Here is a 57,671-nt window from a genome sequence, read left to right on the forward strand (position 1 = left end):
GTGGTCCGGTTGGACCTTGTGCAGCTATATCAGACAGGGGTACAGAAAGTGTCCCATTACTATCCGTGATTTCTAAGTTAGCCCCATTAACTCTAAACGATAAGTTAATTTCATTTCTAGGGTCACTATCAGCATCATTTATTAAAGAAGAGAGATCAACTTGTCCACCGTTCTGTAGTTGTAATATGTTAGTGGTGGAATTAAAACTTAATTGTTGGTTGTCAGTTCCTGTTCCTCCAGAACTACATAAACTGATCCAGTTTGTTCCATTGTATTGGTATATACAACGATCATCAGTATTGTAGACCAGAGCTCCTTGTAAAGGAGTAATGGCATTCATTTGTGCCGTATTAATTCGGGTTAAAACAAATACTTTATCTGAACTTTCTAATTCTAGAAGTGAATTTACATCAATAACATCTGGGTTATTACCAATTTTAATTTGGGAATAGCCTAGAGTACCAACGATTAATAATACTAGGGTAATTATTCTCTTCATACTCGGGGGTTATGAATTAATTCAATTTTAGTGCTAACAGAATCATTTTTAGGGCTTAGGGTAATGATTCCTGTGCGTTAATTTATATTACTAAGATAAATATTTTAATGAATTATCGTTAAAAAGTTATATCTATTCTTTTAATTGAGCTTTTTTATCGATGAAATGTATTTTCGTAATAAAAACATTTCATGAATAAAATTTTTAGGTGTTTTATATGGAATTTTATTGATCTCATGATTTTGAGTTGAGATATAAAATAATGATTTCCAATGTGTTCTAATTGCTTTTAAAGCCTTGAAATAGGAATAGTTTTTAGAATCATAGATATGAGTAGGTTCGGCTATAATTCCATTGATTTCTAATACTTTAAAATCTTTACCATTTTCTAAATCATCAAAGGAATTGTATTTTAAATCAACTCTTCCATAATACCAACCTCCAATTGATTTACTTAAATTATCAAACGTTTGTTCTAATTTTTTAGAAATTAAGTGATTTCCATTAATAAATTGAGTTCCTTTTGAATGATTACCGACAACACTTAATTTAATTTTTTCATTTAGATTGGGGATATTTTCTAAATTGCTACCATGAATTTTTTCAAATAAATCAATATACAATTGTGCTCTTTCGTCTTTAATAATAAGTTCTCTTAGAGACGATTTACCATTTCCTACAACCGATATAAATTTTTTTAATGTAACTGAACTTATATATCCTTTAGCTTCATTAGGTTTTCTATGATAAAAAATACCACATTCGTTTTCATGCTCTAGAAATTCTTGAACAATAATATCAATGGGGTAGTTTTTTAAATATTTTTTGAGTTGGTCAAGAGAGTTGATTTTTTCTACTAATAATCCTCTGAAACCAATATCTGGTTTGGCTATTAATGGAAAAGAAATTTGATTTGATTGTATTTCTTCAATAATTTTTTCAAAATTGGTGTTTGGTTTTACTAATACAGATTTTGGACGGTATTTTTCAGGAACTAATTGTATGGTAAGGAATTTACTTTCAGTACCATTACCTGAACTCTTAATAGCAGGGTTAGCTGCACTAAAAAAAGCGGGGTGTTTAGCCTTAATTGCAAGATAAAAGGCATAGGGAAGGTTAGGAATATAAAACATTGAAGATGGCCAATATTCCCAATTTACTATTTTTTCTATGTTGATTTTACTAATCAAATTTTTTTGTCAAATAAGGTGTTTAAAAGAGATTTAAATGTTTTAAAACCAAAATATACCGTAAATGAAGTTAAAAATAACCCAATAATTAATACTATATAACTAATAATTATTTCTGGCATTTTAGTGAAAGTTCTCTGTGCTCTAAATCCTAAACTTAAAACTATAGGAGAAGTCATTAATAATAGTAATAATATTAGAAACTTCTTTATAGTTTTTTCAGCTGATGTATTGTTATCCATTTTTACTATACATTTTGATAGCATTTCTTACATTGCCATGAGTTTTCAATAAGTTTTTGGCAGTTGTTATGTCTATGTTTAGTTCAGAAACTAACATTTTTTCACCTCTTTCTACTAATTTTTTGTTGGATAGTTGCATGTCTACCATTTTGTTTCCTTTTACCTTTCCTAATTGAATCATGGTAGCAGTAGAAATCATATTTAATACTAGTTTTTGAGCAGTACCTGCTTTCATTCTTGAACTTCCAGTTACAAACTCAGGACCAACAACTACAGTTATAGGGTAACTAGCTGTAAGCGCCAAAGGACTATCTTGATTACATGTAATACAACCAGTTACAATACTATTTTCATTACATTTTCTTAAAGTACTTACTACATAAGGGGTAGTACCCGAAGCAGCTATTCCAATAACAACATCATTCTCATTTATGTTATGCTCTAAAAGATCTTTCCAACCTTGTTCTTGAGAATCTTCAGCAAATTCAACTGCTTTTCTAATGGCAGTATCTCCACCAGCTATTAATCCTATAACTAAATCGTGAGGAACGCCAAATGTTGGTGGACATTCTGAAGCGTCTACGATACCTAATCTACCACTTGTTCCTGCCCCAATATAGAATAAACGACCACCTTTTTTTAGTTGCTTAGTCGTAATTTCTACTAGCTTTTCAATTTGAGGAATTGCTTTTTGAACAGCATTAGGAACGGTTTTATCCTCTTGATTTATATTGTTTAATAACTCAAGAACCTCCATTTTCTCTAAATCATTGTAATGAGATTCTTGTTCTGTAGTTTTTAAAAAGTTCATATATCAAAGTTACAATTTATTCTTATTTGTAATAGTGACTTAAAAAAGAAGTTTGTGTCAAAAAACTAACATCAAATAAAATAATCAATTATGGAAACATTTACACAATCATTATCAAATTTTTACAATTCAGTAGCTTCAGGATTTGGAGACTGGGGATTAAAGCTATTAGGAGCTATAGCAGCTTTAATTTTAGGGTTATGGATTATAAGAATGATTATAAAAGCAATATCTAGATTGTTTGAAAGCAAACATGTAGATGAAACTTTACGTCCTTTTTTAATTACATTAATTGGATTTTCATTAAAAGCATTATTATTGATATCTATTGCAGGTATAGTTGGAATACCAACAGCATCTTTTGCAGCAGTAATTGCAGCAGCAGCTTTTGCGATAGGTAGCGCATTTAATGGTTCTTTAGGTCATTTAGCTTCTGGTGTAATGTTATTGATTTTTAGACCATTTAAAGTTGGAGATTTAATTAAAACTAACGGAGCATTTGGATTTGTTAAGGAGATATCAGTCTTTGTAACAGTAATAGAAACTTTTCAAAATGAAACGGAAATTATTCCAAATTCATCAATCACTTCAAGTAAGATTACAAATTTAACAGCAATAGGAAACTTAAGAGTTGATATGCCGTTTGCTATTAGATATGGATCGGATATTACTAAAGCAAAACAAATTGTATTAGGAGTATTGAAGAATGATCCGAATGTTTTGAGTGGAGAAGGGAAGGAGCCTAGAGTAGCCGTTAATAACTTAGGAGAAAATAGTGTTGAATTATTGGCGTTGCCTTATGTGGATTGTAATGATTATTGGGATGTCTACTGGGATACTCGTCAGAAAATAGTAGAAGCTTTAGGTGAAGGGGGATATGAAGCTCCATTACCTCAAAGAATAGTTACTATGACAAAGTAACCTTAAATCTTTGTATTTATAAAAAACAGATTAAAACGTAATGCTTTAATCTGTTTTTTTATGTGTTAATCAGTAGGAAAATCTTGACAAGATTTTCAAAAAAGTGTGATTTTACTATTGAATTGTATAATTTGTTCTTGCAAATTGACTTAAACGGAAATAACCTAAGACTTCTTCACTAGGATCATTAACGTTAACGCAATTTCCTTTTAATTGCGCAGGAGTAGTTTGAAATGGCCCACCACCGCCTTGAGTTCCAGATTGCTGAATCAATTGTTCAATGTAAAAGTAGAATTCTTCTGAAATTCCAAATACTTTAATATCGATTTCAGTTCCAGGAACATTTTTCTCATCAAAGTGTAAAACAAAAGCTTCATTACCATTAACAAATTCATCTCTTACCGAAGCTAGAGAAGGAACAGCTAAATTTTCTTGAATAAATTCTCCTAAATAATAGTTTACTTCATCTTCAGGATCATCAAAAAGTACACGAACTCTAAATTCATCTTCATTAAAACCATCTTCTTGGGTAACACTATTAATTTCTGTAAAGCCAACTAATGTCTCCGAAGCAATATATGTTTCTCCGTTATACACAATATTTAGGTTATAGACAGCCCCAATTTCAGGAATAAAATTGGTGGTTAGATATTCTCCATTATTTTGATCAGTAAAAATAAACTGAGCACCATCATTTTCTTTTGTAACAGTAACAGTTGCGCCTGTTACAGGAATATTAGGATTACTATCAAAAAAGGCAGTAGAAGTACTTAATTTAATAGTTTGTTCGTTTCCAGGAGTTCCTTTTTCCCAATCAATAGAGGCTTCAACGACTAATCTTGCTCCTCCATTTGGAACATCAACATCAACAACATCAGTACAAGATGAAAAAATAGTACTGATTGTGATAAACAGGATATAAATTGATTTTTTCATGTTTTTAGAATTTAAAATTGTAAGTTATTGAAGGAGTAATTCCGAAAATTGAAGTACGTTCTGCTTCATTAGCTCCTGTTTGATTATTTACACCAAAACTAATTGATGCAGCATTTCTTCTTGAGTACAAGTTGTAAATACCAAATACCCATTCTGATTGCCATTTTCTATTTTTATTATTTCTTGGTGTTAACGTTGCAGAAATATCTAAACGATTGTAAGAAGGTAATCGATCAGCGTTTCTGGTAGAATAGGTAGGAATAGATAAACCATTATACTGAAATTGTCCGTTCGGATATGTTACAGGACGACCAGTTTGAAAAACAAAATTCGCATTGAAAGTCCATTTATCATTGTATTTATAGTTTCCAGTAACCGATACATCATGTGTTCTATCGAAAGGAGTATTATACCAATCGCCATTATTTAATCCTGGTCCACCAGCACGCCCTCCTAAAGTTCTTTGTTCAGATTTAGAAAGAGTATAAGCTATCCAACCCGTTAAATCTCCTTTATTTTTTCTCAATAAAAATTCTAATCCGTAAGCTCTAGAATTACCGTTTAAAATTTCTCTTTCTATAGTATTTTGGGCAATTAGTTCTGCACCGTTAATATAATCTACACGATTTTTTACAGTTTTGTAATAGCTTTCTATTTCAATGTTATACGTGTTGTTTTTTAAGTTTCTGAAATAACCAATAGCATATTGATCAGCAATTTGAGGCTTTAAAAACTCTCCACTTGGAGCCCATATGTCTAAAGGCGTAGCAGAAGTGGTATTAGATATTAAATGTAAATACTGAGCCATTCTGTTATAACTAGTTTTAATAGATGACTTCTCATTTAATTGATATGATAATGCAAAACGAGGTTCAAAATTACCAAAGCTAGCAATGCTTTCTTTGTTTCCATAACTTACTTGCCCAGTAGGTTCTGCACGTTCATAGATTCCAAAAGAAGAATTATAAACTACAGGCAAATTATTAGCATAAGTATTTAAGATTTGACTACCAAACCTGTTAAAATAACTGTAACGTAAACCATACATTGCTGTTAAGTTCTTGGAAATCTTATGTTCTAAACTGGTATAAATTCCAGTTTCTACAGCAAACTTTTGATCTAAAACATCTTCATTAATAGAAGATTCTGGAGTTAGCTTACGAATTTCGCCAGGATTAAATTTATAATAGATTCCGCTTACACCAAAATCAAATTTTAGCTTATCATTTAAATAGTAATCAAGATCATATTTTAAATTATAATTATCAATTCGAGATAACCAATCTAATCCTACAAATTCGAGTTGCAAGTCATAATTATATCTACTGTATATAGCAGATAAATTTGAAAATAACTTATCGCTTATAATATTATTCCATCTAAGGTTTGCTGAAAAATTTCCATAAGAATTAAAGAATGAATTTTCAAAAGATACATCGTCATTTCCAAAGTAAGTTGAGAAAAATAAACGATTTTTATCATTAAGTTTATAGCTCGTTTTGAAATTTAGATCATAAAAACCAACTCTATTTTCGTTATTTGCTAAAGCAAGAAAAATATTAGCATAAGAAGCACGACCTGCAATTAAGAATGATCCTTTATCTCCAAATAGAGGAGCTTCAGCTGTTAATCGACTTGATATTAATCCGATCCCTCCAGTGAGTTTAAACTCTTTATTGTTTCCATCTTTCTGACGAATATCTAACACTGATGAAGCACGACCCCCAAATTTTGCTGGAATTCCACCTTTATATAATTTTACATCTTTAATAGCGTCGTTATTAAAAACAGAAAAGAATCCAAATAGGTGAGAAGCGTTATAAATAATTGCTTCATCCAATAAAATTAAATTTTGGTCTTCAGCCCCACCACGAACATTAAAACCAGAAGCTCCCTCACCAGCATTTGTAACACCAGGAAGTAACTGAATTGATTTAATCACATCAACTTCACCTAATACAACAGGTATTTTTTTTATAGAAGCGGCAGATAATTTGTTAACACTCATTTGTGGTGTTCTAATGTTTAGTTTCTCTATATTAGTTTCAATAACTACTTCTTCTAAACTTTCACTTTCTTCGATCAGTTTGAAATCTTTTGTTGTATTTTTTGATAGTACAACTTCAGTTACTTGTGTTGTAAATCCTAAATAGCTTACTTGAACTTTATGCGTTCCTTCAGGAAGTGTAATGGAGTAAAAACCATATTCATTAGTATCTGTTCCAGCATTTAATTCAGGAATATAAATGGTAACACCAATAAGTGTTTCATTACTGTTTTTATCATATACAGTTCCACTTAATGTGTGTTTGTTTTGACCAAAAAAGTTAGTATAGGAGAATAATGTTAAGAGGAAAAAAAGTCTTAAATAGTAATTCATTATTAAGTTTTTATATAACAAAGCTACTATTTAACAATGGTATTGTTTTGTTTTAAAATCTTTAATTTTTGTTAAATAAAAAAAGAGCAAAAGTAAATCCATTGCTCTTTTTATATTTATATTAAAAATAAATTTTAGATACTAGTTAAGATAGTATTTAAAGTATCATTTGGCCTCATAAAACTATCTGCTAATTTATCATTAGGAACATAATAACCACCAATTTCGATAGCATTGCCTTGAATTTGATTTAATTCATCTACAATTTTGCTTTCATTTGTAGCCATAGTCTCAGCAACAGATGTAAATTCATCTTTTAAAGCTCCATTTTTTTCTTGACCAGCTAATTCTTGTGCCCAATACATAGCTAAATAAAAATGGCTTCCTCTGTTGTCTAATTCACCAGCTTTTCTTGAAGGTGACTTTTTATTATCTAATAGTTTTTCGATGGCATTATCTAAACATTCAGCTAATACTAAAGCTTTTTCATTATTGTTAGTCTCTCCTAAATGTTCTAAAGAAACTGCTAAGGCTAAAAACTCACCTAAAGAATCCCAACGTAAATGATTTTCACCAACAAATTGTTGTACGTGTTTAGGTGCAGATCCACCAGCTCCTGTTTCAAATAATCCACCACCATTCATTAATGGTACAATAGATAACATTTTAGCAGATGTTCCTAATTCAAGAATAGGGAATAAGTCAGTTAAATAATCACGTAATACATTACCCGTAACAGAGATTGTATCTTTACCTTCTTTTACTCTTTCTAAAGTATATTCTGTAGCTTCAGGAACTGATTTAATTAAGATTTCTAATCCTGTAGTATGATGTTCAGGTAAATATGTTTTTACTTTTTTGATTAATTCAGCATCATGTGCTCTATTTTCATCTAACCAAAAAACAGCAGGTGCTTGCATAGCTTTAGCACGAGTTACGGCTAATTTTACCCAATCTTTTACAGGTGCATCTTTAGTTTGACACATTCTCCAAATATCTCCAGCTTCAACAGTATGTTCTATTAAAGTATTTCCTTCACTATCAATAACGGTAACTTTTCCATCAGTAGCGATTTCAAAAGTTTTATCATGAGAACCGTATTCTTCAGCTTTTTTAGCCATTAAACCAACATTAGGAACGGTACCCATAGTAGTAGGATCAAAAGCTCCATGTTTTTTACAAAAATCAATTGTGCTTTGGTATAAGGCAGCATAAGAGCTATCCGGAATAGTTACTTTAGTATCTTGTAACTTTCCTTCTTTATTCCACATTTGTCCAGAAGTACGAATCATAGCTGGTACAGAAGCGTCTATGATAATATCAGAAGGAACATGTAAATTTGTAATTCCTTTGTCTGAATTCACCATAGCGATATCAGGATTATTAGCGTAAACGTTTTCGATATCTGCTAATATTTCAGTTTTTTTCTCTGCAGAAACTTCTTCTAAATTACTTAATAAGTTTCCAAATCCATTATTTACATCAACACCTATTTCTTCAAACACTTCTCCGTGTTTTTCAAATAGATCTTTAAAATATGTTCTAACTGCATGTCCAAAGATAATAGGATCAGAAACCTTCATCATGGTAGCTTTCATGTGTAATGAAAACAAAATCCCTTTATCTTTTGCATCTTTTACTTGCTCATCTAAGAAATCTAATAATGCTTTTTTGTTCATAACAGAAGCATCAATAACTTCACCAGCTAATAATTTAACGCTAGGTTTTAAAACTGTTTCATTTCCACTAGCATCCGTATGTACAATTTTTACATCTGTTGCATTAGGAACAGTAACTGATTTTTCATTATGAGCAAAATCACCACTACTCATAGTAGCTACATGTGTTTTAGAATCAGAACTCCATGCACCCATAGAGTGTGGATTTTTCTTAGCGTAGTTTTTTACCGCTTTAGGAGCACGACGATCAGAATTTCCTTCACGTAATACTGGGTTTACAGCTGATCCTTTTACTTTGTTATATAAAGCTAACACTTTTTTGTCTTCTTCAGTTTCAGCATCTTCAGGATAGTCTGGTAATGCATATCCTAAATCTTGTAATTCTTTTACAGCAGCTTTTAATTGAGGAACAGAAGCACTGATGTTTGGTAACTTGATAATGTTTGCTTCTGGCTTAGTAGCTAATTCTCCTAAGAAAGCTAAAGCATCTTCTACTTTTTGATCTTCTGTTAAGTATTCAGAGAAGTTTGCTAATATTCTTCCTGCAAGAGAAATATCTTTAGTAATAATCTCAATATTCGATGATTTCGTATATGCTTTTACGATAGGCAAAAACGAGCGAGTAGCCAGTGCTGGAGCCTCGTCTGTTTTTGTATACATAATTTTAGCAGTTGTGCTCATATATTATTCTAGTTATTTTATTTGAAGTGACGCAAATTTACATATTACAATTGGTTTTTCTAATGTTAATTTCTTATAAATAGAAAGTTAAACTCATACTATGTATTTGTTGCATATGAAACAAAAAAGCAGCACTTAAAAAAATGCTGCTTTTATATTGTAAAATGAAGAAGAGATTAGTTTCTTCTTTCTTTAATTCTTGCTTTCTTACCAGTAAGACCTCTAAAGTAGAAAATTCTAGCTCTACGTACTTTACCTTTCTTATTGATTTCAATTTTTTGAATTGATGGTAAATTGATTGGGAAGATACGCTCAACTCCTACAGTACCAGACATTTTTCTGATTGTAAATGTTTCAGAAGATCCGCTTCCTCTTTTTTGAATAACTACTCCTCTAAAGAACTGAGTACGTGTTTTGTTACCCTCTTTAATTTCGTAATAAACAGTTATAGTATCACCTGCTGCGAATTCTGGTAAGTCATTTTTTGTAACGAATTCGTCTTGAACAAATTTAATTAAGTCCATTTTGAAAATCTTAATATAGTTTTAGCAAAGCAACATTCACGATTTTCGTCAGAGGTTGTTTTTGCGAGTGCAAATTTATTACTTTTATTTTATAAATCAGGCATTTTAAGCTTTTTTTTAGTTTAAAATTTCAAATGAAATTATATAATAGTAGCTTTGTGGAGCCAAATATCTAAATATTTTGAAAAAACCGAACTTCTTATCTACATTTTTTTCGCTGTTTTCTTACAAAGATTCACCGTTAAAAAAAGGAACTTTATTATTATATGTTATTTTTATAATGTTGTCTATCATTTTGTTATCTCTTTATGATAAGAAACAACTTCACTTAGAATTGAATCAATATCATAATGGATTTTTTGATGCTTTTTTTAAGTATACAACGTTTCTTGGTGATGGAATTTTGTTTGGTGTATTTATAGTTTTATTTTTCTTTATCAAAAGGAGAATGGCATTAGTTTTTGCAATCTCAGGAGTATTAACATTATTGTTGACACATTTATTTAAGAAAATCATTTTTAGAGGTCTTCCTAGGCCGATAGAATTAATTGGCGCTGATCAATTGCATTTAATTGAAGGAGTAAAAATGGCACATTGGAATACTTTTCCGTCAGGTCATACTACTACAGCTTTTGCTATTTTCACAATTTTGATTTTATACAATTACAGAAATAGAATTCAATATTTATGGATACTATTAGCAATTATAGCAGGAGTTTCAAGAGTATATCTTTCACAGCACTTTTGGATTGATATTTTTGTAGGGTCAGTTTTAGGAATTCTTATAGCTTTTATTAGTATGAGCTTTTATAATGAAAGAAAATTATCCAATGAATAGGTATAAAAAAGCAACTTTATTACTTATACTTTTTAGTACTGTTTTACGACTTTTTTTAGGAGGGAGTTTAGAATTTGGTAATGATGAAGTGTATTATTGGCTCTATGCTAAATATCCAGATATTAGTCATTTTGATCATCCAGCTATGGTTGGTGTCTTTATTCAGTTTTTCACTGCAAACTTAGCGATTGATTCAGAATTAGCAATACGACTAGCAGCAATTATTCCTACTACTGTAACGATGTATATAGTTTATTTGATTGGAGCTAGGTTAAAAGATACCCGAACTGGTTTCATTGCTACTTTATTATACAATATTCATATCTATGGGTTTATTATAGCGGGAACGTTTATTCTACCTGATGCACCATTAGTTTTATTCTGGTTATTAAGTTTCTATTTATTTATTCAAGTGTTACCAGAAACGCCTGAAAAAAAGCTATATATGAAATTATTATTAGCCTTTTTCTTTGCAGGTTGTGCTGTATATTCTAAATATCAGGCAGTATATTTATTGTTTGGAGTAGGTTTATATGTGATCTTTTATAATAGAAAATGGTTAAAGAAACCTATGTTTTATTTAGGATTTATTTTTCCTTTATTAGCTGTAGGAGTTATTTTTTATTGGAATTATTTAAATGATTTTATCAGTTACAAATTTCATGGTAATCGAGTATCTTTTTTTAGTTTTAAGTTCAATAAAAATTCTTTTTTAAGAGAAATAGTAGGACAGTTTCTGTATAACAATCCATACATTGTAGTGATGTTAATTTTATTATTTGTTGCTGTAAGAAAAAGGAAATTCATACTAGAAAAAAATTATATACCTCTATTTGTTTTCTGTAGTTTACCTTTAATCTTTACTACCATTTACTTGTCTATTTCTAGAAATACTTTACCTCACTGGTCTGGAATTTCTTATTTAACATTATTACCATTATTAGCTGTATATCTTTCTAAAAGAGAAAAAATAACTAAGGGATTACTCATAGGAGTATCGGGATTTGCTATCTTATTATTGTTTGCTAGTTTTAGTATTAATACAGGACTATTCTTACCAGAGAATAGCTCAAATACAAAGGAACAATTGGGGAGAAAAGATGCATTAATGGATTTATACGGATGGAAGCAAGCTTCTAAAAAAATTACTAAAACATTAGAGGAAAAGAAATTGACGAGTTTACCTATAATTTCTAACCGTTGGTATCCTGCAGCTCATATCGATTATTATATTGCGAGACCTAATCAAATGAAAGTTTATGGAGTAGGAGGGTTGAATGACATTCATAAATATTATTGGATCAATAAAAATAATCCTGAGCTTGGAGATCAAGTTTTATATATCACGGATAGTAGAAATTTTAAGCATCCTAACGATTTATACGCTGAGAATTATACTTCTATTAAAGAGATAGAAGTTATACCTATTGAAAGAGGTAATAAGCTTGTGAAATATGTATTTTTATATCAGTTACAAAAGTGATTATTGTCTAAATTGTATCTGTACATAGAAATGGTAAAAGGAAAATTATTTTTAGATTATTCGTCTAATAAATCTGGTCTAATTTCTTTAGTACGTTCATAGGCTTTTTCAGAACGCCATTCTTCAATTTTAGGAAAATTACCTGATAATAAAATTTCGGGTACTTTCATACCTTCATACTCTGACGGACGTGTGTATACAGGTGGAGATAGTAAATTGTCTTGAAAAGAATCGGTTAAGGCAGAGGTTTCATCTCCTAAAACCCCAGGGATTAAACGAATCACAGCATCACATAAAACAGCAGCCGCCAATTCACCACCAGTTAATACATAATCCCCAATAGAAATTTCCTTTGTGATATATTTATCTCTTACGCGTTGGTCTACACCTTTATAATGTCCAGTAAGAATTATAATATTTTCTTTTAAAGAAAGATGATTTGCAGTAGCTTGATTTAAAGTTGGTGCATCTGGTGTCATATAAATGATTTCATCATAATCACGTTCCGTTAATAAACCTTCAATACATTCGGCAATAGGACCTATCATTAATACCATTCCAGCCCCACCACCAAATTGATAATCATCAACCTGGCGATAATTTCCAATGCCAAATTCTCTCAAATTATGAAAATGTACTTCAGCTAATCCTTTATCTATAGCTCTTTTCATCATAGAGTTTTGAAAAGGACTTTTAATTAAATCGGGTTCAACAGTAATAATATCTACGCGCATGTTGCAAAAGTAGGATTTTAAACAAGAAGTAGTCAACTAAGTTTGTTTATATTTATTGTTATTATGAAAACAATTTTAGATTACCTGTTCGATTTAGTTGAAAAAATCTTTTCTTATATGGGAAGATTTGCTGATACTTTTAAGTTTTTTTTCATAGGTGTATTTGCTATTTATTTTACGTTTTGGTCCCTTAAAGTAATTTTTACTTTACTGTTTAAGGTTTTTCAATAGTCACTTTTTTAAAAAATAAAACCTCCATATCTAAAGATATAGAGGTTGTAAATTATGTATATAAATAGTATTTAATATCCTTTAACTTCTCCCATACTTAGTTCTCCGTTTTTACCAAATCTATGCATTTTAGGTAATAAGGTTCCGCTTTCTGTAGTAATCCAATCTTCCCAAGTTGATGGAACACCTTCCATTTTCATACTTGGTACATACATTCTATAACTATTGGGGATGTAATTCTCATCTAAAATCCATAGGTAAGAATCACCCGGAGTTGTTCCTCCAGTAGTATATTTTACTAATAATGCTTCTTTGCTATCGATCTCTTTTATGCTACGGATAATACCTGGTTCGAAAAGTTTGTGTGGAGCTACTAACCAAAAACTATCATTATTGAAATAATCTTCAGCTTTTTTGATAATTGATTTATCTTTAGAATCTGATGGCTTTTCATTGAAGTAAATGGTACTTTTTTCTAAATCATTTGGATGTAAAACTACCTTAGTTGTATCCCAACTTACTTCAACAATGTGATCTTTTTTATTCCATTTATAAACTCTTCGTCCACCAAAACTCCACTCTAGAGTATTTGTTTTTTTATAAGCCTCATGATTAATAGCTGTTAAAATTTTATGTGCTAAACCGTCTGATTTTGGATTCACAGCTGTTGGATTTCCCATGCTAATATCATAATTAAGTATATCAAGCTTATGTTTAGTTGGAAGTTGAATTCCAGCCTCAGTCTCTTTCCAATCGCTCCAAGAAGCACCAATTCCTCCAATAGGAATAATTTTTGTCCACATTTTATAAGCTACAGGAAAAGCTTCATCATTTAAAATCCATAAATAAGAATCACCTGGAGTAGAACCACCAGAGGTGTATGTTACTAAAAGAGCGTCTTTATCATTGTGTTTTACAATTCTTCTTTCAACACCTTCGTCAAAAACTTTATGAGGTGCAATTAGCCAAAAACTATCGTTATTGAATAGAGCTTCAGCTTTTTTAATTAATTCAGGATTTTCTGTTTTGTTTCCATCGATAAATACTTCACTTAATGATGGAGATTTAGTGTTGAGAATTACTTTATTATTTCCCCAAGAAACTTCAACTTTATGTTCATGCTTAAACCATTTGTACGAATTTCTACCCGCAAAAGACCATGTTAAAACTTCTGCATTATCATAGGCTTCATGATGTAAAGCTGATAACATTTTTTGAGCTAAATCATCAGCTTCTTTACCTTGTTTTCCGCTAGGTAAAGCCTCATTATATCTTAAAAATAAAAATGCAAATACTCCAATAATTGCTAATAGGAGTATTCCTATCACTTTTAAAAATTTTTTCATGTGTTACTTGATTAATTGTTTAATACCTTTTGAAAGTTTAGTTGCTGCCTTATCATGATTTCTAAACCATAATTCTGGTTCAATCAATTCTAATTCAGCGATGGCTAATTTATCATTATTATCTGTAAAAATATCAACTCTAGCATACATAGGTAATTCTTTACATGCTTTAACAGCTGTTTCTGCAAATTCAATTTCTTGCTTAGTAGGGGAATAGTTGTATACGCTACCTCCAAAGTCATCTTGAACTCTAAAATCACCAGGTTTAGCAATTTTTAGAACTGCATGTGTATATTTTCCATTGATTATGATTAATGAAATTTCTCCTTGTTCAACAATATTATGCTGGAAAGGTTGAATGATAAATGCTTCTTTGGAAATTAACTCTTGAAATAAGCTTTCATATTCATCTAGATTATCTGTATTGATTTTATAAGTATGTCTTGCAGCTCCTGAAATACAGGGTTTTATTATAAAATCTTTTAACTGATATGTATTCGTAATTTCTTTAAGTGTACTATTATCTCCTTTTTCAATAAAGTATGATTCGCAAATATGTACTCCCTTTTTCTGTAAATCTAAAAGGTAGTGTTTATCTAAATTCCATCGAATGATGGCTTCAGAGTTGATTAATGTTGTTTGCTGACTAACTTTTTGTAACCAAACAGAAAACTCATCAAATCTATCAAAATAATCCCAAGTAGTTCTGAATAGTATATATTTTGTGGATGTCCAATCAAAATTTGGATTATCCCAAGACAAACGAGTAACTTTTAATCCATCACTTTCTAGAGCATTTTGAACAATTTTGTCTTCGAGTAAAACATTGTTAGTGTATGCATCTATTTCTTTGGGATTTACATATCTACGCTCCGAAAGAATTGCAACATCGTATTTCTTCATGTTGCAAATTTCCGAAAAAGTATTTATTTATATTGACTGTAATGTGATAATATATGTTTAGGAATATCTATTGTTGAAGGGTATCCTTTATCGGCAACAGGTTTTTCTAAAACTTGCTTCACAGGAATAACACCAGCCCAATATGGTAAGTCGTAATCTTCTGGTTCATCATTTACCCCTTCAGCTCTAATTTTTGCAGAAGCAGCGGTGATGGTAAATTCTACTACCATAGTACGATCTAATTCTTTTTGATGCATCGGACGTAAAGTCTGATAATGATTTGGAATCATTTGATCTACAATATCCTTTATGAAATTGGTTTTTTGTTCATCTTCAGTAATTTCTGTTATATCTCCAAATAATGTTACAGAACGATAATTTACAGAGTGATGTAATCCAGAACGCGCAATAACTAAGCCATCTAAATGCATAATGTTAATTGATGTTTTTCCAGAATCAAGTATGGCTTTTAACATACGATTGGCTGTAGAACCATGTAAATAGATTTTATCTTCTTTTCTAGCATATGCCATAGGAATACTAATTGGATAACCGTCGTAAATGTATCCAACATGACCAATAAAACCAGCGTCTATAATTTGGTTGATTACCTCTTTATCGTAATTGGCTCTTTTAGCTCCTCTTTTTAATCTGTTCAGTTTTGATTGTTCAAATTTTTCCATATTATAATTTTTTAGCTAGTATTGGATTTTCGTAACCTTGTTTGTTGATTTGAAAAGATATACTGCCTACTTTTTCAAATCCATTTTTTTCATAAAAGTTAATGGCTCTAGTATTTTTTATATATACGGTTAACCACATCATATCAAAATTCAATTCTTGGGCTTTTTTAACCGTTGTTTTAAACAATTCTAATCCCAATTTCTGTGTAATGAACTCATCTAGAACATAAATTCGCTCTAAACGACAGCAGCTAGGATTTTCTATAAATTCTGATTCAGCATTTAAAACTAATTTTACATAACCCACAGGAAGCTTATTTCTATAAATTATAAAGTAAATATTGTTGCTGTCTTTTAGTTCTTTTTGAGTAGTTTCTATAGAAAAAGCTTTATCTAAATAAGCATTTAAATTCGTTTTATCTTCTATATAATCTCCATGAGATTCTCTAAAAGTTACTCTACCTAATATGGCTAAAGTTTCTAAGTCTTTAGATGTACCTTGTTTGATTTCTATACAATTAGTTTGTGTCATTGTTGCATTCATAATGCTAAGCTTCGTTAATTATGTACTCCATATATTTAGCTGTTTTTTCAACTATTTTCTTATCGTGAATTTTTTCAATAATATGGAATGATAAGTCTATACCTGCAGAAATACCACCTGAGGTAAAGGTTTTGTTATTAGATTGAACAAAACGTTTATTTTTTATAGGTGTTCCTGTAGGGACTAATTTTTCCATATCATCATAGACTTGATGATGCGTACAATATGGATTATTGTCTAGAGCTCCAATTTTTGCCAAAAATCGAGAACCAGAACAAATACTCATAGTAATTTCAGTGTGTTTATCAGTATTTGCAATCCAATTGATAATTTGTTCATCTTTTATCGCTTGATTTGTGCCGTCTCCACCAGCTAAAATCAAAATATCAACTGTAGGACAATCGTTAAAATCATACTTTGGGTTTACAGACAATCCATTTACTGCTGTAATTGCTTCTTTAGTTTTAGAAACCGTAAAAACATCAAATAATTCAAAATTATTCAATTCAGAAGTTACTGAAAATACCTCAAAAGGACCTGCAAAATCCAGTACTTCAGCGTTGTCAAAAATAAATATGCCTACTGTTTTTTTCATACTATAAATATCGCTCTTTAATGATGTCTATATGCCAAATATTGTGACCGGGAATAACAAAAGCAGCTGCTCTGGCAGACATGGGGCCTCCATTTGCATTTCCTATATATTTCAAATCTTCATTAGTTAAACTTTCTAAAAGGCTGATAGAGTGGTTTCTATTGATCATAAATTCTGTCATTAATTTATGTGTCGTTTTTTGATTAGCGCCTGAAGGATTAATGTAAATGTTTTGATCAAATCCAGCTAAAGGAGTAGTATCTCTTCTAGCTATTCTAAAACATCTGTGCATAAAAATACGCTCAGTATCAATTAAATGCTGGTAAATCTCTTTACAATTCCATTTATTAGGTGCATACCTATACTGAAGTTTATCTTCAGGAATACTCAAGAAGAATTCCATTACCTCACGTTTACCAATTTCAAAGTGATTAAGTAGGCTTCTATCTTCAGGTAATTTTTCTATATACCTTTTATAATATGGATCATATTCTGATATGTTAATAGCCAATCTATTCATGATTATTATATAATTCTTATCCAAAAATAATATATTTATGGTCTGTTGTTTTAGTCCAGAATTAATTTAATTAGTAGTCCAGATGTTTCCGTATAAAACAAGTTTAGATATAGATAGAAAGAGTAAAGAGCCATTGTTTTTACAATTAACGAATCAATTTATTCATTTGATAAAAGAAGGTAAAATTCCTTCAGGAACTAAATTGATTGGTACTAGAAGTTTAGCAGAATTATTACAAGTACATAGAAAAACAGTTGTAGCTTGTTATGAAGAATTAGCCATGCAAGGTTGGGTGGAAACTATACCTAAAAAGGGGACTTTTATTCCAGAAAATTTACCTCTTTTAAAATCCGAAGATTACAGGAAAACTAAAATTTCTGAAAGTATAGAAAAAATAGGCTTTTCATTTTATAAAACAACCTTACCAGAGAAAAGAGTGGAGAGGAAGGTAGATTGGATGTATATTAATGATGGGGTTTCGGATGGAAGATTAACTCCTACAGATGATTTGGCAAAAATCTATAGAAGAATTGCTGCTAAAAAAAATAATATAGAACATTTGGGCTACATTTCTACTCAAGGAAATAAGCAATTACGAAATGTATTAGCAAATTATTTAAATGAGACTAGAGGGTTAAGTATTACAAAAGATCACATTCTGATTACTAGAGGAAGTCAGATGGGGATTTGGTTATCTTCACAATTACTTTTAAAAAAAGAAGATATTATTGTAGTTGGTGAAACTAATTATGCTTCTGCTGATATCACTTTTTTACATCAAAAGGCAAAGATTCTACGAATTCCAGTTGATGAAAATGGTATTTGTACAGTTGCATTAGAAAAAATTTGTCAATCTCAAAATATAAAAGCTGTATATGTAACTTCTCATCATCATCATCCTACTACAGTAACATTGTCAGCTGAACGACGTATCTATCTATTAAATTTAGCTAAAACTTATGGATTTGCTATTATAGAAGATGATTACGATTATGATTTTAATTATAATCATGCGCCAATTTTACCATTAGCAAGTCATGATGTACATAATAATGTTATTTATATTGGTTCAGTTTGCAAAACAGTCGCACCTGTTTTTAGAGTAGGGTATTTAATAGCTGATAAAGAATTTGTAAATGAGGCTTCAAAAATTAGAGGTTTTATAGATCGTCAGGGGGATGCATTACAAGAGTTGACTTTTGCCGAGTTTATTAAATCGGGAGATTTAGACCGACATATTCGCAAAGTATTAAAAGTTTATGAGAAGAGACGAGATTTATTTTGTAATCTACTAAAAGAAGAATTGAGTGACTATTTTAGTTTTACTAAACCAAAAGGAGGAATGGCTGTTTGGTTAACTTTGAATAAAAAATATACTTGGGAACAAGTTTCTAGCGTAGCAAGAATATATAAATTAGAGATTGGAGATACTACACGTTATGATTTGGCAAAAACAAATCATAATTCCATACGAATGGGGTTCGCAACATTTAATGAAGATGAGTTAAAAGAACTAATTAAAAGAATAAAGCTTACTATGGAAGAAGTAGTTAACCAGGAAAAATTCGCTTAAATTTTTTGGGAAGTTCTTTTTCAAAAGTCATACTTTGATTAGAAAAAGGATGTATAAATTCTAGTTGAGAAGCATGAAGATATAATCCGTTTCCATAGGAAATTAGTCCTTCAATAAAATAGTCTTTATCTCCTAAGATAGGGGCTCCAATTTCATATAAATGCTTTCTTAATTGATGCCTTCGTCCAGTTTTTGGTTGTAACTGAACTAGGTTTAAATACTCATATTTTTCAGAAGGAATAGTTTGTAAAACGGTAAAGATTGATTTAGATTCTTTGTTATCTACAGGAATATTAATTTCGCCAGAGGAATCCATTTTACCAATAGTAACAGCATGGTATGTTTTCTCGATTTTTTTTTCTTCAAAAAGTTTGGTAAGTGCAATAGTTGCCGAATTGGTTTTACCAATAAGCAATAATCCGCTAGTTGGATAGTCCAATCGATGTACAGGTCGAGGTAGTATCGCATCTTTATGGGAACTTTTTTTTAAATTTTGTTCTAAAGCATTAGCTATGGTAGCAAACGAATTTCCACTCACTACTATACCTGAAGGTTTTAAAATTACAGCGAGATAATCATCTTCAAATATAACTTCTAAAGGAAAAACAAATTCTTTTTTAGTGTTAGACTCTTCTTGAAATAACTCAATACATTCACCTCCATTAATGAATAGTGCTGTAGCAGCTCTTGTTCCATTAACAAATACTAACCCTTTTTTAATAGCTTTTTTAAAACCAGATCTTGTTGGATTTGTACTAAAAATACCAATGCCATATTCTTGTAAGCGAATAGGTTTTTCTAGTTGAGGAACTGTGTGACTTTCTAATAAATTCAATAGAATTACAAGTTTATTTTTTGGGAGTTACGCTAACTGTATTACTTTTTAAATAAACGAAGATAAGAAAGTTGGAATATTTAAAGAACGAGAATCTAGGAATAGATGATGTATAAAACAACACTCTTGACGTCATTTTGTACGATTAAAGAAAATCTTAGCAAAGAGAGCAATTAGTTAATATCTTTAATGTAATAATCAAAATTAACCATTAAAAACTAATAACTGAGATCCCTTGAAAACGGAGAACTACATAATAGTTGCATCCGACCATGGTGCTACGCTTTCTAAAATAGTTAATGAATTAGATGATTTGGAAAATTATAATTGTATAACTATAAGCTCTGTGGTGTTATTAATTAAATTATTAGAAACTGTCTCTCCAAAACTAATTATTGTACATTTTAGAAATAATACGTTACAACTTAATCATCTCTTTAAGTTACAGTCCAATGTTAAACTTCCAATACTGTGCTTGATTAATCGTTATGAAAAGTTAAAGATAAACTATGAGGAAAAGCCCCTTATAATACAATCCATAGATACTCTTGAACATAAATACTTATCAACCAATGTAAAAAGTATTTTATCAATAGTTACGAAACAAGTAGTACTTGAGGACCAATACTTCAAGGAAAAAAATGGACCTAAATTACTTACTGAAAATAAAAATTTAGCTCGTTATGTACTGGAATTAGACCAAAAAAAGATTTTATTACAAAAAATTATGGAACGAATAAAGGAGTTGAGTAGTATTACCGATTTACCTATGAGAAATCGACTAAACTCTATTGTAAATAGTATAAAGCTCAATACAAAAACAAGTCACTGGGAAGACTTTAAACTTTATTTTGAAAATATTAATCCAAATTTTATAAAACAGTTAACTGCCAAATATCCATGCTTAACATCTAAAGACATTAAATATTGTTGTTATCTAAAAATGAATATGTCTAATGAAGATATTAGATACATTTTAGGAATCAATAAAGAAAGTGTAAGAACACATAAATATAGATTGAAAAAGAAAATGACATTAGAAAAAAAACAAGATTTACGAATGTTTATAAGCTCTTTTTAAAGAAACATCTAAGGAGGTTGGGATTAAAAGCTATTATTCCGAATCTTACTACTGTCACTCAAGACAGGTAAAATGAAGGGATTTTTTTAATTAAAAGTTACTAATTATAACAATACCTATATTTTTTCTAGCTTTTTTACTATTGTATTTATTTCTACTTCTATTCTAATTTGAACATAAGAACATGATTTTTATGTTTATAGATATTAATTTTAATGTCCCTCTTAATTTTAGAAAAACTTCAAATTACTTCAATACTATTAAGATTACTTTACAATTAAAGATTTTCGCAGTTACCTTTTAAATAACTTTTTTAGACTGTTTTTCTTTGACAAGAAAAACGAATAAAATCAATATAAAATTGTAGAAGAATTGTAGGTGTCTACGATTTGTCTATGCTTTTCAGCTTCTTCCTAAAAATGTACATGATTTGTATACAGCGGTTCTTAAGTTTTTCTTTAACGAACATATAACTTTGAAGCGTCAACCAAAACTACTGTCTAAAAAAAATGATTTCTAAAGCAATAGATTATACAGTTAATTCACTTAATGCATTTCTTCAAAATAAGTTTGCATTAACAGAAGATATTGTAATAGCAAATAAAATTGTAGACCAAAATGGTAGTGTTCCAGTAGAAAATGAAAACAAAGTTCTATTAACGTTAATCCATGTAGACCAAGAAACAGTAAAACAGTTCTACAATACAAATAGAAAGTTAAGCAATAATAACTTTGAGAATAAAGCGCAAGAGGAACGATATAACTTATATATATTAATATCTCCGAATTTTGAAAACTATAATGAAACACTAAAGTTTTTAAATTCTTCTATACAATTTTTTCAAACCTATTCAGCCTTAGATGCAAACTTTTCTTCTAATATACCAAAAGGAATCAATCGATTAGAATTTGAATTTGAAACAGGAGATGGGTACCAACAAATGCATAATCTTTGGAGTGCACTAGGAGCAAAATACCAACCGAGTGTTATTTACAAAATGAGGCTAATTACAATTGTCTCTAACGAAATAAAAGGATTTGAAGCTGCTGTAACAACATCTAATACCATAGTACAAGATGAGTAAAAGTAGTTTTCATAAAGTATTTAATGTAGCTGTATTACATGATTATTATTCAGATAATATATGTAAAGGTCTTGTATATACACCAACTATTGAGACAGAAGAAATTATCTATGCCTATAATTTCAAAATAAATATAACTACTAAAGGTTTTGAGTTATACACATATTCAAATACAACAATTCCTAGCTTATTAAATTATATTAATCGTGTTACAGGAGCAGAAAGTTTTAATTTTAACGTGACTACTTCTAATACACATTTCTACCAATTTACTAACCTGCCGATAAACGAGATAGGAATTACTTATTTCAACTCTGCTGAAGTAGAAAAAACTACAAAAACAGAAAAGATCATATTAAAACCACATTTTATAAGAACACGTTCAACAGAATTTTTATTTAAGTTGTCTGTAGGCTTTAAGGAGTTGATAGGTTTATATGAATTAAAAAAAGAAGGGAATTACGAAATACAGTTTCAATCTAGATTAACAAAGTGGAAGTATTTTATTATCAATTCTACTAAACGAAGCTTAGGAGTATTAACTATAAGTGATACTTCAGGAATTCAATTTGAAGGGCCAGAAAAGGTATTATTACAAAACAAACAAGAAGCACAACTTTTTTCTGTTTCAAATACACTACTACCATTTTCAGAAAGACCACTTTACAAGTTTAATTTGGAAAGTACAACACAAAAAAACGGAATGGACCGAACGAAGGTAATTTTTAAAGGATTACCCAATGCCAATCCTAATGTTTTAGGAATAAATGCCAGTTCATCTCCACCTATAGTAGAATCATTTATGTATGTATACGTATAAAATAATTAATTATAAAATAACCAATATGTTTTATGAACTTATCTACGATTAAATCTCCAGGGGTTTATATCAATGAAGTAAATGGATTTGGAAATTCAGTTGTACCTGTTGCAACAGCAGTTCCTGCCTTTATTGGATATACACCACAAGCCATGTACGAAGGGAAATCGTACACGAATGTACCTAGAAAAATTACGTCATTCGCAGATTTTCAAGCAATTTTTTGTTTGCCAGATCCAGCGCCTCCGGCAGATCCAGCAAAACAATATGAACCTGAATACTATTTAGTTGCACAAGATAGTCAACCAACTTCAGGTGATTATATGTTGATAGGAGGTACTTTTTATTCTATCTTACCAGACCCAAACACTATTTATTATTTATACAATAGCGTTAAATTATTTTATGATAATGGAGGAGGAGATGCATACATTGTTTCAGTTGGTACTTACGGTGATCCATCAGGAAATCCAATGCCAGTAGGAGAACAAATAGTAAATCCGAATGTACAGTTAAATGAATTAACAGGCGGTTTAGAATTATTGTTACAAGAGCAAGAACCTACCATGTACATTTGTCCAGAAGCTACTTTACTTTCTGTAGAAAATAATGCTTCATTAATGCAAGCGATGTTATTACAAGCATCAACTATGCAAACTGCTGTATGTATTTTTGACATTATTGGAGGAAATGATCCAGATCCATTAAACTACATGGATGATATAGAAACGTTTAGAAATGGAACAGGCTCTAATGGTTTAGACTATGGAGCGGCATATTATCCTTTTGTTGGAACTACCGTGATGCAAGCTTCAGATATTGATTATACCAACTTATTTGGCGGAGATGTAACACAATTACAAGCAATTTTAAGCCCTGCTAGTAATCCAAATCCAACAGTGGATACAATTATAGCGAATATTCAAAACCCACCTGAAGGACAACAACTAACAGTAAGTCAATACAATAATTCACTTTTAGTTGCAAGTCCAACTTACAATACCATTATTGCGAATGTATTACAAGATGCTAATATTTTACCTCCAAGTGCAGGAATGGCAGGTGTAATTACAGTAACCGATAATGATGTAGGTCCTTGGCAATCGCCAGCAAATACTTCTATGGTAGATGTAATCAGTTTACCAATATTGATTTCTGAAACACAACAGGCAGATTTAAATGTAGATGCAATTTCAGGAAAATCTATCAATGCAATTCGCTTTTTTAATGGTTTAGGAATCCTTATTTGGGGAGCAAGAACCTTAGATGGAAACAGTCAGGATTGGCGTTACATTTCTGTAAGAAGAACCATGATTTTTATTGAGCAATCTTGTAAGCTAGCAGCAAATGCATATGTATTTGCACCAAATGATAAAAATACATGGGAATCAGTAAAAGCGATGATTAGTAGTTTCTTAAATGATATTTGGAAACAAGGTGGATTGCAAGGAGCAAGCGCATCAGATGCTTTTTCTGTAGAGTGTGGATTAGGTTCCACCATGACTTCAGAAGATATTTTAAATGGTTTTATGATTGTATCTGTTAAAGTAGCAGTAGTAAGACCAGCAGAATTCATTGTACTTACTTTCCAACAGCAAATGGCTACGTCTGCATAAAGGAATTGATGTATGTCAGTTTGAGAGTCACTGATTATTCAAGGTGAATCGTCATTACAATGATGAAACAAGAATAATTTCATTCAAACTAACAAAGAGTGTAAAAATTAGGTCTCTATAAAAGAGATTAATTACATATAACCAAACGAAATAAAAACTAAAAAAATAATATTATGGCAACAGATGACGGAAGTGTAGAAGGATCAACCTGGCCCATGCCAAAGTTCCGTTTTGAAGTAGACTTGGGTACGGAACTAACAGGAGTCGCATTTCAGGAAGTTTCTGGAATGGATGTAGAAAATCAAATTATTGAATATCGTAAGAGTAACAGTCCTTTATTTTCAGTAGAAAAAATGCCTGGAATTGTAAAATACGGAAATGTAACTATGAAACGAGGCGTTTTTGTAAACGATAATATATTTTGGGATTGGCATGCTGAAATTAAAATGAATACCATTAAACGTAGAACAGTTCTGATTAAGCTTTTAGATGAAGCAGGAAGTGTTACTATGCAATGGCAACTAAACAACGCTTGGCCTACAAAAATTACCAGTACAGACTTAAAGTCAGACGGAAATGAAGTAGCTGTAGATACTTTAGAAATAGCACACGAACAACTAATAATTACGAATGGCTAAGAAACGAGAAATAGAATTAGAACAACCAGCCGTAGGTAAATTTCCGGTAGGTTTTTATTTTTCAGTTTCATTTGGAGATTATTCAAACGTTGATTTTCAGGAAGTATCGGGTTTGTCTAGAGAGCAAACCTTAGAAGAAGTAGCAGGGGGAGGAGAAAATAGGTTTAAATACCGCCTCCCATCTGTTTCTACAAGTAAAAACTTGGTGCTTAAAAGAGCATCTGTACCTGACGGAGATTTTTTGACAGATTGGTGTAACGATACGATTGATGGAGGATTAGCTAATCCTATACGTACTCAATTAGTATCTGTAAACCTTTTAGATAGAGATGGAACAGTATGTATGAAATGGAACTTTTTTGATGCTTATCCAGTTAAATATTCTTTTTCTGATTTAAAATCACAAGAAAGTGAAATCGTAATAAATAATATCGAATTAGCATACACTTATTTTACGACTACATAAGATCAATTGGAATAAAGAATCAAGAGTTTTTTTAAATCTTAATGTTAGACTTAATATAAAAGTAAGAATACTAAAAATATCTTTTTGAAACTGTTAAAAAAAATTATCAAGCAGGTATTGGTGATATAGAATTACAAGCGTCATTACGATGAACGATACGTAGTAAAGTGAAGAAGTAATCTGTTTTTATAGAGTAAGGGATTACTTCAGTTCGAAAACTCTTTTCATAATTATAAATAACTAGTGAGTTATCTGTTTGATTGCTTAGGTGTTAAGAGAAGTGTATCGAAAACAAATTAGAAACTTGAAACTTGTTGATACAATTTTGCTCCATTTTCATGTCCTAAAATTACTCGAAGCCAAAAATTAAATAACCAACAACCAGCAACTAATAAAGAAAATATGCCGGTAGAAATCAGAGAACTCATTATTAAAACGGAAATAAAAACGGCGGTAGATCAAATAAATACAGTAAATGAAGTTGACCTTTCTGTTTTTAAAGAGGAAGTACTAGAAATGTGTAAACGAATGCTATCCGAAGGTATAAAAAAAACAAGTTATAGAAGATAACTATGGGATTAGAATATATGAAAATAACAGGGTATTACGATGGGGATTTTATGAAACCCATTCCAGGAAATCCCTATGAAGTAATGATTAATCCGAATTCTATTAAATGGAATCGAAAAATTCATTACAACAATCAACAACCCATAGGTTCTAGTCAAGCATCTCAGAAGTATAAAAATACAGCAATTGATGAATTGAGTTTTGAAATTGTGATTGATTGTACAGGAGTAGTGTTTCCGAAGCGAATTAATATGGCAAACGAAATTAAAGCTTTGGAAGATATAGTGTACGATTATGACGGGAAAATACATCGACCTAATTATGTAATAGTGCAATGGGGAAGCGATCTGATTTTTAAAAGTGTTTTAAAAAGTTTCAATACAACATATACCCTTTTCAGACCAGATGGAAGCCCGTTAAGAGCAAAAGTAGCTCTTAGTTTTGGGGAATATGTGTCTCCTAAAAAGAAAAGCAAAGAAGAAAAAAAAGAATCACCAGATGTAACACATCTAGTGGAAGTTGTAGAGGGTGAAAGCTTACCACAATTATCATATAAAGTATGGAATTCGCCTTTTTATTATGTACAAGTAGCACAATATAATGGCTTGAACAAATTTAGAAATCTTAAAGGAGGACAACAATTACTATTTCCTCCGATAACAATTACAGATGTATGAGTGTATCAGAGATAAAACATGGAGGATTAGCTACATTTACGGTTAAAGTAGATGGAAGTGCTATTCCTGATATTATTGAAGTTAAAAGCGTAACCGTAGAAAAACCAGTCAATAGAGTTGCGAAAGCAACCCTTGTAATTATTGATGGAAGTGCAGCTGAAGAAGATTTCGAAGTAAGTTCGTCAAATACGTTTCTACCAGGAAATAAAGTAGTATTGGAAGCAGGTTACGATGCTATAAATAAACCCATTTTTAGTGGAATTATTACCAAACAGAGTATCGTGATTAGCGAAGTACATGGTGCAGTTTTGGAGGTAGAATGTAGAGATGAAGCTATAAAAATGTTGGTAGGACGCAAAAGTGTAACCTATTCAAAAAAGAAAGATAGCGAAATTATTTCCTCAATTATTGGGAGCTACTCAGGTTTAAAAGCATCAGTTACAGGAACACAAACCCAATGGCAAGAACAAGTACAATATTATACAACTGATTGGGATTTTATTATGGCGAGAGCTGAAGTAAACGGGATGGTTGTAACAACATTAGATAATAAAGTTTCTGTGTTTCCGCCAGATAAAAACAAAACGCCTGTTTTAGAAATTACCTACGGAGACAATTTATTGAGTTTTCAGGCCGATTTAGATGCGGTTACACAATTGAGTAATGTAAAAGGTAGTTCATGGGATTTTGCAACACAGAAAATTACAACGGCTTCCTCCAAAAATAGTATGGCAGGACCGGGTAATTTATCTTCTAATAAGCTATCAGAAGTTGTGGGGTTAAAAGACTTTGAAATACAAACTACAGCACCTTTGCAAAGTACTGATTTAACCAATTGGGCTAAGGCAACCTTGGTAAAAAGTGATTATTCAAAAATAAGAGGAGATGTAAAGTTTCAAGGAACGGAATTAGTAAATCCTGGAGATTATATCACATTAAAAGGTTTAGGGACACGATTCAATGGAGATCATTTCGTGTCAAATGTTCGACACGAAATTGGAAATGGAAATTGGCTTACAGAAACGTCCATTGGTTTAGCACCAGTTTGGTTTACAGAAGAACCAGATGTAATGGCGCCACCAGCATCAGGATTATTACCTGGAGTTCAGGGAATTTTTAATGCTACGGTGAAGAAAATATATGAAGATCCAGATAATCAATATCGAATTTTAATTGATATCCCATTGTTTGATCCTAAAGGACAAGGATTGTGGGCTCGTCTGTCTAATTTCTATGCAACTTCAGGAGCTGGAGCATTCTTTTTACCTGAAGTTGGTGATGAGGTAATTGTTGGTTTTTTAAATGAAGATCCGCGTTATCCAATCATTTTAGGAAGTGTTTATAGTAGCACCAAACATAAACCATATAAAAGTTTGACTCCCAATAAGAAAAATTCGAAAAAAGCAATTGTTTCTAAAGAAGGGATTTTTATTGAGTTTGATGATGAAAACAAAATTTTCACCATAGAAACTCCAAGTAAAAATACAGCTGCTTTTGATGATAAGAGTAAGAAAATTACAATCAAAGATCAAAACAGTAATAGTATAGAAATGTCTTCAAGTGGAATAACTATTAAAAGTGCTAAAAGTATTTCTATAGAAGCTAATCAGAAATTGACACTTAAGGGGAAACAAGGAGTAATCATTGATGGATCGCCTGGAGATGTAACACTTAAAGGAACTAATATTAAAAATACAGCTAATGTGAAATTTTCAGCCAATGGAAGTGCACAAGCTGAATTAAAAGGAGGCGCTCAAACTACTATTAAAGGCGCTATGGTCATGATAAATTAACTAACCAAAACTAAAAACAATGCCACCAGCAGCAAGATTAACAGATTTTCACCAATGTCCCATGCAAACACCAGCGTTTCCAGCGCCTATTCCGCATGTAGGTGGTCCCATAATTGGTCCAGGACAACCGAATGTATTAATAGGAAAATTACCAGCAGCTAAAGTTGGTGATATGTTGGTTTGTATAGGACCACCAGATGTTATTGTAAAAGGATCTGCAACAGTAAAGATAGGAGGAATGCCAGCGGCAAGAGTTGGAGATACTACTGCACACGGAGGAAAAATATTAGTAGGAGCTTTTAACGTAATGATCGGTGGATAATAAGTCAGTCATACGAAAGAAGGAATTCCTAGGATCGGGTTGGTCATTTCCAGTGACGTTTTCAGTTGGAAATCATCAATTAATTACAACACGATTTGAAAATAATATTAAGGATTCTATTGATGTGATTATGCAAACCAATTTTGGAGAACGTCCTACAGATCCGCAATTTGGTTCTGGACTGCAACAGTATTTCTTTCAGGATATGAATGAAACTTTGAAAGGACAAATTAAAGATACAGTAACTTCTAGTTTGCAAGATAATGAACCAAGAATTACGGTAATCGATGTAGATGTAACTTATGTAAACATGACCAATGGGCATGTTGAAGTTACCATTGTTTACGAATACAATCAAACAAATACAAGACATAATTATGTGTATCCTTTCTACATAAAAGAAGGAACAAATATTTGACATTAAAAGATTCAAGAATTTTAAAGTTGAGAGTTTGAAGCTCGAAGCAAGAAGTTAAAAAAAAGGAAACTAATTGATTGTTAGTTCGAGTGATTTTATGAAGTGATAACGTAATAGAAAACTTACTTCAACTGAGTTTATCTTGAATGAAGTCGAAAGGCTTAGTAGAATTATCGATAACTTCATTATGATGAACGAAACATAGTGAAGTGAAGAAGTAATCTACCGATTTAAGAATACAAATCTCATTTTTTAATTAAGAGATTGCTTCAATCCGCTAGGCTTCTTTTGCAATGACCGTTAATGAAAACAATTTAAAACACATATTTACTTATGTATGAGCTTAATAAATTCAACCAGAAATTAAGAATTAAAAACTAAAAGATTTCATAATCTAATCTTCTAATCATTGAATTAGGAAATCATTGAACTAACTATATGAACATAGTCGACCAAAATAAAGCATTAATAGCCTTAGAATATGCGTTAGAAAATCATTCGCAGCTAATTGACAGCAGAAGCGAAATTGATAATCTAAACTTTTTGGTCAATTTTTCATCGCTAATCAATTTTTACGATGATAAGAATGAAATCAATGGAGATTGGCGACCTTTTTTATTGAAAGATCCTGAGTTTTTATTGGCTTCTATTGCCAAAACTCCTTTCAAACATATGTATTCGTTGTTTTTGCAAACCTGTGCAACACTTGATCAAGCTCTACATTCAGAAAATATAGCTGAACTAACGGATAAAATAAGTACTTGTTTCAAACAATTATTCTATCAACTATTACAAGTTTTTCACTTACTAGAACGCTGGATTTATTTCATGTTACAATGCCCGATGGTATATAATTTGAAAAGTTATATCATCAAAAACGTAAAAGAACATTACAGTCAATATTTGTGGGCTATTCTTTGGACAAAACAACAATTACATCATAGTAAACAAGTAGTGGGCATAGAAAATGTAAACATGTATTTCTATGAATTCTACGATGAAAAAATATGGAAACGAGGCAAAGGAGAACGACCTTTTACGTTGTTAGGACTCCAATATCCAATAACAGATAATTCACTTGAGATCATTTTTAAAGGACTGAAGGATGTCGGAGAAAAGATATTTACATTTTTAAATAGTATTGTAGAATATGCGCCTTTAGAATTCAAAGCTGTAGCAAAAAAAGAAGATATTTACCCAGATACTTTACTACTGAAAACATTTACAAAGCTGATGCATGTGTATAAACGTCAAGTAAATGGTTTAACAAAAAAGCATTTAGACTTTTATTACAAGCAAATTTTAAAAGAACATAGAACACCCGCAAAAGCAGACGAGGTATTTGTAGCCCTAACTTTAGCAGATGAAACCACCGTTTTTGAGCTTCCAAAAGCCACACAGTTTAATGCAGGAACATATGAAGATGAAACCCCTATTGTATTTGAGTCTATTGATAAAACTTCTCTAAATCCAGCAACAATTTCAGATGCGTATACACTCACAAAAACAAAAACAGCCAATGTAGAGAAACTCTATTTAGTTCAACAAGAGGATGTAACAAGTATTCAAGAAAATGAACAAGGTCAAATTCAAAGCTGGAAAACCTTTGGTTCAGATATCGTAAGCAAAGACAATCAAGTAGGTTTAGGTTTTGTATTAGCTTCGCCTATGTTATATCTAACAGAAGGTAAGAGACGTATCTATTTAAAATATACTTTCGAAGAAGAAATTAAGGATCTAACTTTTTTCGAAAACGGAGTATATTCTTTAAGTGGGGAAGAAGAATGGTTTACAATTCCTTCTGATACTATCTCATTTTCATATGGAGATAAAGGCAATCTACAACTAATAATTGCAATCAAATTATCATTAGCCGATCCAGCGATTGTAGCGTTTACAGAAAGTCCTGAAGGATTAGCAACTACTTGGCCTATGTTTCGTATGTACTTTTCAGAGTTTACAAATTTGGCATCACCATTTGTTATTAAAGAAGTAACAATTGATGTTTCAGTAACTAACTTTCAGAATTTTCAATTATACAGTGATTTTGGTCTATTAGAAACTGAAAAACCATTTCAACCATTAGGACCAACACCAGAGCGAAATCAAAATTTTATGATAGGAAGCTCAGAAATCTTTAGCAAACCTGTTACCGATTTTTCTTTTCGAATGGATTGGGATAATCTACCGGAGTTAGGTTTTGTTATCTATTATGAACAGTATAATAAATATGCAATGGGTTTTTATCAAACCCCGCCAGTAAATGAAGGAGATTCTTTCTTATTAAGAATATGGAAAGGTATAGGTAACTTATTTTCTAATGAAGCTAAAAAATTAGAAAAAGCGCTTAAAAATGTGGAAAAAATCATCAAAAAATGGGACGATAAAGAAGAGAAAAAAGTTGAATCACTTTTAAAAGACTTAAACCAAATTCTCAAAAAACTATTACCTAAACAAGAAAAGAAACGCATACTAATTTTACAAAGCATAGAAAAAGTAGTCAATACTTGGTTATTGAGTGAAGAGGAGTCAACCATAGAAGAATTCATACAAGAAATAGAAAATATCATCACAACGTTGATATTGGAAGGAATCATATATCGAGTACCATTTAATGACAAAGCTTTTAAAGTAGACTTTCAAATCCTACAAAATAAACAATGGTTACCAGTTAAAATGGATACCGATACTTCTATTTTTGACGAGATTTGTAAAGTAACCAATGAAGTTACAGAACTAACACTTTTCCAAGGAGTACCAGATGTAGGAGAAACAGATATTTCAACGTTTTTAAATATTAATGCTTCCGTGTCTATTGAAGTATTATTAGCTATCAAAGATATTTTTAAAGCGACTGTTTCTTTTGAAACAATTACAGGATTAATTTTTAAAGATACCTTAAGCATTAAAGGTTTATTAAGTGTAGACAATAGATTGGATGTTGGTGCTTTTTTCAAATTAAAAGATAAACTTTCATTTGCGTATGTGCTAGAGAATCAAGATTCTATTCGATTTATAGATGTCATTGATTTGAAATTGCATTTAAAAGCAAAAGATGTTTTTACTGTACATAGTTCAGTCACTGTAAAAAACACTTTACAAATTGAAGCACATTTACAACGTTTAGGAATTTCAATTAAAGAAACTACACTTGAAGAGCTGGATTTCCAATTGAATAAAATTTTAACAATTAATACTTCATTAAGCTTTTATGATGTAATAGAGATCAATAAAAATATATCATTAAAAGAAGTTTTGAATGGAACTAAACAAGAACTATTCAAACTAAAAAAAGGAGTATCAATAGCAGATTTTTTTGAAGACAATCTTACAACGTTTCCATTACATTTTTCAAGTTCATTTGCATTTGAAAATATCCTAAATGAAAAACAAACGATAAGAACTTCAGGAACTATTTTTATAGACGAAACGATCCAAATAAGTAATATACTTAATGTAATAAATAAAGGAAGTTTTAATAAAGCTTTTACGGTTGATTGTTTATTTATTGAAAATCAAGATCAGGATACATTTGAAGAGTTATTGAATTATAGTGTTTTTGAAACAACAGCTCTATCTGCGGTACAAAACACAATTGATCCTACCATTCAAAATTCACTATTAGAATTTTCAGATACCACTACAACAGGTTTCATGCGCATGCAATTAATAGCACCAAAGGAAGGGTTTGGAGCAACAATGTATCCAAAAGTAGTTAGTGCAATTGCATTGTATAATGCTGATTTAATAGCCAAAGCATTTAATGGAGAAGAAGTAAAACTAGAACAAGAAGCAAATGAACCATATACGCCAATAGTAGGATTATTCAAAGGAAATTATTCAAGTACAGTAACGTATACCTTTTCAAAAAAAGACACCTATCCTGTAACTTGTTTTTACCAAGACGTTTTTAAAGCCTATAAAGTATATGATAGTACGTTTGATGAAGAAAAGAATGAAGAAATCTCCAATGGATTTCCAGGAATCTTACCAAAGTATACATATAAAGGTGCTTTATTTTTAGGATTAGAACAATTGATAGCACCTTCGGAAGTTGGTTTTTATTTTGAATTAGCACAAGATGCAGCTACAGCGGAAAATACGATACCAGATGTCTCATATGAGTATTTAACAAAATATAGTTGGAAAGAATTACCCGTTTTTTCAGATACAACCAACGGGTTCAGTTGTTCGGGAATTCTTACGACAAATGTTCCGTCAGATATTTCTGATGTACATAGAAGTATGCCCAATGAAAAATATTGGATTGAAATAGGAGTAGGTAACAATCCAGATAGTTATTGTCCTACATTATTTTTAACTACAAATGGAGTTAAGCTTAAAAGAACAGGAACCGAATTTAAAACCAATTCAGAAAAACCAGAAATACCTGCAAATAGTATAGAAACTACAGAAGAAGCAGTGCCACAAATAGCAACTGTGGTGCAACCTTTTGCTTCTTTCAACGGAAAATCTTTAGAAACTCAATCAGCATTTTATAAACGTGTAAGTGTTCGCTTAAAAACAAAAGATAGAGTAGTAACCTATCAAGATTTTTATAGCGTAATTAAAGCTCAATTTCCAGAGATCTATTATACAAAACAAGTATATGATAAACCTTTAAAAACTACCAATGTATACCTCGTACAAGAAGTAGGGAATTCAAAAGATGCTAATGCGTTTACACCTTTTGTAAATGGTTGTATAAAAGATAAAGTACAACATTATTTAGAAAAGAAAGCATCGCAATTTGCCAATGTTTTAGTGTCTAATTGCACATTACGCTATTTAAAGATTAAAGGAACTGTTACAGTTACTAAAGGGAAATTACCAGAAGGAGTGGCGAATAAAGTTAATGTTGGAATTAATGTGTTTTTATCACCTTGGATTAAAACAGTTCAGGAACAAATAACAATAGATTCAGGAGTAAGTGCAGCCCAAATTTCAGAGTTTATTACCAGTTATAAATCTGTAACAAGCATTAGTAAGTTGTATTTGTATTTAGGAACAAAAAATATAAGTACAGGGGTAATTACATATGAATCAGCACCATATCAAATTATTACTTCCAAAGATTTGAAATCATCTGATGTATTAGTTCCTTCATTAGATTATTCAGAATTAAACTATTCGGTATGAAAGAAGTAAAGAATTACATAGAAGAGAATACATTACCTCTTGAGTTAAATTTTGTAGACTTACGCGAGAAAGCACTGGCATATATTCAACGTCATAACGATGGAACTTGGACAAACCTGAATCAGAGTGATCCTGGAGTTACCATTTTAGATCAATTATGTTTTGCACTTACGGAACTCGGTTATTGTAATGATTTTCCAATAAAAGATATTCTAACAGATAGAAAAGGAAATTTAGAAATTAATAACCAATTCTATTTACCTGAAGATATTTTAACAACTACACCAGTAACGATTAATGATTTTAGAAAGTATGTAATAGATCAGGTAAAAGAAGTTGTGAATGTACAGATAACACCTGTTCAGAGTAATCTGTCTATTGTAAATGGCGTGTACGAAGTAGAAGTATTGATAGACCCGAAGATTGATACTGCTAGAGAAGTACCAATTGTTACCTATAAGAACAATGAAGAAATTATTGTTTATAAAACCGTTTTAGAACTCATTTTAAACAATACATTTTTTGTACTTAATACCTGTAGAAACTTAGGCGAGCTATTTCTGTACCCAACGCAATTAGTTTCTGAACCTCATTCTGTCTATGGGAAATTAGAAATAGCTTATGAGCAGGATATAGATGCCGTTGTTGTAAACATAGAGTATGCTATAAATAATTATGTTTTTCCTGAAGTAAAACAAGAAGGTTACGATAAATTAAAGCTGGCAGGAAAAACTTCCAATGAAATTTTTAATGGGCCAAAACTTCAAAATGGATGGATTTTAGATCACAATTTGAGAGAAAAAAAGAATACGATTCAAGCTTTTGAATTGGCAGAAGTCATACAAAATGTTTCAGGTGTTATATCAGTATCCAATGTAGCTTTTAATAAGGAGGGAACTTTGTTAGAAGTTAATTGTAAAGAAAAACAACTATTAGTTTTCGATTTTATAGAAGCAATAAAAGATCAAAAAAAGGAAATTGAATTTTTTAGAAAAGGTAGAGAGGTTAATAGAAGTATTACTAGAGACATTATTCAAGAGCTTTCTAATTTGACTCAACCAGAAGAGCAAATATGTAAAGTATCTACTGTAAAAATGTATCCAACTATTCCTAAAGGAAATTATAGAGACATAGCAAGTTATTATTCAATTCAAAATACATTTCCTGAAGTATATGCAGTAGGCGTAGAAGGAGTAAGTTCTAATGCAACTGCTTTTCAAAGAGCACAATCGAGACAATTAAAAGGATATTTAACATTATTTGATCAAGTGCTAACCAACCAGTTTATGCAATTGGCAAACTTAGGAACTTTGTTTTCGTTTGAAAATGCCATTACTGGTGATCCAGTAGATAGAGATCAATTCTATAGACTGCAAAACTGTTACGAGAAAAAACATCAACAATATCCAGCACCTTATCTCTCGTTTTCTCCAACTTACTTCTACCAATCTTTATATGAAACGGTACCACATATTCGTCCACTATTACGAAATTTTAGAAAACACGAATATAGTTACGAACCAACTCCTGCAGAGCAACTTATTTATAACGGCTGGAGTGATTATAAAGATGATCCATACAATTCATACATCTGGGGATTGATGTATTTTATGGAAGATGAAAACATAAATATTGAAAGAAGAAACAAAATTCTAAATCACTTATTAGCCAGACACGGACAATCTCCTGAAGTTATCGATAGAACTATTGAAGGAAGTATTTATTCAGGAAATACAAAAAAAGATCAAGTAATTATAAAAAGTCTGTATTTACAAAACTTAGGGTTCTTATCTTATTATAGAACTAAAGCTTATAACTTTATTGGAGCAGGAAAGTTAAGAATGAAATATGTAGAGGAATCTCCAGAATTGCCAACAGTTTTTTATAACAAATTAAAGCATAAACTAGTACAAGGACATCAGAAAGATTTTATTTTTAAAACTGTAGAAATTAACAAAGCAATGCAGTTAAATGCATCTGATTTTATTGATTTCTCTGCCGTTGAGTTAAAGTTGAATTTGCTTTTTTCCTTAAATGCCTATTATCAAGATTATCTAATTACTACCAATAGTTCGTATGCATACTGGCTGTTAAAACGCAGAAAAGGATTGTTATGTATTGAAATGGACTTATTAATAGAATCGGCAGATTTTGAGATTACGCTTACAGAAGATGGAATTGATATATTCTGGATTATTACAGAAAAACTATCTTATAGCGATGTATTAAAAATAGAAGGCTTACTTAAAAAAGGAGCCACTATTGATGAGCTAAGGGACAATTATACATTTGAAAAACTTGAAACATTTGATATAGATGCGCAAGAGTTTAAAAGTATAATCAGTTCATCTTGCAGCTGGCATATTAAGTTAAAATGGGGAGCAAACTTACAATTACCAATAGATAGTCCATTGTTAATCAATACATTGTTGTTTATTTTTCCATCATTTTTTATAGCCAAAGAAGGTGTTAAAATTCCTGATTTTAAAAAAAGGCTCAATTATTTTTTACAAGGAGATTTACCTATACAAGTATGTTATGAAAGCTATTTTCTAGAGGATGACAAGCTGAAAGAAGTAATAATAGCATATACCAATTGGTACAATAACTTACGATTCGATCAGGAAACAGGAAATCTACATAGCCCAGACTTAGTAACCAATGCAATCACTTTAATTGAAGTATTGTTAACCTTAAATCCAACTTCGAATGATTAGCCTGAACCATCATATTGTATCGCGTTGTTTTTGGCAAACCTCTTTTGATAATAAGGAAGGAGGAGAAATGATACAGAACGAGATTAGTAACTGGAGTGAGCATTATATGCCAAGAGAAATGAATGCTGTTTTTAATTCGATGTGCTCTCAATATCACAGTTTGCAAATCAAATCTCTAACCATTGATTTGGGAGAAATTCCTATTGAAAATTTAAAAGAAGAACTTACATATAAATTCAGAATAAAGCTACAAGAACAGCTTAGAGAACTCATTTTAAACCCAAATAGATTTGAAAAAGAGGTTGCCATTTTAAAAGGAGAAGAAACGTGGATGTTTGTATTGCATCACTTTTTAATGCAGGGTATCGTACCATGGAATTATTCAGAAAGTAGCGGCAATATCAATCAAATAGTTAGTACGCAATTACAGGAAAATAGAGAAGCTGTGATTGAAATGATTCGAAATGTTGCTACGGAAGAACTAGTAAGAAAGAGAATTGCATGGCAATTAAGAGAAACACATATTAAACAAATAATAACACATATTGAAAAAGGAAATTACAACTACATTATTGAGTTTTCTAAAGAATTTACCAAACTACAAGAACGACAAACCTTAGTAAAAACGGGAATTCAAGATTTTAAAAAGAATCTTTGGTTTTGGATTTTAAATTACTTGTTTGTAGAGCGAGGTAGCATGTTTAATAAGGTTGAATTTGTGAGAAGTAATATTCAGCAAATGGCAAATCATTTTAACATGGAATACAACGAGTTATTTGCCTTAATAGAAAATGCTGTTGATAAACTGCATCAGCAATCGTATATTAAGAGTAATTTTATCACCATACTTACTATTTTGGCTCACAAGCAGTCCAAAATTATTTCTAATACATATGCTAGTAAAAAACAACTAGAAAGAAATTGGCGTTTGCTACATTACTATTTTTCTTCTGCTAAAAATAGAGAAACAACCTATCACAAAGAACAATTTAGAGTATTGGTACAAACCTTGTCTATACTCAATCCTTCACAATTCAATCGAATTATCAATTCGGTCACAAATACCACTATCAATTGGCAAATGATAAGTAAAGATTTACAAGCGGATAATTTTAAAATTCTATTAGAAAATCAATCTGAAGAAGCTACTAAAAAGATCATAGAATTAGTATCACAATTGAAATTTCTGGAATTACAAAAACACTTTGGCTTTGATGAAAATTGGTTGATGAGTATTGGTTTTCAGTTTTTAAAACAGTATAGAGGACAGACATTTTCTACTAAAAAATTCTTTAATTATTTTATAGAAAAACTAAGCAAAACCAAAAGTAATAGCAGACAAGAAGTTCTAGAAAAAATTATAAACTTAAATCTATCGAGTTCTAAAAAAAGTACAGAAGCAATTACGGTGTTTAAAGAGTTTAAACAAATTTATACCACTACAGTTTTACAAACTGTTCCAAAATTCTCAAAGAAAAAACTAGTAATTATTCTTAAAGATTTACAAGAAGTATTACAAACTACTAATCAAAACTTACTAGCAGAAAAATACTATAAAATTATTCGTATTTGGATTCAGGAACATGCACAAGAAGTTTGGAATGCTCTAAAAACATATAAAGACAAAGGATTTGTAATAAAAATAGTGTCTGTACTTTTCAAAACAGCAACGGTTAAGGAATCAATATTGAAAAAAGTAGTTTCAAAAGAATTACAATTTCTAAAAAAACTAGAAACAAGTATTGACAAAGTACTGGAGCAAAAAAAAGAAGTTTCACAAGCATTGCACGAATTCAAAAATCAATTATTTGTAGAAGGAGCAAGTATGTTAATTTTTAAAGATGCTAAAAGTACTTCAACACTAGTGAAAAAACTATTTGCGCAATTGTTAGCAAAATACGATGCGAATTACGCTATAGTTATCAAAGAAACTTTACAAGATATTATAAGCCATTTTCAAGTAACGCACCACGGATTTTCAAGTACACAGCAAAAAGAATTAAATGTATTTATACAGACGTTTTCAGAAAATACTTCACTTGATTTTTTAATGGAGTACATAGAGAAAGATCCGTATAAACAAGAAGAAGTTGCAGCTATTTTACAAGAGTTGGTGTACAGTAAAAATATTGTATCTCCATCCTTTAAAAAGCATGAATATAAAATAGCGAACTATTTACTAAAAAATGCGCCTACTGTTTTTGAAGTATTTCAACAGGAATTTATAAAAACATATCAGTTTATACTTCAAGGAGATTTAGTATCACAAATAAAAAAGAAGTTAGATATTTTTTACTGGCAGTGTCTAGCTGATTACACAAGTTATAGAGGAGATAAAAGTAAGTTTTTAGTACAGCTTTTAGAAGCCATTAGCTATGAGTTTGATCTAAAAATACCAGAATCAATAGCTGAAAAGGATGTCAATTTTTATGTAAAAGAAAAAGTTGTTACTAAGCACTATAAAACTTCAATGTTGTACAATTTATCTTCTGAAGAAATAATTAATAGTATAAAAAAAGCGATTCAAGAAGGAAAAACAAATCTACAGATACAAGAAAGAACAATAGAGTTACAAAAATTAATACAGATTGTTTTAAGGCAATATCCTCAAGAAATTCGTGAACTATTTCAAAAAACTTCATTTACACGCTCTGAAAAAATATGTATACAAACAATATTTTCTTTTGAAGAGTTGGTAACGCGTATAGCTAAAGATAAAATGAGCAGCAGCTTTAATAGTACCACTAAAGCAATCCATATACTATACAATCTAGTTACTGAAATAGGAGGTAAGCAAACAGAAGAAAAATTAAAAGAATTGTTTTGGAGTAGTTTATGGGAAGTCATAAAAAATGAGCAAACTAAACAAGAAGAAGTAAAACGATTAACAATTTATGTTTTAGAAAAATTGTATCAGCAAGAAGGAATTACTACACAGTACATTTTTGAGAAGCTGGAAGATAAAAATTCTAGTATTCCTTTAATATTAAAACAAGTTTTAGTGGAACAAAGTACCATTTTTCAATTATTAAAAACACCAAAAAAAGTGGAACCTAAGGAAGTATTAAATATTTGTGAATCAAAAGGACACTTAACAGAATTAGCGCACGATCTTTTAATATCTAATAAAATACCTTCTTGGTATACACAAGAGAAACCAACATCTGTAAAACAATTACTTCATGATGTATTACAAGTGTATCCCTTAACGATTGTAACGGTATTAAGAAAAGAATCCGCAGGAGCAAAAACAATACAAAAGCTTATTGCTTTTACAGATATAGCTGAAATAGTAAAGCAAGTGCATCCAGAGAAACAATTAGTGTTAGATGGGATACAAAAATTATACAAAGCTATTTCTAAGAGTTTTAATCGGAAAATTTCTAGCAAAGAAATACAACAAATTCTTTATGAAAAACTTTTGCAATGTTGGCAAAAAGACCAATGGAGGCCTCTTGAGGTAATTCATTTTTGGAAAGAATTATTATGGGAGCTATCTGCTAAAAGGTCACTTGAAGAAGCACATTTTTTTGAAGTATTTGATGACATAAAAATACAGTTACCAAATGCAATGCAATTAGCATTTAACGCTTTAAAAAAAGAAAGGAATCAATATAAAAAGAGAGAAATAGAAACTCAATACCAAAAAATACAACAACTAACTATGAATGAAAATAAAATAATATCAGAAGGAATTAAAGTCCCCAATGCAGGAATGGTACTTTTAGATAGTTACTATCCCATACTATTTGAGCGATTAGGGCTCACATCCAATACTAAATTTGTATCAAAAGAAGCACAACTAGATGCAGTTCATTACTTACAATATGTAGTAACCGGACAAACACAAACAGAAGAACAATTATTAGCATTAAACAAGTTATACTGTGGTTTATCTTTTGAAGAACCTGTAAAAGAAGGAATTCAACTTAGTAATGAAAATCGTCAATTGATAGATGGAATGATTCAATCCGCTATTTCTTATTGGGACGCTATCGGAAAAACAACCGTTGGAGGGTTTAGAGGAAATTGGTTAGTACGAGAAGGAATGTTAACTGAAGAAGAAGATCGTTGGAATTTAACAGTAGAAAAAAGACCCTACGATGTTCTATTAGAAAAATCGCCTTTTACATTTTCCATTATCAAATACCCATGGATGTCTAAGCCATTACATGTAACATGGCCTTATTAAACGAATTAAAATGAAATATTAACTAAAATAATTTTTTTATGAACTCTTATAATGAAAATTTGCAAGCTAGCGTACTTTCATCGTTAAGTGAGCAAGAATTAAGTATACTAAAAAACAAAGCAAATTTTGATGCTTCTATGTTTACGTTATACTACGCAGAGGGAGCTCGAATTACAGCTGCTGAGGAACTACAAATTGCCAATCAAAATCAAGCATTGCAACAATTAATTTTAGAGCAAATGACTATAGATAGTGATGTGTCTACCAATACATTGTCTTCTGTAAATTTATCAAATCAATTCATTACGCAAACTGTTAGCAATACTGCCGTAGCAGCAGCTAATGTACAGATTGCAGCCAACGCTATTTTAAAATTGGCAAGTGATGTAGGAAGTATTTTTAGTATGGTTAGTGCTGCCGATTTTGATACAGAAATTTATGATCAAAGTAAGTATGCAAATACATTGATGAATGGTAAAAACCCAGAATCAAGAGGAACAGCTTATTTAGCAGAAAAATCATCACAACTAGGTATGGAAGCTTCAGCAACTGTGGCAGAAATCCCATCAGCAAGTTTAACCTCTAAAGCAGAAAGTACTGACGCTTCCATTAAAAGTTTATTAGAAGTAGTAACTAAGGATTACATTGCCATTTCAGAGGTAGTAACTGCAGATACAGAAGCATTAGCAGCTGCAAATACTACAGAAAAAGCGGCAGAAGGCGATTTAGAAAGCAAAGGAAGTGTTTTAAAATCTTCTGTGGAAGCATACAGATTAAGTAATCGAGAATTAAATCATAATTTAAGAGTTAAAATTCCAGATCAGCCAGGAGATGCAACGAATTATACGGTAACTTTTAACCGATATAGAAGTCCGTTTAAATATCAAAAAACTATTCCGGGAGTTGCAGATGAAAATAGAGAAACAGGGTATCCAGTACAAGATTACTATCTGTTTTTAGTAAAGAACAGTAGTAAAGAAATCTTCTCTACATCGGATGCCGAAGGTTTAATTGTTGAGCCAGAAGATGCTAAAAAGTACATTAAAATTAAAGGCACAGATGCTAAGAAGTATTCAGAACAAATTTACTTATCTGATTTAAAGGATACTGACGGGGATGATATGAAATTAGGAGAACGTTATGTGATTTTTCTATTTGCTGTATTTGATAATTCATACAAAAAAATAATAAACACGTTTGATGATTATCTTTCTGCACCATCGGCATATTTTGAATTAAAAAATAGGTTATCTGCTCCAAAACCACATGATGGTACCAATATTACTGTTAAAGATAATACGTTGACGTTTTCAGTAAAAGAAGTATCAACATATAAAGTATCGTATCGATGTATATTCTTACCCAACAATCCAGATTTAGTTAAAGGACTACTAACTGTAGAAGGCTTACAAACAGTGGAAGATCAAACAGAAGCCTTAGATGAAATTTTCTCAAAATACAATCCAGAAATAGAAAGGTTAGAAGCGGAAATCAATACGGTTTCATCTAAAGAGTCAGGAATGGAACCACAAAAGTCAGATAATTTAGCCAAACAAGAAGAGGAAGGAATCTCTGATAAAGAGGTAAAAGCATTACAAAAAGAATACAAAGAATTAGAGAAAGTTCATATAACCATACAAGAAGAATTAGCGCTTTTAGAGGCAGCTTTAGCTGTGGTTAAAAAAGAAAAAGCAGATGCAATGAGTGAAATAGAAAATCCAAAGCATATTAAACCAGGGTTCTTCTTCAACAAAACGATTGCAGATGGTTTAGAGTTAGATAGTTATGCTGTAGCAACTATAGATTCAGAAAAAAAAGGTGAAAGTGAAACAAAGTATGAGTGTTCTTTAGAGATTGATCTAACAACTACCGATAACTTCGGAAATAGTTTAATTAAAGGAAATTCATATATACCTGTTGTATTAGCAGTTCCTCACGAAGAAGCAGCAAAACAGTTTATTAGTGATTTGTCTGATTTCCAAAAAACAGAAGATTTTAAGTATGAACCAGAGTTAAAAGAATAATTAACCTCAATTAAAAAATATCATGATACAAAATATAACAACAACATATCCGAAGAAATACGGAATCACCGAAAAGAAAAAAGCAGAAATAGATCAACTAACCAATGAGGTTATTGATGCACAAAACGAAGTTGAACAGTTACAAGCTATTGTTAATTCGTTAACAGACAAGTCAAGTAAATTACAAATATTATTGACTGCTGATGAGGCAAATAAAGCGAGTACATTGGCAAATAAAGAGGCTATTGATGCAATTATTGATAATGTTATTGATTTATTAATCAACTCAAAAACTACATTTCAAGGAACTGTCAATGGAGATAAACAGATAAAAAAGTTAGCTGTAAGTATTGATGACGTTATTAATAAGCTAATTTATTCAGCAGAAGTAGTTAATAAATTATCCAATTTAATCACGCGTAAAAAAGCACAAAACCCATTAATTTCAGATGAATTGGTAACTATGGCAACCAATGCAGGAACAGATGCTAATAATGCGGTTGCTTTAACCTTAACAGCATTAAATTCTGTTTTTGCAGCACAAACTACAGCAATTGAAGCAGAAGGAGTGATGTCTTTAGAATTATTACAAGCCATTCGTTTGTATGAGTTTATAACAGGAGAAGATTTAAGTGATGTTGTCAATGAAGAGGTTACTGTTTTTGTTGCCAAGTTATACGAATTCAAAAAGAAAAAAATCATTATTGTCGACATTACTCAGGAAGAGATAGAAGTTGATGTGCAAAAAGCAAACATAAAAGAGCTAATTTACAAAGCATACCAAACAGCAGCACTTAGATATCAAATCACATTAAAAGCATGTAAGAATGCAGCAGAGCAATTAAGTGAAGCAGAAGGAAGATTAAGCAAAGCTACTATTAAATTGAATTCTTTAGAAGCAGGTTTAGCAGCAGCAAATGCAGCGGCATTGGCGTCGTAAAAGAATTAAATGATTTAAGAATTTAAAGATTGAATGATGCTATTTATATTTTTTATTATGCATGAATAATGTCACTTCGAGTGATTTTACAACATGAAAATGGAGTGAAGTTGTACTGAATCAAGTTCAGTAGAGTTATCGGGAAGTCTTCGTTTATTATAGTGTTTTCGATATATTTTTTATTACGTTATCACTTCATAAAAAACACTCGAACTGACATATGGATAATAATTATTTATAAACTGTGTGATTTGAAAGTTCAATCATTCAATCTTTGAATTTCAATTAGGTATAGCAATAATGATACAAACGTTTTTCCGAGGAAATATGACGAAGGAATCTGTAATTTATTGATCTAAATATTTTTAAGAAACCACAACGCTCATAATTAAAAGATTGCTTCGCTACGTAAACTTCATTCGCAAAGACGAATGAGAATCCAGGTTGTCAGTTCGAGTGAAATTATTCGAAAAGCAATGGAGAATAGTTTTGTACAGAGAACATTTTAGAAACTTGAAACTTCTCGATAGTTATATGCTGAGTCTTTCGAAGGCCAGTCAAGATAAATTCGACCAGGTAAGAAGTAACTTAATTTTCAATCGTTAAATCTTTAAATACCAATAATCATGAAAAACATCACAAAACAATTTTATGTAGATTTTTACAACAAAACCAATGGCTTTATTCCAGGAAGTCCATTACAGCAGCATTTATTTCCAGGTGATTTTTTTCAAATTCAGAAAGGAGAAATAGTGGTATTGGGAAACATCTTTAGAAAAAATATTGTGGATGTCGATGAAGTAGTTATTGAATATGGAATTAAACAAAATGCTTATAATTGGAATTTTAGCAATGGTGTTACTAAAAGTTATACAGGAAGAGATACAGGTCAAAACCCAATAGAAGGAAATTTTGGTTATGCACGACAAGTATTGTCGTTTAAAGAATATGGTAGTTATTTTTTTACAAGTAATGATCCAACTTCAGTTAAGATTGCCAACTGGAATCAAATAGCATCAGAACTTATTATTAAGCTTACACAAGTTATATATTCTTTCAGAGAGGTATACGTAGTTACTGAAAGTGCAGCTACTAATGATTGGACATTGGTTATTGCAAGTTCAGAAAAAGGAGAACTAGAAATCGCATCTGAAACGGAAAGTAACGGATTAATTGAATTATTTGGAAGAGCAAATTCAAAAACAATACAAGCAAGAGATATTGAAGTGTATTTACGAGAAGAAAAAAAGCGACCTTGTTTCTTTAGAGCGAAAAAGTTAGTTGTTCAGCCAGAAAAATTAGAAGTTTTTATCAATAATCTAATTACAGAAAGAACAGGAATGTTGGATTGGGTAACCAACTTTTACAACTACGATTTTTATTACGAACCAAGTCCAAATACCAATGTAACTCCAATAAATCCACAAGCATGCGTATTGGATATGTTACAAGCAAATCAACTGAATCCAAATACTGCTTTACAATACTTTAAATGGGCAGATGCCAATTTAGACGATATCGAATTATTCTATGTGAATTATGGATTTTGATACGAACATACAAGTTTTATTAGAAGAGCTAAATTGGTTACAAGAAGTTATTCATAATGTTATCAGCACCTATTTGGAACATGAAGGAGAACGTCCTTTTTGGACGGATATTCCGCAATCAAAGATTTCTGAAGATACCGCATATGGAGCTTTTGTAGAAAAATACCAACTTACTATTTATGATCGATTGGCAATCGCATTAGGATTAGCTCCACAACTTAAGCCAGAAATGTTAGATGTATTCTTTGGAAGAAACAAAATCTACGATCGTGGTTTTACAGAGTTTGGTGGTGTTATTGATAAAAATCACAGTGGTTTTTTACCAACAGGGCAAACACTATTGTTTTTAATATCAGCTACAAAACCTTTATTAAGGAAAGAAGCTGTACGAGTTTTTAATAAGGAAAGTATTTTGATTAAAGAGCAGATTCTTTCGTTGGAAACTACAGAAGATTTTATTCCAAAGTTCAATGGAGTTATCAGTTTTAATAAACGTTGGTTTCAGTATTTTCTTTCTGGAGAAATGCCAAAAATAGAGCAAAGTAGTACGTTTCCCGCACAGAAAATCACTACACATTTAGAATGGGAAGATGTAGTGTTGAACGATTTGGTAATGGACGAAGTATTGGAGTTAAGAGCTTGGTTACAACACGGACCTGCATTAATGAATGATTGGGGATTATTTAAAAAGATAAAACCTGGATACAGAGCTTTGTTTTATGGTCCGCCCGGAACAGGAAAAACCTTAACAGTTTCCTTATTGGGAAAAGTATCAAACAGAGATGTGTATCGTGTAGATTTATCTATGATTGTTTCCAAATATATTGGAGAAACGGAGAAAAACCTTTCCAAAATATTTGATATAGCACAATACAAAGATTGGATTCTATTCTTTGACGAGGCAGATGCTTTATTCGGAAAACGAACCGAAGCAAATAGCTCAAATGATAGACATGCGAATCAGCAGACTTCCTATTTGTTACAACGTATAGAAGATTTTCCTGGAGTAGTTATTCTAGCGTCTAATTTAAAAGGAAATATGGATGCTGCTTTTACTAGAAGGTTTCAAGCCATGATTCACTTTAATATGCCAGCTACAGAAGAACGTTATGAATTATGGAAAAAAGCATTTTCTGGTACTTGTACGTTACATGAAGATATTGATGTTTGGAAGATTGCTGAAACTTATGAATTGGCTGGTGGGGCTATTATTAATGTGCTTCGATTTTGTGCGTTAGCTGTAATTAGTAGAAACGATACTGTAGTTACTAAAGAGGAATTATTAGAAGGAATTCGAAAAGAATTAAAGAAAGAAAATAAAACAATGGTGTTAGTATAATAGTGAGAAGCACGAAGTTTTTGTAGCACCATTTTCTAAGAAAGTTTCTCAGTTCGAGTGATTTTTCTGGTGATTGAGCAGAGTCGAAATCAAAAGAAAAATTATATCGAGAACAGATTAGGAACCTTTCAATCATTGAATATAAAAATCATGAGTCCAAAATCAAATGCACAACTCAAAAATTTAATACAAACCTATCAATTTGTATTGGTTTTAAAATCTTGGCAAAGAGCTATTCCAAGAAAATGGACAGATCTTATTTTGGCTGAAGCTTTGAATTATTGTGTGTATCATGAAAACTTATGTATTAGAGGTTATTTAATAGAAGAAATACGATTGTTTTTAATCATAGAAGACAAACCAAAACAATTACAGCACATGCTAAATGTTTTCGCAAGACAAGTAGCAAGAGGAATTTATAAATACGAAAGAAGCACCGAAAAAATGTTAGACATTTTAGAGGACGAAGATCTATTTGATAATTTATTTTTCAAATATCCACTGTACGATCCATTTATGAAAGAATTACTAACTGGAAAAAATGTGTATCTCTATTATTATAGTCCGTATCTCGCTAAACTGAAAGATACAATCAACCATAGTAGGTACTGTTCTGCTATTGATTATAGCGGCGCCATTGGGCCTGTAGTGGTATTAACTAAATAAAAACTTTAAAATGAAATATACAAATAAGAATGCAGTCCAGCAAACATCAGTTAGTTCAGATGAAGCGGGTAAAAATGCAATTCAGTTAAAAGATAATAGAGCTATAAATTGTAATACAGTACAATTAAAGGTAGCAAAATATAAAGCAGGAGCATGGTATTCTTCGTTTGATCCTTACAAAACTTTTTGGACCAAAAGAGAAGCTATTGTATATGATAGACAATTAAAATCTCAAGGGAGAGATGAATTAAGAGCACGAGTACCAACATTATATACTTACACACATACAAAACCAACTAATAAGCTTGGGTTTACGTTACAAGGTCCACATACTGTTTCGCACAGAGTTATTCTTCAATCTCTAATTAACGCTACAACAGTAGAAGAAGTCTTTAAAATATTTGATGAGCAAGTTTTAGAACCAGAAGACGTAGAAGAAGTGGTATTTACAGATGAATCACCACCTTCGGGAAGTTTTATAAAACAAATTCATGATAGATTAGAAAGATTTGTTACCGATTATGAGGAAATATATGATGAGGTATTACCGATGTTTAATGCTAAAAATCCAGATCTTATAACTATTAAGCATTTAACTAACAGACTACTTAACATGGACCCTTATGCAGTTTATGCATGGAAAACAACAGCTAAAGCATCGAAAAAGAGCTTAAGTGGTAAAGGAGAGTCTGTAGCAAATCCAACTTGGGATGATATGTATGACAAACCTTCGAGTAATAGTTTCCGTAATGATGACAATTTAGAATCGTTTGTAGATGCAAGAAAAGATTTATTTAATACAAATTTTTAATCATGGAATATAAAAAAACAACAAGTATTCAGCGAAAAGAAGCTAATTCCAACAAGGTTGGAAAAAATGCAATTCAATTAAAGGATAATCGATCAGTAACTTCAAAAACAGCGCAATTAATGGGTTTAGATGAAGAGGAAGAAGATATGCAATTAAAAGCAGATACCGCTCAGAAAATGGGGTTAGATGAAGAAGATGAATTTGCTTCTTAAAAATCTCTAGTTCACTGTTAAAAGCAAGTTTATGAGTAACCTTATCAATAAAAATAACGAATCTAAAAATGAAACAGTAGCTAGCGCTAATGTGCAATTGCAAGAGAATAATGATACTACCTTTCAATTAGTAGATAATAGAAAGGAAGCAGTTGTTCAGCAGCAATTAGTAGATAAACCTATTCAAAAAAAGCCTAACAATACAGGGTTGCCAGACAATTTAAAATCGGGAATAGAAAATATGTCGGGCTATTCCATGGACGATGTAAAAGTACATTACAATTCCAATAAACCTGCTCAATTAAATGCACATGCCTATGCACAAGGAACGGATATTCACGTGGCATCAGGGCAAGAACAACATGTACCACATGAAGCTTGGCATGTAGTACAACAAAAACAAGGAAGAGTACAACCTACAACTGCTGTAAATGGAGCACAAGTGAATGATAATGTTGGTTTAGAAACAGAAGCAGATGTTATGGGAGCAAAGGCGTTGCAGATGAGGAGTAAAAATAGTAGTACAACAATTACAAGTTCTGATGGACAAAAGAAACAGCAAAGTCTACAGATGAAAAAAGGGGTAAATACTTCAGTTACTCAAAGAAAAATATTTATTTCAGATAATACATCTACAGGAAAAAGTTTGCTATCAAAAGCACAATCAAGATCAAATCCAGAAGAAGTAATGGAAACAATAAAAAATGCAATGGAAGATGACAGTACTAATTTTACTTTCCAATCAGAAATTGATGTTATTCATGCAGCAGAACGATCGCCAAATTACAAAAATTGGGAAAATGGACCTGTAAAAAGGTTATTACTTACCGATTATGAAGGAGCATCAAAAGAACTCTTATTTCCAAAAATGATAACCACTCCAGGTGAAGGAGCAATTAAAGTATATCGAGTACAAAGTGATGGAAGTAAAAGGGTAACCTATAAAGATCAAAATGTTGTTCTTGGATCACCTCCAATGAATATAAGCTTTGGCGAGCCAGATCATGCATTGTACTATAGCAATGATATAGTAATCACTTTTGATGTTAGTGCAGCCGGATTTTCAAAACTAGAAGAGTCAATGAAATCTCAAAAAGAAAAAGGTGCAGATATTACTTTTAATGATATCACGAAACCAGGCGATAAAATGGAGATAACTACATCAGAAGGTGTTGAAGAGCTACAGAAAGCAATTATCCCAGGAACAGCAAGGAAATACGATAAAAATTGGTTTGATGAAAAAGTTAGTGGAGAAGTTCTGGATAAAAAGAGAGTTTTGGAACTCAGACAAAAATTTATTGATGAGGCTTATGATGAAAAAGTACTAAAAAATCAGTTAGATAAATTGTTTGATAAAGAAGGAATCACAAGTGAAACTTTAGCAAAAATGTGGGAATATAGAAATTCAGATGTAGATAAAAGGCTAAGAAAAATAACGGTTAAAGAATAATAGTTACAAATTATCATCTGAAATTAATATATATAATGGAATTTAAGAAAGAAATAGAACAAAACAAGGAATAATACAATCTACAATTTCTCTAAAAGGCACATAAATAAATGGAATATTAATTTAGAAACTAAAGTTGATATTATAAAGGCAACAGTGACTGAAAATCCTTTAAATACAAGTTATTATAAAAAACTAAAAAAATATGTTTCAGCAAGTAAATAAAAAAGAAATAGTTGAAAGATCAGGCGTTGCAAATAATGTCGCACAAAATAAAAACAGCGATACTATTTTTCAATTTGTAGATAATAGACCAGAAAATGTTTTACAATCAAACTTTAGAGAGAAAACTACACAACTAAAGATACAATCAGAACAACCTGTAGTTCAATTAGCAAATGAATGGGGATTAAATGATTACAAACAGATTCATGCTTTTAATGATAATCTTTATGAGAATTTACCTAGAAGTAATGATGTACCCAACATGAGTAAAATAAGTGCAATGATGCTTAGCATTAATAAAAATCTTACGAGTCTGAATTTACCTGAGATGAAAGTTGTAGAAGCAAAGGATTTGGAAAACACAGGATCAGCAAATTTTGATTTTAAAACATGGAAAATGCAGATAGACCCAGAAAAACTAAATGAAATTGATGCAGGTTTAGCCAATACATTGTATCATGAAGCAAGACATTCAGAACAGTGGTTTAAAATGATTGCTAAAAGATTAATGGAAGGGCAAAAGAAGGAGCAAATAGTCTCAACTATGGGAGTGCCAGAGGAAATTGTACAAAAAGCTATAGAAATAGGACCAGAAAATATTTTACCAGTTGAGCAAAAAGAAGCGGTTACGAGTTTTTATGAAAGTGTTTACGGAAAAGGGAGTGCACATAGAACTAAAGTGCTATTGAATTTAAATAAGGATGGGAATTATGAAGCTTATAAAAAATTACCAGAAGAAGTAGACGCTTGGGAAGTTGGCGGAAATGTAGAAGAGATAATGGATGTAGATTTAATAAGCCTAAAAGGAAAAATTATGGATACCAATGACTTAAATGAAATTAGGAACTACCTTTCAAAGGTAGAATTCTTATCAGAAATGCTTCCTAAACCAACTTTTACAGTGGAAAGTATTCTGAAAGAAAAATTAAATACATGGAATAATAAATTGAAAGAAATTGAAGCAACTTCTGTAGAAGATAATGTTCATAAATTTGGAGATTATATAACACTTGTAGATAAGTATAATAATTTGGCTACTAGAGCAAAAGTGCCCAATTTTTCTAGTGATTTTGAATTAGAGTATAGAATAATGTCAAAAAATTTAGAAGAGGCTGAAAAATTAGATGAGCAAAATCCTAATATTTGGGCAGTTGGTAAATTGATTGGTTATATAAAGGATTGTATGATACAATATGAAGATGAAACTTCTAAACCTCAACCAAGTGTAAGTACATTATTTTGGTGTTTAAGTACTACGGGTGAGTTTGTAAAGCAAATTAAACAAGCTATTGTAGAGGAAAAAGAACAAGAACTAGACTCAGATTCAAAAGATTAATGGTATTTCAAATATAAAAATTGAAAAAGAATGAAAATACATGTAGATAATCATAAAGGTAAGAGTAGTCAATCAGTTGCAAATGCAATTACTCAAAGGCATGTAAACAATAATGAAGTTTTTCAATTTAAAGACAATCGAAAACAATATCCTGTTCAAACCAAATTACAAAGTAACGGATCAGACGTTTTTCAACTTAAAAAATTGGTTCCAGGTACATTAAATGTTGTAGGAGAGCATCATTCGGAAAGTACAGCTAGAAGAGATCAAGAAATTGAATTGGCACAAAGAGAGGTAGGAGGAGGATATTGGACAGAAGATAATTTTAGAATTAGAAGAACTAAACCATTTGAAACATATAAAGAAGATTCTGAAGATGATCCAAGAGTATTTGGCGATGCATTGTATTTAAGAATTGCAGAAAGTATTCAATATACAGAAGAAGCAAAGACTGATTTTATTAGAGAATGGAAAAAATGGACAGTTGTTAAATTGACTACTAAAAATTTAAAAGATCTTAAAGAAGAATTACAAGGGATATTAGTTACATGTAAAACACATATAAAGGAAGCAGAAAGACTAGCTAATTTATATTTAAAAAATGAAGAAGTAAGAACACTTCCTGTTGAAGTTACTACTATCATAGAAAAAATGAATGAATTATTGCCTAAAACGGTGGCAACTTTTCTATCGCTAGCTGAAGTTTGGAAAAGCCTTCCACTTGAAGAGCTTATAGCATTTAGATTTCTATATATTTTTGAACCATTTAGTTATAATGTTAATGAACTTTCAATATATGCAAGACAATTAGCAGGAGCTAGTTTAGATGAAACGAGTAAACTAAGATCCTATGAAATGGATAATGCGGCTACTTTTGCTCATAATAGAGTAGGTGTTTGGAAAATAGGATATCATCATGTGGCAGATATAAAAGCAGCACTAGCAGAAGAAGGAATTACAAATTATGAGCTAATAGACAGAGATGAATTTAATAGTGAATATAAAGAGTTACCTATTTGGGTAGATGGAGAGTTAAAAAATCAGGAGTAAAACAGCTGCTTCTTACGAATAGTATAAAATAAAAGGAATAAAGAAAGATGAAATTTAAAACTAATGATAAACTAGATAAATCCAATAGCATTTCTTCAGTACAAAATATAGGACAGAAAAAGGAAATTTTTAAAGGAAGTTATTTATCAGATAATAGGACAAAGGATAGTATTCAAAAAAAGCCCAATAATACTGGATTGCCTGATAATTTAAAATCGGGAATAGAAAATATGTCGGGCTATTCCATGGACGATGTAAAAGTACATTACAATTCCAATAAACCTGCTCAATTAAATGCACATGCCTATGCACAAGGAACGGATATTCACGTGGCATCAGGGCAAGAACAACATGTACCACATGAAGCTTGGCATGTAGTACAACAAAAACAAGGAAGAGTACAACCTACAACTTCTGTAAACGGATCACAAGTTAATGACAATGCAGGATTAGAAACAGAAGCAGATGTTATGGGAGCAAAGGCATTGCAGATGAAAGTTAAACAAGTTCCCCTTCAAAATCAAAACATAATAACAAATAAAGTAGCGCAATTGTCTCCTGACAGTGCACGTTTAGAAATGAAAAAATGGTTTAATAAAGCAATGAAATTTAAGAGCAGTAAATTGGAAGAATTTAAAGGTGATAAAGAAGCATATACAAGTAAATATGGTAATAAGCTTGTGGAAATAGCAGAAGGATTGATGAAATATTTAAATTATTCAAAAGAGCGCTATGCTTTGGGAGACCAAAGAGAGGTGTTAAAATTTGTGGACACGAAAGCCGATGAATTTTTACACGTAGAAGGAAATGAGGAGGAGGATAATGAGTTTAAACAGTTAATAGAAGAGATAAAAACCATAGCAATAACAGAATTGGAAGGAACGTCAGGTGATGAAATAATGGCAGGAAATTTAGAAATACCAGAGGATGCACCAATAGAGTCGTTTAAGGATACTGATTTATTAAGTAAAGGAGAAGATAAAGAAGTGTCCTTGGCTCATTTAGATTTAGAAGGAGAACGACTTTTAGAAGGAACAGGAGCTTTAGAGTATAAAGGAATTGCTACAAGATCTCCCTTATTTGTGGGGACACCTACTATAGCAGATGTACGTCAGGGGAATTTAGGCGATTGTTATTTACTAGCTGCGTTAATTAGCATTGTAAAAACAAACCCAGACTTTATTAAAGATATGATGAGAGACAATGGAAATGGAACAGTAACAGTAAAATTATTTGATATAGATACTAAAGTAACTCCTGCTGAATCAGGAAAAGGAAGTACAGTTGATTATTCATTCATACCACGATATATAAATGTGCGTAAATCTGTAATAGTAGATAAAGGTGTTTATGAAAAAAATGAAAATGATCATAAAGAAAATGTAAAAGCTAAGCAAGAGAAATATAGCGAAGAAGTAGGGGATGATGATTTTAAAGAACCTAGAAAACCTGAAGTAATGCCAAAATATGCTAGAGGAGGTGTTTGGGTTCAGATGATAGAAAAAGCATATGCAGCTGCAGGGTATGGGTTTAATAATGACGACGAATCTAAAACTTCTTACGAAAAGATATCAGGAGGATTTGGAGAAGCAACATTACAATATCTTCTAGGAAAAGAATCAGATGAAGTAATTTTACCTAATAAGAAGACGGCAGACGATACTGTTAAAGGATTAATGGAGGATTTAAATATGGGAAATATAGTGTTAGATGTTGAATTTGAACTGGAAGATATAATTGAAGAGATGAAAGATGGTAGTTCTATAGAAGATGAGGGAGAAAGTGAAGCTACAGATATGTCAAAAAGCCAAACTTTAATAGATTTAGAAAATACTTTAGAAAAATTTCTTAAGATTTTTAAATCTAAAGAAAAACTAGAAGTAGAACCAACTGTAGGTGTTATTAATGATTTGAAAAACAGTGTTTTAAGTAGATTTGGTGATAATCAAGATATGACTGAAAAAGTAAACAAATTATTTGATACTACTGTTAAAGAGCTAAACCTTCAAGGATATGGAGTTGAACAGGGAGTGTATACTCCTAAACAAATAGAATTCTATAAAAAAATAACAAAAGATCTAGGAGAAGGAAAGAATATCATTTTACAAACAAAAAGTGATTTCATCGGTGAGCGTACAGAAGATAAAGATAAAGAAGGAGAAGGAGGGGAAGGGGTTCCTATTAAGGGTATGTATAAAAAACATGCTTATGCTGTTATAGCCACTGCATCAACTATTAGTGAAGATTTTGCTAATAATGAAAGATTGTATTTAATGTTAGCAAATCCACATGCTAAAGATACTCCAATTTATTCAGGGAAAGTAGATGAAAAGGGAATACCAGAAAGACGAATGAGTACAAAAGAGGAAGACGATATTAATGAAGGTATTTTTAAATATGATTTAGCTGATATTCAAGGAGAGGTAAATTCTATTGTAATAGCGTGAAAGAATTAAAGAAAAATTATTATTTCTAGTTTAATATTTTGATTAAATAAATAGTTTGTAAAGTGGGTTGAAGATGATGAAAGGTAAAGTGATAAAAAGGTACAAATTTAGAGGATAATATGATATCAGCAGAGTAAAATAAATTCAGAGAAAAGTAATAAGATGGAAAATAGGCTACATTTAAGCAAAAATGTATACAGAAAAGAAGATGGAGTTTCTTTAACACAAAGAAAAGAAGACTCATATTCTGGAGTTTATTTAGAAGATAATCGTTTAGATACACAACAAAATCCAATTCAAAAAAAGCCAAACAATACAGGATTACCTGATAATTTAAAATCAGGAATAGAAAACATGTCGGGCTATTCAATGGACGATGTAAAAGTACATTACAATTCTAATAAACCTACTCAGTTGAATGCACATGCATACGCACAAGGAACCGATATTCATGTCGCTTCTGGACAAGAACAGCACGTACCACATGAAGCTTGGCATGTAGTCCAACAAAAACAAGGAAGAGTACAACCAACAACTTCTGTAAATGGAGCACAAGTGAATGATAATGTTGGTTTAGAAATAGAAGCAGATGTTATGGGAGCAAAGGCGTTGCAGATGAAGACAAAAGTTAGTGAACCTTTAGAAGAACCAATGCAGTTGAAAAGTAATGATACAGTACAAAGAAATAGTATAGAAGAAGCAATTCAATACGGTGCTGTTGGGGCAACAATTGGAGCACGATTAGGTTTATTTGGGGCTTTAGCTGGAGGTTTGTTAGGTGGTGGTTATGGGTATTTTTTCGGAGAAAGAAATGATAACATTGCTGATACTCCAGAACTTGAAGAATTTTCTACAGATGAATCAGAAGGAAGCGAGACTGAAACGATAGAAGATTTGCAAGAAATGTCAGAAGGAAGTAATACTGAAGAGTTAGAAAACTTAAAAGAAATCATAAAAGAAGAGGAGGAACAAAAAGATGATAAGCTTCCTTTAGATGAAGAAAAGGAAGTTCCAAAGGAACCAACCTATTCAGGAAAAGTAAACTTTACTACTTCGGGTCGACCATATGTTATGCATAAAGGTGAACAAATTTATATAAAAATGGATAATGCTCCTTTTTTTAATAATGGGACAACAGTTAGTTATCAATTAGAAGAACATCCTCTTCTAAAAGGATTATATTCAGCCAAAGTTACTTCAGTGGGCGAGCTCCAACCAGAATCTACATGGCAGCAAGACAATAAAGAGGCTTTAAGTAAAAGAACAGACGAGGTAAAAGAACTTAATTTGAATAAACCAATAAATTTAATAGGTCAGTTTGGACCAGAACCAACAGGAGCTAGAAAACATTATGATGATGATGACGCAATAGCTACTTCTGATAAAGATTTAAGAGATTTAATTGCAAATAAACTTAATTCGAAAGCATTTGAAATACAAAAAATAGAAGATAAATCTGATGAATTTAAAATTCCTTTGGGAGGATTAATGTCTATTGTGGGATCTATAGAGTACACGAATGAATCAAAACAAAATATACAAAGAATTAAAGTGTGGCATGCAGGGCCTTCTATGTAAAATAATAAACAATAGATAAAAATCAAAAAAAGAGATATTCAATAGAAGTAAAAAAAGGTAATTGTAAATACAATTATTCAAGATTTATTAAAGAATACTTATTTTAAATAATACTGATACAGTGTGCAATTATTACCATAACTTTCTTACGAGTTACGATTTTTTATTCTGAAAAAAAGTGCTTTTATACCTGTTTTTATGTGTTTTAAGGTAAATAGTTTATTAGTAGGAGGTTTGCTTAGTAATTTTAATACAAGAAATCAAAATGTTCATCTAAAAACTACATACCATGAGTAATCCAATTTTTAACTCAATTATAGGCGTTAACTTCAGTAATACATTTCAAAGTTCAGGACAACAA

General features: G+C 31.0%; 46 protein-coding genes and 1 pseudogene (1 of these 47 running past the window's edge). 31 read left to right on the forward strand and 16 right to left on the reverse strand.

All coding sequences use genetic code 11. From position 1 onward, the window contains the following. The 4 genes and pseudogenes from BVC87_RS04845 to murQ form a co-directional block, all read right to left on the reverse strand. Positions 1-499 (reverse strand): annotated as a pseudogene (locus BVC87_RS04845) (hypothetical protein); the annotation flags it as partial. Positions 500-639: 140 nt separating this feature from the next. After that, positions 640-1,689: an ATP-grasp domain-containing protein gene (locus BVC87_RS04850; protein WP_075341232.1), complete on the reverse strand. Its 1,050-nt coding sequence runs from the start codon at positions 1,687-1,689 to the stop codon at positions 640-642. Continuing rightward, positions 1,686-1,931: a DUF6095 family protein gene (locus tag BVC87_RS04855; protein WP_143569719.1), complete on the reverse strand. Its 246-nt coding sequence runs from the start codon at positions 1,929-1,931 to the stop codon at positions 1,686-1,688. Before BVC87_RS04855 ends, BVC87_RS04850 begins: the two co-directional genes overlap by 4 nt. Next, positions 1,924-2,742, reverse strand: coding sequence for an N-acetylmuramic acid 6-phosphate etherase (gene murQ / locus BVC87_RS04860; protein ID WP_075341234.1), 819 nt, complete (start codon positions 2,740-2,742; stop codon positions 1,924-1,926). The genes BVC87_RS04855 and murQ overlap by 8 nt, the downstream gene beginning before the upstream one ends. 90 nt (positions 2,743-2,832) lie before the next feature. Between murQ and BVC87_RS04865 the strand changes: the two genes are divergently transcribed. After that, positions 2,833-3,663 (forward strand): mechanosensitive ion channel family protein, encoded by an 831-nt coding sequence (locus BVC87_RS04865; protein WP_075341235.1) that lies wholly within the window; start codon positions 2,833-2,835, stop codon positions 3,661-3,663. A 114-nt stretch (positions 3,664-3,777) separates the two neighbouring features. On the opposite strand, the gene BVC87_RS04870 is transcribed toward BVC87_RS04865, so the two are convergent. The 4 genes from BVC87_RS04870 to rplS form a co-directional block, all read right to left on the reverse strand. Next, a complete protein-coding gene (locus BVC87_RS04870; RefSeq protein ID WP_075341236.1) occupies positions 3,778-4,599 on the reverse strand; it encodes a DUF4249 domain-containing protein in 822 nt (273 codons plus the stop codon). Positions 4,600-4,603: 4 nt separating this feature from the next. Continuing rightward, positions 4,604-6,979 (reverse strand): TonB-dependent receptor, encoded by a 2,376-nt coding sequence (locus BVC87_RS04875; RefSeq protein WP_075341237.1) that lies wholly within the window; start codon positions 6,977-6,979, stop codon positions 4,604-4,606. 134 nt (positions 6,980-7,113) lie between these two features. Then, the gene (locus BVC87_RS04880; protein ID WP_075341238.1) at positions 7,114-9,339 is read right to left on the reverse strand and encodes an NADP-dependent isocitrate dehydrogenase; all 2,226 of its coding nucleotides are present in this window, start codon (positions 9,337-9,339) and stop codon (positions 7,114-7,116) included. Between the two features lie 176 nt (positions 9,340-9,515). After that, on the reverse strand, positions 9,516-9,863 hold the full coding sequence (rplS, locus tag BVC87_RS04885; RefSeq protein WP_075341239.1) for a 50S ribosomal protein L19: 348 nt from the start codon (positions 9,861-9,863) through the stop codon (positions 9,516-9,518). A gap of 280 nt (positions 9,864-10,143) precedes the next feature. Between rplS and BVC87_RS04890 the strand changes: the two genes are divergently transcribed. After that, entirely contained in the window at positions 10,144-10,701 is a 558-nt protein-coding gene (locus BVC87_RS04890; protein WP_143569720.1) for a phosphatase PAP2 family protein, read from the forward strand. Further along, positions 10,694-12,184 carry an ArnT family glycosyltransferase gene (locus BVC87_RS04895; RefSeq protein WP_159439319.1) on the forward strand — a complete coding sequence of 497 codons (1,491 nt, stop codon included), beginning with the start codon at positions 10,694-10,696 and terminating at the stop codon, positions 12,182-12,184. The genes BVC87_RS04890 and BVC87_RS04895 overlap by 8 nt, the downstream gene beginning before the upstream one ends. A gap of 56 nt (positions 12,185-12,240) precedes the next feature. Here the strand turns inward: BVC87_RS04895 and trmD are convergent, their stop codons facing one another. The 7 genes from trmD to BVC87_RS04930 all read right to left on the reverse strand — a co-directional run bounded on the left by trmD (position 12,241) and on the right by BVC87_RS04930 (position 17,764). Beyond that, complete coding sequence (gene trmD / locus BVC87_RS04900; RefSeq protein ID WP_075341242.1) at positions 12,241-12,918, reverse strand: tRNA (guanosine(37)-N1)-methyltransferase TrmD; 678 nt, start codon at positions 12,916-12,918, stop codon at positions 12,241-12,243. Positions 12,919-13,220: 302 nt separating this feature from the next. Next, positions 13,221-14,495, reverse strand: a complete 1,275-nt coding sequence (locus BVC87_RS04905) for a hypothetical protein (RefSeq protein WP_075341243.1) — start codon at positions 14,493-14,495, stop codon at positions 13,221-13,223. Between the two features lie 3 nt (positions 14,496-14,498). After that, on the reverse strand, positions 14,499-15,398 hold the full coding sequence (locus BVC87_RS04910; protein WP_075341244.1) for an ATP-grasp domain-containing protein: 900 nt from the start codon (positions 15,396-15,398) through the stop codon (positions 14,499-14,501). A gap of 23 nt (positions 15,399-15,421) precedes the next feature. Beyond that, positions 15,422-16,081 carry a pyridoxamine 5'-phosphate oxidase family protein gene (locus BVC87_RS04915; protein ID WP_075341245.1) on the reverse strand — a complete coding sequence of 220 codons (660 nt, stop codon included), beginning with the start codon at positions 16,079-16,081 and terminating at the stop codon, positions 15,422-15,424. 1 nt (position 16,082) lies between these two features. Further along, positions 16,083-16,625: a GNAT family N-acetyltransferase gene (locus BVC87_RS04920; protein WP_075341246.1), complete on the reverse strand. Its 543-nt coding sequence runs from the start codon at positions 16,623-16,625 to the stop codon at positions 16,083-16,085. Positions 16,626-16,629: 4 nt separating this feature from the next. Beyond that, positions 16,630-17,220 (reverse strand): DJ-1/PfpI family protein, encoded by a 591-nt coding sequence (locus BVC87_RS04925; RefSeq protein ID WP_075341247.1) that lies wholly within the window; start codon positions 17,218-17,220, stop codon positions 16,630-16,632. Between the two features lies 1 nt (position 17,221). Then, positions 17,222-17,764, reverse strand: a complete 543-nt coding sequence (locus BVC87_RS04930) for a DinB family protein (RefSeq protein WP_234974637.1) — start codon at positions 17,762-17,764, stop codon at positions 17,222-17,224. Positions 17,765-17,822: 58 nt separating this feature from the next. On the opposite strand from BVC87_RS04930, the gene pdxR reads away from it, so the two are divergent. After that, a complete protein-coding gene (gene pdxR / locus BVC87_RS04935; protein ID WP_075341249.1) occupies positions 17,823-19,313 on the forward strand; it encodes a MocR-like pyridoxine biosynthesis transcription factor PdxR in 1,491 nt (496 codons plus the stop codon). Here the strand turns inward: pdxR and BVC87_RS04940 are convergent. Beyond that, entirely contained in the window at positions 19,291-20,148 is an 858-nt protein-coding gene (locus BVC87_RS04940; RefSeq protein WP_075341250.1) for an RluA family pseudouridine synthase, read from the reverse strand. The two genes, pdxR and BVC87_RS04940, sit on opposite strands and share 23 nt — an antisense overlap. Before the next feature lie 235 nt (positions 20,149-20,383). Between BVC87_RS04940 and BVC87_RS04945 the strand changes: the two genes are divergently transcribed. From BVC87_RS04945 to BVC87_RS05070, 27 genes are all read left to right on the forward strand, one after another. Beyond that, entirely contained in the window at positions 20,384-21,229 is an 846-nt protein-coding gene (locus BVC87_RS04945) for a helix-turn-helix transcriptional regulator (protein WP_075341251.1), read from the forward strand. A gap of 509 nt (positions 21,230-21,738) precedes the next feature. Then, a complete protein-coding gene (locus tag BVC87_RS04950; protein WP_075341252.1) occupies positions 21,739-22,314 on the forward strand; it encodes a DUF4255 domain-containing protein in 576 nt (191 codons plus the stop codon). Further along, entirely contained in the window at positions 22,307-23,134 is an 828-nt protein-coding gene (locus BVC87_RS04955; RefSeq protein ID WP_075341253.1) for a hypothetical protein, read from the forward strand. The genes BVC87_RS04950 and BVC87_RS04955 overlap by 8 nt, the downstream gene beginning before the upstream one ends. Positions 23,135-23,166: 32 nt before the next feature. Further along, the gene (locus BVC87_RS04960; RefSeq protein WP_075341254.1) at positions 23,167-24,750 is read left to right on the forward strand and encodes a phage tail sheath family protein; all 1,584 of its coding nucleotides are present in this window, start codon (positions 23,167-23,169) and stop codon (positions 24,748-24,750) included. A gap of 173 nt (positions 24,751-24,923) precedes the next feature. Beyond that, positions 24,924-25,388 carry a phage tail protein gene (locus BVC87_RS04965; protein WP_075341255.1) on the forward strand — a complete coding sequence of 155 codons (465 nt, stop codon included), beginning with the start codon at positions 24,924-24,926 and terminating at the stop codon, positions 25,386-25,388. Next, positions 25,381-25,854: a phage tail protein gene (locus BVC87_RS04970; protein ID WP_075341256.1), complete on the forward strand. Its 474-nt coding sequence runs from the start codon at positions 25,381-25,383 to the stop codon at positions 25,852-25,854. The genes BVC87_RS04965 and BVC87_RS04970 overlap by 8 nt, the downstream gene beginning before the upstream one ends. A gap of 402 nt (positions 25,855-26,256) precedes the next feature. Continuing rightward, positions 26,257-26,424, forward strand: coding sequence for a DUF5908 family protein (locus tag BVC87_RS23345; RefSeq protein ID WP_159439320.1), 168 nt, complete (start codon positions 26,257-26,259; stop codon positions 26,422-26,424). Between the two features lie 2 nt (positions 26,425-26,426). Then, entirely contained in the window at positions 26,427-27,101 is a 675-nt protein-coding gene (locus BVC87_RS04975) for a CIS tube protein (protein WP_083629274.1), read from the forward strand. Further along, entirely contained in the window at positions 27,098-28,894 is a 1,797-nt protein-coding gene (vgrG, locus tag BVC87_RS04980) for a type VI secretion system tip protein VgrG (RefSeq protein WP_075341257.1), read from the forward strand. Before BVC87_RS04975 ends, vgrG begins: the two co-directional genes overlap by 4 nt. 19 nt (positions 28,895-28,913) lie before the next feature. Continuing rightward, positions 28,914-29,216, forward strand: a complete 303-nt coding sequence (locus BVC87_RS04985) for a PAAR domain-containing protein (RefSeq protein ID WP_075341258.1) — start codon at positions 28,914-28,916, stop codon at positions 29,214-29,216. After that, complete coding sequence (locus BVC87_RS04990; RefSeq protein WP_075341259.1) at positions 29,209-29,634, forward strand: GPW/gp25 family protein; 426 nt, start codon at positions 29,209-29,211, stop codon at positions 29,632-29,634. Before BVC87_RS04985 ends, BVC87_RS04990 begins: the two co-directional genes overlap by 8 nt. A 438-nt stretch (positions 29,635-30,072) precedes the next feature. Continuing rightward, positions 30,073-34,773, forward strand: a complete 4,701-nt coding sequence (locus BVC87_RS04995; RefSeq protein WP_075341260.1) for a hypothetical protein — start codon at positions 30,073-30,075, stop codon at positions 34,771-34,773. Then, positions 34,770-37,490, forward strand: coding sequence for a hypothetical protein (locus BVC87_RS05000; RefSeq protein WP_075341261.1), 2,721 nt, complete (start codon positions 34,770-34,772; stop codon positions 37,488-37,490). Before BVC87_RS04995 ends, BVC87_RS05000 begins: the two co-directional genes overlap by 4 nt. Continuing rightward, positions 37,483-41,682 (forward strand): contractile injection system tape measure protein, encoded by a 4,200-nt coding sequence (locus BVC87_RS05005; RefSeq protein ID WP_075341262.1) that lies wholly within the window; start codon positions 37,483-37,485, stop codon positions 41,680-41,682. Before BVC87_RS05000 ends, BVC87_RS05005 begins: the two co-directional genes overlap by 8 nt. 38 nt (positions 41,683-41,720) lie before the next feature. Beyond that, positions 41,721-43,706 (forward strand): hypothetical protein, encoded by a 1,986-nt coding sequence (locus tag BVC87_RS05010; protein ID WP_075341263.1) that lies wholly within the window; start codon positions 41,721-41,723, stop codon positions 43,704-43,706. Positions 43,707-43,728: 22 nt separating this feature from the next. Beyond that, positions 43,729-44,646, forward strand: coding sequence for a hypothetical protein (locus tag BVC87_RS05015; RefSeq protein ID WP_075341264.1), 918 nt, complete (start codon positions 43,729-43,731; stop codon positions 44,644-44,646). A 626-nt stretch (positions 44,647-45,272) separates the two neighbouring features. After that, positions 45,273-46,196 (forward strand): hypothetical protein, encoded by a 924-nt coding sequence (locus BVC87_RS05020; RefSeq protein WP_075341265.1) that lies wholly within the window; start codon positions 45,273-45,275, stop codon positions 46,194-46,196. Then, positions 46,186-47,535 carry an ATP-binding protein gene (locus tag BVC87_RS05025; protein WP_075341266.1) on the forward strand — a complete coding sequence of 450 codons (1,350 nt, stop codon included), beginning with the start codon at positions 46,186-46,188 and terminating at the stop codon, positions 47,533-47,535. The genes BVC87_RS05020 and BVC87_RS05025 overlap by 11 nt, the downstream gene beginning before the upstream one ends. Positions 47,536-47,685: 150 nt before the next feature. Continuing rightward, a complete protein-coding gene (locus tag BVC87_RS05030; RefSeq protein WP_075341267.1) occupies positions 47,686-48,201 on the forward strand; it encodes a hypothetical protein in 516 nt (171 codons plus the stop codon). Between the two features lie 10 nt (positions 48,202-48,211). Next, a complete protein-coding gene (locus tag BVC87_RS05035) occupies positions 48,212-49,012 on the forward strand; it encodes a hypothetical protein (protein ID WP_075341268.1) in 801 nt (266 codons plus the stop codon). Between the two features lie 2 nt (positions 49,013-49,014). Further along, positions 49,015-49,224, forward strand: a complete 210-nt coding sequence (locus tag BVC87_RS05040) for a hypothetical protein (protein ID WP_075341269.1) — start codon at positions 49,015-49,017, stop codon at positions 49,222-49,224. 31 nt (positions 49,225-49,255) lie between these two features. Next, positions 49,256-50,674, forward strand: a complete 1,419-nt coding sequence (locus tag BVC87_RS23030; RefSeq protein WP_083629278.1) for an eCIS core domain-containing protein — start codon at positions 49,256-49,258, stop codon at positions 50,672-50,674. A gap of 205 nt (positions 50,675-50,879) precedes the next feature. Continuing rightward, positions 50,880-52,235, forward strand: coding sequence for a hypothetical protein (locus BVC87_RS05050; RefSeq protein WP_075341270.1), 1,356 nt, complete (start codon positions 50,880-50,882; stop codon positions 52,233-52,235). A 30-nt stretch (positions 52,236-52,265) separates the two neighbouring features. Further along, on the forward strand, positions 52,266-53,285 hold the full coding sequence (locus BVC87_RS05055) for a hypothetical protein (RefSeq protein ID WP_075341271.1): 1,020 nt from the start codon (positions 52,266-52,268) through the stop codon (positions 53,283-53,285). Between the two features lie 47 nt (positions 53,286-53,332). Beyond that, positions 53,333-55,732 (forward strand): eCIS core domain-containing protein, encoded by a 2,400-nt coding sequence (locus BVC87_RS23660; RefSeq protein ID WP_083629280.1) that lies wholly within the window; start codon positions 53,333-53,335, stop codon positions 55,730-55,732. 162 nt (positions 55,733-55,894) lie between these two features. Further along, positions 55,895-57,310, forward strand: a complete 1,416-nt coding sequence (locus tag BVC87_RS23040; protein ID WP_083629282.1) for an eCIS core domain-containing protein — start codon at positions 55,895-55,897, stop codon at positions 57,308-57,310. A 289-nt stretch (positions 57,311-57,599) separates the two neighbouring features. Then, positions 57,600-57,671, forward strand: the 5' portion of a protein-coding gene (locus BVC87_RS05070; RefSeq protein WP_075341272.1) for a glycosyl hydrolase family 17 protein. The gene runs 972 nt beyond the window's last position; only the first 72 of its 1,044 coding nucleotides appear in the window; the start codon lies at positions 57,600-57,602; its stop codon lies off the right edge, out of view.

The organism is Tenacibaculum agarivorans (genome assembly GCF_001936575.1).
Lineage (GTDB): Bacteria > Bacteroidota > Bacteroidia > Flavobacteriales > Flavobacteriaceae > Polaribacter > Polaribacter agarivorans.

Bases quoted from the DNA above. Each gene is read 5' to 3' on its own strand.
- BVC87_RS23660 (WP_083629280.1), top strand. From the start codon at position 53,333: ATGAAATTTAAAACTAATGATAAACTAGATAAATCCAATAGCATTTCT.
- BVC87_RS04915 (WP_075341245.1), bottom strand. From the start codon at position 16,081: ATGGAAAAATTTGAACAATCAAAACTGAACAGATTAAAAAGAGGAGCT.
- BVC87_RS05010 (WP_075341263.1), top strand. From the start codon at position 41,721: ATGAACTCTTATAATGAAAATTTGCAAGCTAGCGTACTTTCATCGTTA.
- BVC87_RS04865 (WP_075341235.1), top strand. From the start codon at position 2,833: ATGGAAACATTTACACAATCATTATCAAATTTTTACAATTCAGTAGCT.
- BVC87_RS23345 (WP_159439320.1), top strand. From the start codon at position 26,257: ATGCCGGTAGAAATCAGAGAACTCATTATTAAAACGGAAATAAAAACG.
- BVC87_RS05035 (WP_075341268.1), top strand. From the start codon at position 48,212: ATGAAATATACAAATAAGAATGCAGTCCAGCAAACATCAGTTAGTTCA.
- BVC87_RS04895 (WP_159439319.1), top strand. From the start codon at position 10,694: ATGAATAGGTATAAAAAAGCAACTTTATTACTTATACTTTTTAGTACT.
- BVC87_RS23040 (WP_083629282.1), top strand. From the start codon at position 55,895: ATGGAAAATAGGCTACATTTAAGCAAAAATGTATACAGAAAAGAAGAT.
- BVC87_RS05020 (WP_075341265.1), top strand. From the start codon at position 45,273: ATGAAAAACATCACAAAACAATTTTATGTAGATTTTTACAACAAAACC.
- BVC87_RS04985 (WP_075341258.1), top strand. From the start codon at position 28,914: ATGCCACCAGCAGCAAGATTAACAGATTTTCACCAATGTCCCATGCAA.
- BVC87_RS04905 (WP_075341243.1), bottom strand. From the start codon at position 14,495: ATGAAAAAATTTTTAAAAGTGATAGGAATACTCCTATTAGCAATTATT.
- BVC87_RS05005 (WP_075341262.1), top strand. From the start codon at position 37,483: ATGATTAGCCTGAACCATCATATTGTATCGCGTTGTTTTTGGCAAACC.
- BVC87_RS05040 (WP_075341269.1), top strand. From the start codon at position 49,015: ATGGAATATAAAAAAACAACAAGTATTCAGCGAAAAGAAGCTAATTCC.
- BVC87_RS04970 (WP_075341256.1), top strand. From the start codon at position 25,381: ATGGCTAAGAAACGAGAAATAGAATTAGAACAACCAGCCGTAGGTAAA.
- murQ (WP_075341234.1), bottom strand. From the start codon at position 2,742: ATGAACTTTTTAAAAACTACAGAACAAGAATCTCATTACAATGATTTA.
- BVC87_RS04875 (WP_075341237.1), bottom strand. From the start codon at position 6,979: ATGAATTACTATTTAAGACTTTTTTTCCTCTTAACATTATTCTCCTAT.
- BVC87_RS04955 (WP_075341253.1), top strand. From the start codon at position 22,307: ATGAGTAAAAGTAGTTTTCATAAAGTATTTAATGTAGCTGTATTACAT.
- BVC87_RS04975 (WP_083629274.1), top strand. From the start codon at position 26,427: ATGGGATTAGAATATATGAAAATAACAGGGTATTACGATGGGGATTTT.
- BVC87_RS05055 (WP_075341271.1), top strand. From the start codon at position 52,266: ATGAAAATACATGTAGATAATCATAAAGGTAAGAGTAGTCAATCAGTT.
- BVC87_RS04920 (WP_075341246.1), bottom strand. From the start codon at position 16,625: ATGAATGCAACAATGACACAAACTAATTGTATAGAAATCAAACAAGGT.
- BVC87_RS04890 (WP_143569720.1), top strand. From the start codon at position 10,144: ATGTTGTCTATCATTTTGTTATCTCTTTATGATAAGAAACAACTTCAC.
- BVC87_RS05000 (WP_075341261.1), top strand. From the start codon at position 34,770: ATGAAAGAAGTAAAGAATTACATAGAAGAGAATACATTACCTCTTGAG.
- BVC87_RS04880 (WP_075341238.1), bottom strand. From the start codon at position 9,339: ATGAGCACAACTGCTAAAATTATGTATACAAAAACAGACGAGGCTCCA.
- pdxR (WP_075341249.1), top strand. From the start codon at position 17,823: ATGTTTCCGTATAAAACAAGTTTAGATATAGATAGAAAGAGTAAAGAG.
- BVC87_RS04870 (WP_075341236.1), bottom strand. From the start codon at position 4,599: ATGAAAAAATCAATTTATATCCTGTTTATCACAATCAGTACTATTTTT.
- BVC87_RS23030 (WP_083629278.1), top strand. From the start codon at position 49,256: ATGAGTAACCTTATCAATAAAAATAACGAATCTAAAAATGAAACAGTA.
- BVC87_RS04995 (WP_075341260.1), top strand. From the start codon at position 30,073: ATGAACATAGTCGACCAAAATAAAGCATTAATAGCCTTAGAATATGCG.
- vgrG (WP_075341257.1), top strand. From the start codon at position 27,098: ATGAGTGTATCAGAGATAAAACATGGAGGATTAGCTACATTTACGGTT.
- BVC87_RS04965 (WP_075341255.1), top strand. From the start codon at position 24,924: ATGGCAACAGATGACGGAAGTGTAGAAGGATCAACCTGGCCCATGCCA.
- BVC87_RS04910 (WP_075341244.1), bottom strand. From the start codon at position 15,398: ATGAAGAAATACGATGTTGCAATTCTTTCGGAGCGTAGATATGTAAAT.
- BVC87_RS05030 (WP_075341267.1), top strand. From the start codon at position 47,686: ATGAGTCCAAAATCAAATGCACAACTCAAAAATTTAATACAAACCTAT.
- BVC87_RS04855 (WP_143569719.1), bottom strand. From the start codon at position 1,931: ATGGATAACAATACATCAGCTGAAAAAACTATAAAGAAGTTTCTAATA.
- BVC87_RS05025 (WP_075341266.1), top strand. From the start codon at position 46,186: ATGGATTTTGATACGAACATACAAGTTTTATTAGAAGAGCTAAATTGG.
- BVC87_RS05050 (WP_075341270.1), top strand. From the start codon at position 50,880: ATGTTTCAGCAAGTAAATAAAAAAGAAATAGTTGAAAGATCAGGCGTT.
- BVC87_RS04960 (WP_075341254.1), top strand. From the start codon at position 23,167: ATGAACTTATCTACGATTAAATCTCCAGGGGTTTATATCAATGAAGTA.
- BVC87_RS04950 (WP_075341252.1), top strand. From the start codon at position 21,739: ATGATTTCTAAAGCAATAGATTATACAGTTAATTCACTTAATGCATTT.
- trmD (WP_075341242.1), bottom strand. From the start codon at position 12,918: ATGCGCGTAGATATTATTACTGTTGAACCCGATTTAATTAAAAGTCCT.
- BVC87_RS05015 (WP_075341264.1), top strand. From the start codon at position 43,729: ATGATACAAAATATAACAACAACATATCCGAAGAAATACGGAATCACC.
- rplS (WP_075341239.1), bottom strand. From the start codon at position 9,863: ATGGACTTAATTAAATTTGTTCAAGACGAATTCGTTACAAAAAATGAC.
- BVC87_RS04925 (WP_075341247.1), bottom strand. From the start codon at position 17,220: ATGAAAAAAACAGTAGGCATATTTATTTTTGACAACGCTGAAGTACTG.